The sequence below is a fragment of the Streptococcus milleri genome, assembly GCF_900636525.1.
Taxonomy (GTDB): Bacteria; Bacillota; Bacilli; order Lactobacillales; family Streptococcaceae; genus Streptococcus; species Streptococcus hominis.
Map to the genome: position 1 here is coordinate 543,357 of NZ_LR134288.1, position 57,671 is coordinate 601,027.

Annotated in this window: 45 protein-coding genes, 1 pseudogene and 1 other annotated feature (2 of these 47 cut by a window edge); of the genes and pseudogenes, 35 read left to right on the forward strand and 11 right to left on the reverse strand. The window is 39.0% G+C overall.

All coding sequences use genetic code 11. From position 1 onward, the window contains the following. On the forward strand, nucleotides 1–252 hold the 3' portion of the coding sequence (locus EL087_RS02700) for a TPM domain-containing protein (RefSeq protein WP_022525364.1). The gene continues 927 nt to the left of window position 1, outside the view; only the last 252 of its 1,179 coding nucleotides appear in the window; the start codon falls outside the window, past its left edge; it ends in the stop codon at nucleotides 250–252. A 91-nt stretch (nucleotides 253–343) separates the two neighbouring features. Here EL087_RS02700 and EL087_RS02705 read toward each other — a convergent pair whose 3' ends face one another. The 5 genes from EL087_RS02705 to EL087_RS02725 are packed head-to-tail and all read right to left on the reverse strand — an operon-like array spanning nucleotide 344 to nucleotide 5,397. Then, entirely contained in the window at nucleotides 344–772 is a 429-nt protein-coding gene (locus tag EL087_RS02705) for an ABC transporter ATP-binding protein (protein ID WP_003028138.1), read from the reverse strand. 41 nt (nucleotides 773–813) lie between these two features. Continuing rightward, the gene (locus tag EL087_RS02710; RefSeq protein ID WP_003028136.1) at nucleotides 814–2,052 is read right to left on the reverse strand and encodes an aminoacyltransferase; all 1,239 of its coding nucleotides are present in this window, start codon (nucleotides 2,050–2,052) and stop codon (nucleotides 814–816) included. A gap of 12 nt (nucleotides 2,053–2,064) precedes the next feature. Beyond that, nucleotides 2,065–3,279 (reverse strand): aminoacyltransferase, encoded by a 1,215-nt coding sequence (locus EL087_RS02715; RefSeq protein WP_126406709.1) that lies wholly within the window; start codon nucleotides 3,277–3,279, stop codon nucleotides 2,065–2,067. Beyond that, nucleotides 3,279–4,088: a sugar-phosphatase gene (gene yidA / locus EL087_RS02720; protein ID WP_126406711.1), complete on the reverse strand. Its 810-nt coding sequence runs from the start codon at nucleotides 4,086–4,088 to the stop codon at nucleotides 3,279–3,281. The genes EL087_RS02715 and yidA overlap by 1 nt, the downstream gene beginning before the upstream one ends. Then, nucleotides 4,078–5,397 (reverse strand): HD domain-containing protein, encoded by a 1,320-nt coding sequence (locus EL087_RS02725; RefSeq protein WP_126408119.1) that lies wholly within the window; start codon nucleotides 5,395–5,397, stop codon nucleotides 4,078–4,080. Before EL087_RS02725 ends, yidA begins: the two co-directional genes overlap by 11 nt. A gap of 208 nt (nucleotides 5,398–5,605) precedes the next feature. Between EL087_RS02725 and EL087_RS02730 the strand changes: the two genes are divergently transcribed. Then, nucleotides 5,606–5,992, forward strand: a complete 387-nt coding sequence (locus EL087_RS02730; RefSeq protein ID WP_126406713.1) for a DUF1934 domain-containing protein — start codon at nucleotides 5,606–5,608, stop codon at nucleotides 5,990–5,992. Between the two features lie 371 nt (nucleotides 5,993–6,363). Next, nucleotides 6,364–9,057: a cation-translocating P-type ATPase gene (locus EL087_RS02735; RefSeq protein WP_126406714.1), complete on the forward strand. Its 2,694-nt coding sequence runs from the start codon at nucleotides 6,364–6,366 to the stop codon at nucleotides 9,055–9,057. An 85-nt stretch (nucleotides 9,058–9,142) separates the two neighbouring features. On the opposite strand, the gene EL087_RS02740 is transcribed toward EL087_RS02735, so the two are convergent. Next, complete coding sequence (locus EL087_RS02740) at nucleotides 9,143–9,433, reverse strand: hypothetical protein (protein WP_126406716.1); 291 nt, start codon at nucleotides 9,431–9,433, stop codon at nucleotides 9,143–9,145. Between the two features lie 196 nt (nucleotides 9,434–9,629). Here EL087_RS02740 and EL087_RS02745 point away from each other — a divergent pair. Together EL087_RS02745 and EL087_RS02750 are read left to right on the forward strand one after the other, a co-directional pair. After that, nucleotides 9,630–9,941: pseudogene (locus EL087_RS02745) on the forward strand (winged helix-turn-helix transcriptional regulator); the annotation flags it as partial. 1 nt (nucleotide 9,942) lies between these two features. Then, nucleotides 9,943–10,743: a DUF2785 domain-containing protein gene (locus tag EL087_RS02750; protein ID WP_126406718.1), complete on the forward strand. Its 801-nt coding sequence runs from the start codon at nucleotides 9,943–9,945 to the stop codon at nucleotides 10,741–10,743. Here EL087_RS02750 and EL087_RS02755 read toward each other — a convergent pair. Further along, a complete protein-coding gene (locus EL087_RS02755) occupies nucleotides 10,740–11,597 on the reverse strand; it encodes a metallophosphoesterase (RefSeq protein ID WP_126406720.1) in 858 nt (285 codons plus the stop codon). The two genes, EL087_RS02750 and EL087_RS02755, sit on opposite strands and share 4 nt — an antisense overlap. 111 nt (nucleotides 11,598–11,708) lie before the next feature. Here EL087_RS02755 and EL087_RS02760 point away from each other — a divergent pair, with 111 nt between their 5' ends. The 4 genes from EL087_RS02760 to ftsX all read left to right on the forward strand — a co-directional run bounded on the left by EL087_RS02760 (nucleotide 11,709) and on the right by ftsX (nucleotide 15,529). Next, the gene (locus EL087_RS02760; protein WP_126406722.1) at nucleotides 11,709–12,512 is read left to right on the forward strand and encodes a Cof-type HAD-IIB family hydrolase; all 804 of its coding nucleotides are present in this window, start codon (nucleotides 11,709–11,711) and stop codon (nucleotides 12,510–12,512) included. Between the two features lie 204 nt (nucleotides 12,513–12,716). Beyond that, a protein-coding gene (gene prfB, locus EL087_RS02765) for a peptide chain release factor 2 (protein WP_100069422.1) occupies nucleotides 12,717–13,812 on the forward strand; the annotation gives its coding sequence in 2 pieces (ribosomal slippage) (nucleotides 12,717–12,788 and nucleotides 12,790–13,812; 1,095 coding nt in all). Nucleotides 13,813–13,917: 105 nt separating this feature from the next. Beyond that, complete coding sequence (ftsE, locus tag EL087_RS02770; protein ID WP_003025346.1) at nucleotides 13,918–14,610, forward strand: cell division ATP-binding protein FtsE; 693 nt, start codon at nucleotides 13,918–13,920, stop codon at nucleotides 14,608–14,610. Next, complete coding sequence (ftsX, locus tag EL087_RS02775; protein ID WP_126406725.1) at nucleotides 14,603–15,529, forward strand: permease-like cell division protein FtsX; 927 nt, start codon at nucleotides 14,603–14,605, stop codon at nucleotides 15,527–15,529. Before ftsE ends, ftsX begins: the two co-directional genes overlap by 8 nt. 92 nt (nucleotides 15,530–15,621) lie before the next feature. Here ftsX and EL087_RS02780 read toward each other — a convergent pair whose 3' ends face one another. Next, complete coding sequence (locus EL087_RS02780) at nucleotides 15,622–16,257, reverse strand: MBL fold metallo-hydrolase (protein ID WP_126406727.1); 636 nt, start codon at nucleotides 16,255–16,257, stop codon at nucleotides 15,622–15,624. A 136-nt stretch (nucleotides 16,258–16,393) separates the two neighbouring features. Between EL087_RS02780 and EL087_RS02785 the strand changes: the two genes are divergently transcribed. The 7 genes from EL087_RS02785 to ezrA all read left to right on the forward strand — a co-directional run bounded on the left by EL087_RS02785 (nucleotide 16,394) and on the right by ezrA (nucleotide 26,262). After that, a complete protein-coding gene (locus EL087_RS02785; protein WP_126406729.1) occupies nucleotides 16,394–18,856 on the forward strand; it encodes a bifunctional DnaQ family exonuclease/ATP-dependent helicase in 2,463 nt (820 codons plus the stop codon). Between the two features lie 121 nt (nucleotides 18,857–18,977). Beyond that, complete coding sequence (locus tag EL087_RS02790) at nucleotides 18,978–19,958, forward strand: YeiH family protein (protein ID WP_126406731.1); 981 nt, start codon at nucleotides 18,978–18,980, stop codon at nucleotides 19,956–19,958. Between the two features lie 47 nt (nucleotides 19,959–20,005). Continuing rightward, complete coding sequence (locus tag EL087_RS02795; protein ID WP_126406733.1) at nucleotides 20,006–21,238, forward strand: FtsW/RodA/SpoVE family cell cycle protein; 1,233 nt, start codon at nucleotides 20,006–20,008, stop codon at nucleotides 21,236–21,238. A gap of 12 nt (nucleotides 21,239–21,250) precedes the next feature. Further along, nucleotides 21,251–21,799, forward strand: a complete 549-nt coding sequence (locus tag EL087_RS02800; protein WP_126406735.1) for a DJ-1 family glyoxalase III — start codon at nucleotides 21,251–21,253, stop codon at nucleotides 21,797–21,799. 128 nt (nucleotides 21,800–21,927) lie between these two features. Further along, nucleotides 21,928–22,491 (forward strand): HAD-IA family hydrolase, encoded by a 564-nt coding sequence (locus EL087_RS02805; RefSeq protein ID WP_003039960.1) that lies wholly within the window; start codon nucleotides 21,928–21,930, stop codon nucleotides 22,489–22,491. A 12-nt stretch (nucleotides 22,492–22,503) separates the two neighbouring features. Continuing rightward, nucleotides 22,504–24,450 carry a DNA topoisomerase (ATP-hydrolyzing) subunit B gene (gene gyrB / locus EL087_RS02810; protein WP_003025329.1) on the forward strand — a complete coding sequence of 649 codons (1,947 nt, stop codon included), beginning with the start codon at nucleotides 22,504–22,506 and terminating at the stop codon, nucleotides 24,448–24,450. A gap of 87 nt (nucleotides 24,451–24,537) precedes the next feature. Continuing rightward, nucleotides 24,538–26,262 (forward strand): septation ring formation regulator EzrA, encoded by a 1,725-nt coding sequence (gene ezrA / locus EL087_RS02815; protein ID WP_070671176.1) that lies wholly within the window; start codon nucleotides 24,538–24,540, stop codon nucleotides 26,260–26,262. Nucleotides 26,263–26,478: 216 nt separating this feature from the next. On the opposite strand, the gene EL087_RS02820 is transcribed toward ezrA, so the two are convergent. Beyond that, the gene (locus EL087_RS02820) at nucleotides 26,479–27,492 is read right to left on the reverse strand and encodes a lactonase family protein (protein ID WP_003039903.1); all 1,014 of its coding nucleotides are present in this window, start codon (nucleotides 27,490–27,492) and stop codon (nucleotides 26,479–26,481) included. 352 nt (nucleotides 27,493–27,844) lie between these two features. Here EL087_RS02820 and EL087_RS02830 point away from each other — a divergent pair, with 352 nt between their 5' ends. The 6 genes from EL087_RS02830 (at nucleotide 27,845) to budA (ending at nucleotide 34,978) form a co-directional block, all read left to right on the forward strand. Then, on the forward strand, nucleotides 27,845–28,501 hold the full coding sequence (locus EL087_RS02830; RefSeq protein ID WP_003039913.1) for a response regulator transcription factor: 657 nt from the start codon (nucleotides 27,845–27,847) through the stop codon (nucleotides 28,499–28,501). Then, the gene (locus EL087_RS02835) at nucleotides 28,498–29,874 is read left to right on the forward strand and encodes a sensor histidine kinase (RefSeq protein WP_126406737.1); all 1,377 of its coding nucleotides are present in this window, start codon (nucleotides 28,498–28,500) and stop codon (nucleotides 29,872–29,874) included. The genes EL087_RS02830 and EL087_RS02835 overlap by 4 nt, the downstream gene beginning before the upstream one ends. A gap of 149 nt (nucleotides 29,875–30,023) precedes the next feature. Next, entirely contained in the window at nucleotides 30,024–31,202 is a 1,179-nt protein-coding gene (locus tag EL087_RS02840; RefSeq protein WP_117644644.1) for an AI-2E family transporter, read from the forward strand. Further along, entirely contained in the window at nucleotides 31,189–32,418 is a 1,230-nt protein-coding gene (locus EL087_RS02845; protein WP_126406739.1) for a tetratricopeptide repeat protein, read from the forward strand. The genes EL087_RS02840 and EL087_RS02845 overlap by 14 nt, the downstream gene beginning before the upstream one ends. A gap of 82 nt (nucleotides 32,419–32,500) precedes the next feature. Continuing rightward, on the forward strand, nucleotides 32,501–34,165 hold the full coding sequence (gene alsS / locus EL087_RS02850; RefSeq protein WP_126406741.1) for an acetolactate synthase AlsS: 1,665 nt from the start codon (nucleotides 32,501–32,503) through the stop codon (nucleotides 34,163–34,165). Between the two features lie 93 nt (nucleotides 34,166–34,258). Beyond that, nucleotides 34,259–34,978: an acetolactate decarboxylase gene (gene budA / locus EL087_RS02855; protein WP_126406743.1), complete on the forward strand. Its 720-nt coding sequence runs from the start codon at nucleotides 34,259–34,261 to the stop codon at nucleotides 34,976–34,978. Nucleotides 34,979–35,516: 538 nt separating this feature from the next. Here budA and fbp62 read toward each other — a convergent pair. Next, the gene (fbp62, locus tag EL087_RS02860) at nucleotides 35,517–37,166 is read right to left on the reverse strand and encodes an Rqc2 family fibronectin-binding protein Fbp62 (protein ID WP_126406744.1); all 1,650 of its coding nucleotides are present in this window, start codon (nucleotides 37,164–37,166) and stop codon (nucleotides 35,517–35,519) included. Between the two features lie 117 nt (nucleotides 37,167–37,283). Further along, nucleotides 37,284–37,520 (forward strand) — a binding site (T-box leader). 133 nt (nucleotides 37,521–37,653) lie between these two features. Here fbp62 and trpX point away from each other — a divergent pair. From trpX to EL087_RS02875, 3 genes are read left to right on the forward strand one after another with little or no spacing between them, the layout of a single operon-like run. Beyond that, entirely contained in the window at nucleotides 37,654–38,658 is a 1,005-nt protein-coding gene (gene trpX / locus EL087_RS02865) for a tryptophan ABC transporter substrate-binding protein (protein WP_126406745.1), read from the forward strand. 44 nt (nucleotides 38,659–38,702) lie between these two features. Continuing rightward, a complete protein-coding gene (locus EL087_RS02870) occupies nucleotides 38,703–39,569 on the forward strand; it encodes an ABC transporter permease (protein ID WP_126406747.1) in 867 nt (288 codons plus the stop codon). After that, entirely contained in the window at nucleotides 39,566–40,324 is a 759-nt protein-coding gene (locus EL087_RS02875; protein ID WP_057489602.1) for an ABC transporter ATP-binding protein, read from the forward strand. The genes EL087_RS02870 and EL087_RS02875 overlap by 4 nt, the downstream gene beginning before the upstream one ends. Before the next feature lie 15 nt (nucleotides 40,325–40,339). Here EL087_RS02875 and EL087_RS02880 read toward each other — a convergent pair whose 3' ends face one another. Further along, nucleotides 40,340–40,681, reverse strand: a complete 342-nt coding sequence (locus EL087_RS02880; protein ID WP_057489603.1) for a hypothetical protein — start codon at nucleotides 40,679–40,681, stop codon at nucleotides 40,340–40,342. An 87-nt stretch (nucleotides 40,682–40,768) separates the two neighbouring features. Here EL087_RS02880 and EL087_RS02885 point away from each other — a divergent pair, with 87 nt between their 5' ends. The 10 genes from EL087_RS02885 to EL087_RS02930 all read left to right on the forward strand — a co-directional run. After that, a complete protein-coding gene (locus EL087_RS02885) occupies nucleotides 40,769–40,981 on the forward strand; it encodes a YdbC family protein (protein WP_003025304.1) in 213 nt (70 codons plus the stop codon). A 196-nt stretch (nucleotides 40,982–41,177) separates the two neighbouring features. Continuing rightward, the gene (locus EL087_RS02890) at nucleotides 41,178–42,071 is read left to right on the forward strand and encodes an ABC transporter ATP-binding protein (RefSeq protein ID WP_126406749.1); all 894 of its coding nucleotides are present in this window, start codon (nucleotides 41,178–41,180) and stop codon (nucleotides 42,069–42,071) included. Continuing rightward, nucleotides 42,068–43,282: an ABC transporter permease gene (locus EL087_RS02895; RefSeq protein WP_126406751.1), complete on the forward strand. Its 1,215-nt coding sequence runs from the start codon at nucleotides 42,068–42,070 to the stop codon at nucleotides 43,280–43,282. The genes EL087_RS02890 and EL087_RS02895 overlap by 4 nt, the downstream gene beginning before the upstream one ends. Before the next feature lie 120 nt (nucleotides 43,283–43,402). Next, nucleotides 43,403–46,675, forward strand: coding sequence for an ATP-dependent nuclease subunit B (rexB, locus tag EL087_RS02900; protein WP_126406752.1), 3,273 nt, complete (start codon nucleotides 43,403–43,405; stop codon nucleotides 46,673–46,675). Continuing rightward, nucleotides 46,672–50,352 carry a helicase-exonuclease AddAB subunit AddA gene (addA, locus tag EL087_RS02905; RefSeq protein WP_126408121.1) on the forward strand — a complete coding sequence of 1,227 codons (3,681 nt, stop codon included), beginning with the start codon at nucleotides 46,672–46,674 and terminating at the stop codon, nucleotides 50,350–50,352. The genes rexB and addA overlap by 4 nt, the downstream gene beginning before the upstream one ends. 520 nt (nucleotides 50,353–50,872) lie before the next feature. After that, nucleotides 50,873–52,783: a 1,4-alpha-glucan branching protein GlgB gene (gene glgB, locus EL087_RS02910; protein ID WP_003040079.1), complete on the forward strand. Its 1,911-nt coding sequence runs from the start codon at nucleotides 50,873–50,875 to the stop codon at nucleotides 52,781–52,783. Nucleotides 52,784–52,786: 3 nt separating this feature from the next. Next, entirely contained in the window at nucleotides 52,787–53,929 is a 1,143-nt protein-coding gene (locus EL087_RS02915) for a glucose-1-phosphate adenylyltransferase (RefSeq protein ID WP_057489607.1), read from the forward strand. After that, nucleotides 53,919–55,058 (forward strand): glucose-1-phosphate adenylyltransferase subunit GlgD, encoded by a 1,140-nt coding sequence (glgD, locus tag EL087_RS02920; protein WP_126406754.1) that lies wholly within the window; start codon nucleotides 53,919–53,921, stop codon nucleotides 55,056–55,058. The genes EL087_RS02915 and glgD overlap by 11 nt, the downstream gene beginning before the upstream one ends. Beyond that, a complete protein-coding gene (gene glgA / locus EL087_RS02925; RefSeq protein ID WP_126406756.1) occupies nucleotides 55,055–56,485 on the forward strand; it encodes a glycogen synthase GlgA in 1,431 nt (476 codons plus the stop codon). The genes glgD and glgA overlap by 4 nt, the downstream gene beginning before the upstream one ends. A 24-nt stretch (nucleotides 56,486–56,509) precedes the next feature. Beyond that, nucleotides 56,510–57,671 carry the 5' portion of a glycogen/starch/alpha-glucan phosphorylase gene (locus EL087_RS02930; RefSeq protein WP_126406758.1) on the forward strand. The gene runs 1,235 nt beyond the window's last position, so only the first 1,162 of its 2,397 coding nucleotides appear in the window; its start codon is at nucleotides 56,510–56,512; the stop codon falls past the right edge of the window.

The window sequence follows — 57,671 nt, forward strand, 5'->3', positions numbered from 1 at the left end:
GGCTTTGGTCTCGCCTTTCTCATCGTAACAGGAATGAAAGGTCAGCTCAAATCTGTTTATTATAAAACCGGAGCCGCTGATTACATCAAGAAAAATAGTCTCCAGATTACCAATGCTCAAGAATTCTTCCTCTACTCAAATGTAGATAAGAAAGCAAAACCGGAGCCTAGCAGCTCCAGTGATTCTGGGGGTAGTAGTACACATACATCTTCCTCAGACAGAAGTCACGGGGGTAGTGGCGGAAGTTTTTAGATGGATAATAGTGGAAGTTTAAAAAGGTCAGGATAGTTATGCTGGCCTTTTTATTACACTTTATTTTACAACGGGGCGAATTTTAAAATTTTCAAACGATGTTGTCCACAATAATTTTATTTCTAGGGGAATTCAACGAGGAATGGTAAAAGCTATCAATTTGCTTTACATCATTTTCTAAATCGGAAAGAATGTCTTTATCTGACAGTTGATTGTCATAAAGAAAAGCCGCAAACATCTTTCCTTTTATATTTGTATTGAAGTCTGCAATGATTTTTGCATAGAAATAGCGTTTGCCTGCCAAACCTAAGACAATCAGCATATTTCCAAGAATTCCCAACATCAAGATTTGCCAGAGAATTTTTAAATTTTTCGATTGAAAACTATCAATAATCATCCGAACGAGCGTTGGGTTTAAAACTGACTCAATCCATGTCAGCACGATAAACAGAAGGTAAATCGTCAGTAGTTTTTTTGAAATAAATCGTTTCAGCATATCTGATAAATCCTTATAAAACATATGAATACTTTAAAAACTCTCAAAAAGCCGTTTGAGAGTTTTTAAGCGCGCCTTAGGAATTTTTTAATCAAACTGAGAATTTTAAATTTAAGTGGTTGTGGATAATAGCGGAAGGTACCCATTTTGCGAACAATGTAGCCATTGAAGTTTTGTTTGAAACGGAGAACGCCGTCAGACCCGTCGAAAATTCCTGTAATGCCAAGAAAATTGTAAAAAGGAATGTTTCGCTTGAGAGCTTCTTTCATGACATATTCTTGGAGAAGTGCTGGGGCGTAGAATTTGTTAAATTCAGGATAGGAACCACTAAAGAGGTAAGTCGCTTCCTGTGATGTATAGATAAAGAGGCTGCCTGCAAGAACTTGGTCTTCTGTTCCATATTTATCTATCAATTCTTGCGCTTCGGCTTTGCGTGTTTCAAAACTTTCAAATTGGCTAGAGAATTCACGCAGTTGATTGTGTTTTTTCTCTGACTGAGGATTTTTTTCTAAATCCGCTTTTAATTTTTGAATTTTTTGTTTTAGTTTTTCTTGATCATGTTGCAGATGTTGCAAATAATCTTGAAAATTAAGCGTTGCAATCATGAAGTCCGCTTGATTGCCAAAAGCATCATAGAAATCTTGATAATAATCTAATGATTTATCGCTATATTCACGACGTTCGGAGGTGGCAGAAGTGATTTCCTTGAAAATATTTAATTCGTCTCTCTTCAGTTTTTTTAGTTGAATGCCGAAAGTATTCGCTTTTTTGACGGTTGATTTGCCATTTTTGCTGAAGGATTTGATGAGGTCTTTTTCGGTAAGACCTGCCAGATCTTTGACATAGTGCCAATCAGGTTCGCCACCTGGATAACCTGTCTGCAAGCCATCAAATTCATAACCTAAGTCTGTCAAATCTTTTATCAATTCTGTTTTTTCGAGCGAAGTAGGCTGTCCATTACTGTCAAATGTTTGATAAGTTTCATAAGGTTTGACAATTAGCTCTAAAGCACCATTTTCTTTGGCGTAGGTCTTGAGTTCACGGTAAAAAGCTTGCAGGTCGTGAGGATTTGTTGAAACAGGACCGCAATTGATTTCCATGTGAAGTCCGCCTGTCATGGGCATACTGTAGAGCACAGCTGAAATGGTTACTTCACCGTATTCATTTGTGTGACCGACATATTGGCAAGTAAAACCGCGTTTCTCTAAGAGCTTTTCCATTTCTACTGTTTGCATAAAAGAACGTTGATTGCAAGACGCGCTATGGTTTACAAATTCTTCCTGACTAAGTTGTCTGAATGTCATACGATTCCTTTCTTAGTGTTTGCTGCGGAATTTCTTTCTCAAAGTATAAGCAAGGTTAGAGAGATGATAGAGTGGATTGGTTGGCAAGTTAAACTCTCCGACAAACTCTTCAATAGTCGGGTTGAATTTAGATTTGAAGTGGTAAAGCCCGCCGTCTAAATCATTTTCAACACCGCCCATATTTTGCCAATTAGCTCCGCGTTCAAAAGCGTGTTTAGCGGTTTCGTACCAAGTGAGGAGAGCTGGTTGGTAGCGGCGGTATTCTTCGTCCATCCCAGCATAGATATTTTCAGAGGTAGTTCCATATTCGAGAACCAAAGTTCCAGATAGAGGCACTGTCATGGCTCCTTGAGTCATTTTTTCTACTAAGAAGTCCATTTCTTCTTGCAGTCGTTTTTGTTCCTGCTTGTTGTTTTCAATTTTACCGGGCTTGGTTTTTTCAGTAAATTTGCTAGCTTCTTTTTCAGCTTTGGATTTTTGTACTTGGAGACTTTCTAGACGCTCGTTTAAATCAATACTTGCAAGTGTGATATAGGAATGCTCAGGGTAGGTATCCAGCAGTTTTTGATAGTAATCCTGCCCGCGTAGATGAATGCTTTTCCGATTCTCTGTTTTTTTCATCAAAGCAGAGAAATCATCCAAAAGCTCTTTGCCACCAAATTGGACTTGAATACCTTTGTTGCGTGCGGTGCGAATGGCTTGGCGTGTACTTTTTGATAAAAGTTCTTCGCTGAAATTATCCTTGTAAATATTTGCTTGAAAACGTGGTTGAATCGTTTCATCAAGTGATTCTGTCCGTCCCACCCAAATCGCTCCAGCTTTCTGGAGATTTTGAATCACGTCAAGTGTTTCTTGCTGTTCTTTTCTGTCTTCTCCAATTTGAGCCTGCACGAGGAAAAGACTGGGATCAAACTTGATAAAAAGAGCTTTTTTAGTTTTGGCAAATTTTTTTAAAGAAGTCAGAACAAAGTGTAGCAATTCCTGATCTTGATAGTCCATAATAGGGCCACGCGGAATATAAAGCATGGTCATACTGAGCGGCAAAGGCTTGATGAGAATGCTAGCAGAAGCCACTAATTGGTCATTCTTGTAAAAACCAATTCGTTCATTGTCCCAATTATCTTTGACCTTTGCCCAAGAAGCGCTTTGAAGCAAATTGGTTTGAGAACTTTTCTTAACAAAATCATCGTGTTCTTGAGCAGATATTCCGATTTTATAAGTGTACATTAGTTTAAAACCCACTCTCTAATAGCGTATGCAACGCCGGATTCATCGTTTGATTTGGTAATATACTTGGCAATTTTCTTCAACTCGTCAGTCCCATTTTCCATTACAACAGGATTTCCCACGACTTCTAGCATTGCACGGTCGTTTTCTTCGTCTCCAATTGCCATGGTCTCCTCTTTTGTCAATCCTAATTTTTCTGCTAGATGCACGACTGCAGCTCCTTTGTTGACATTTTTTTTGACAATTTCTAAGTAAAAAGGTGCAGATTTGACGAGTGTGTACTTATCGTACAATTCTTTTGGAAGTTTAGCGATTACTTGATCCAAAATTTCTGGTTCGTCAATATACATGATTTTGACAATTTCTTTATCTACCATTTCTTCTGGAGTGCGGTAGTAGACTGGCATATTGACCAGCCCAGCTTCGTAAACGGTGTATTTTCCAATGTTACGGTTAGCAGTATAAATACCGTCCTTAGTGATAGCGTGCATGTGAACCCCTAGCTTGCGACTGAGGCATTCGATATCCAGATAATCTTCATAGGACAAAGGTTCTTTGATGTATTCTTCCCCAGTGACTGTATCTTGAACCAGCCCGCCATTGAAGGTAATGACATAATTACCTGGCTCATTTAGATGTAATTCTTCGAGCAAATTTCTCACTCCTGGAATGGGACGTCCGGTTGCAATGACAATCTTTACTCCAGCAGCTTTGGCATCTTGTACAGCAGAAAAAACTTCTGGTGTGACTTCTCTTTTGTTGTTTAATAAAGTTCCGTCAATGTCAACGGCAATTAGTTTAATGTTCATGTTCGTGTGATTCTCCATAAATAAATTGATCGTTTTTGATATACGACAAGAAAGTCTTACTATTTTCACTAAAAAGTCCAGCTTCTTTCAGCATTTCTTTTGGGAAATAGAAACGGTTGTCGCCATGCCTTGTGCCTGCTAATGTTTCGACGATAGGGGATAAAGTGGATAACTCAGCGAGGCTACCATCCTTTTGGATAATTTCAATCTGAGTGCGTGGTTTTTCGACATCTGGACGATAAAAATCATAAGGCAGATCAAAATTGCGGTGAATAGCGGTATAGTAGTCAGGATCAAAACCGACTTCTGCAACCAAATCCCGCATAACATTCAGATATTTCTCATTTTCTTTTGAAAAAATAATGGATTTAAAGACTTTGCGGTTGATGAAACGCTGTGCCAAGTCAGATAAAATCGTATCAGGGCTTGTCATCCAGACCTGGAAATAAGTATTCATCACGCCGTCATCCAAAGCAAGATAATCTTTTAAAGTCACTCTTTTTTCAAAGAAAGGAATAAGGTTGGGAGAAGAGAGCGCAAAATAGTCTTTCTGTTTTGCGTAGAGAAATTTCGCTCGCTTGAGCAAGTTTTGCAAGAGCACTTCCATTGCCCGACTAGCAGGGTGAAAATAAACCTGCATATACATCTGGTAGCGACTGACGACATAGTCTTCCACGGCATGCATACCATTGCGTTTGAAAGCGATACCATTTTCAACAGGACAAATAACGCGCAAAATCCGTGTTAAATCAAATTGCCCATAAGAAGCGCCTGTGTAGTAGGAGTCTCGCAAGAGATAGTCCATGCGATCGACATCAATCTGACTGGAAATGAGCTGCACCACCTGTTTGTTTGGATAGGTGTGATTGATAACGCTGGCTACTTTTTCCGGAAAATCAGGCGAAACTTGAATGAGAACTTGGTTAATCTCTGTTTCAGGGTTTGTGATAATCTGGCGTGTAATTTCCTCGTGGTCAGTATCAAAGAGACGCTCGAAAGTATGTGAATAAGCACCGTGACCTACATCGTGCAAGAGTGCTGTTGCCATGACAAGTAAGCTTTCATGACGATCCCAAACCTCTGGATATTTTTCGTCAAATATCTTTGTGATTCGTCTTGAAATTTCATATGCTCCGAGGCAATGCGAAAAACGGCTGTGCTCGCCTCCGTGAAAAGTATAGCCGGAAGTTCCTAACTGTTTAATGCGGCGCAGTCGTTGAAATTCTTTGGTGTTTATTAAATCATAGATGACTTGGTGATCCACATGAATGTAATTGTGGACGGGATCACGAAATACTTTTTCAATCATGGCTCTATTATACCACATCTCGTCTAGCAGTCCAAATAACAAAGTAGTCTATAAACTCTTAAAATAGCGATTCAAACTTGCTGTTTTAATTCAAAAATTTTCCCATTCAGAGCTATAGCAAAATAAAAGTATAAGAAAAAATGGAAGAAATATTTTTGATTTTCTGCTAAAATGAAAAAAGAAATAGGAAGACGAGGAAATTTGAAGAGTGAAAATTAGAATCCAAAATCGAATTCAAATAGATGAGCAAGTAGAGCAAATTGACCAAAGTTACGATGTAGATTGGACTCAAAAAGGCGCTTATCATTACTTGCGTTTTGAAAATGAAGAGAATGAAAATGTTGTTTTGAAGTTTCAGGATGAAGAACTAGTCATAACACGCTTCTCTACTCCTAAATCTTTGATGCGGTTTATCAAAGGAGGAGAAGCCTTGATTGGAATTCCCACACCGGTCGGCATGCAGCAATTTATCACGAAAACAAGCCATTACCAAGTTGATTTGAAAAAGCAGACACTTGAGCTTCATTATCAATTGAGAACGCCTGACGGCGAGCGAACTTTTGCGGATTATCAAATGGAAATTTCGTGGAGATAGAAAGATATGAAAAGAAACCTTCCTAGTTGAGTGATGACGGCTATTTTCATTCTCAGTAGATTTATTTGGTTTTTTCTAACGAGAGGCGATAGGCTCTTTGACCTAGCAGGGACAATCATCATAGCCATTATTTTATTCATCTCGTCTTATTATTTGTTTGGTAAAAAAATAGATAAAAATTGAACTTTTTTTTGCTTGAAAAAATTGAAGAATTTGGTATAATAAAAACACTCAAGGGAGTAGCTAGCGGGATATCCGTTACAAGGTCGTCAATACGAAAGCAATTTCCGGCCTTGTATGAAACAGCGAGACTTGTTGCAATAAACAGGTCTCTTTTTGTTTGTCAAAAAGGGATCAAAGGAGGAAATATTTTGTCAAAAGAACAAAAACGCCAAGCGTTTTATACGCAAGGTTCGGAGGAAGTTTTAAAAAATTTAGAAACTTCTGAGCAAGGTTTATCAAGCAATGAAGCCGCTAAGCGTTTAAATGAATACGGACGCAATGAACTGGATGAGGGAGAGAAAAAATCTCTTCTGATGAAATTTATCGAGCAATTTAAGGATTTGATGATTCTTATTTTGCTGATTGCGGCTATTCTTTCGGTTGTGACTTCAGGTGGTGAAGATATTGCGGATGCCATTATTATTTTAGCCGTTGTCATCATTAACGCTATTTTTGGAGTTTACCAAGAAGGAAAGGCAGAAGAAGCGATTGAAGCGCTCAAATCCATGTCTAGTCCAGCTGCGCGTGTGCTGCGTGACGGACATGTGACAGAAATAGACTCAAAAGAACTAGTCCTTGGAGACATCGTTATGCTTGAAGCAGGGGATGTGGTTCCTGCCGACATGCGTCTTTTAGAAGCAAATTCTTTAAAAATCGAAGAAGCAGCTCTGACTGGTGAATCCGTTCCAGTTGAAAAACATTTGACTGTTGATGTAGCTGCTGATGCAGGTATTGGCGACCGCATCAATATGGCTTTCCAAAATTCAAACGTTACATATGGACGTGGAATGGGTGTCGTTGTCAATACAGGTATGTTTACAGAAGTCGGTCATATTGCTGGTATGCTCCAAAATGCTGATGAAACAGATACCCCACTCAAGCAAAATCTAAATGGTCTTTCAAAAGTGCTGACCTATGCGATTTTAATCATTGCAGCAATCACTTTTGTGGTCGGCGTATTCGTTCAAGGAAAAGACCCGCTGGGCGAATTGATGACATCAGTCGCACTTGCTGTGGCAGCAATTCCAGAAGGACTTCCTGCTATTGTGACCATTGTCCTGGCACTCGGCACACAAGTTTTGGCGAAGAGAAATTCCATTGTCAGAAAGCTTCCTGCAGTTGAGACGCTTGGCTCGACTGAAATTATTGCTTCTGATAAGACAGGGACCTTGACCATGAACAAGATGACGGTTGAAAAAGTCTTTTATGACGGCAGTTTGCATGAAGCAAAACAAGATATTGACCTTGGACTCGACTTACCGTTGCTACGTTCCGTTGTACTTGCTAATGATACTAAAATTGACCAAGACGGGAAACTCATTGGTGACCCAACAGAAACAGCCTTTGTTCAGTATGCACTTGATAAAGGGTATGATGTTAAAGCTTTCTTAGAGAAATATCCTCGTGTCGCAGAATTGCCATTTGATTCTGATCGTAAGCTTATGTCAACCATTCATCCTTTGCCAGATGGTAAATTCTTGGTTGCTGTAAAAGGTGCGCCAGATCAACTTTTAAAACGTTGTGTGGTTCGTGACAAGGCAGGCGATATTGCGCCGATTGATGAGGCAACGGCTCAGTTAATTAAGGAAAATAACTCAGGTATGGCCCATCAGGCTTTGCGTGTTTTAGCTGGTGCCTATAAAATTATTGATGAAATTCCAGAAAACTTAACATCTGAAAATCTTGAAAATGATTTAATTTTCACAGGTATGATTGGAATGATTGACCCTGAACGCCCAGAAGCTGCTGAAGCTGTTCGAGTGGCTAAAGAAGCAGGTATTCGTCCAATTATGATTACAGGTGACCACCAAGACACAGCGGAGGCTATTGCTAAACGCCTTGGAATTATCAATGATGATAGTAAAGACCATGTCATGACTGGTGCTGAGCTTAACGAATTGTCAGACGAAGAGTTTGAAAAAGTTGTTGGTCAATATTCTGTCTATGCGCGTGTATCTCCTGAGCATAAGGTGCGAATTGTCAAAGCATGGCAACGTCAAGGTAAGGTGGTTGCTATGACAGGTGACGGTGTAAATGATGCACCAGCCTTGAAGACAGCCGACATCGGTATCGGAATGGGGATTACAGGTACAGAAGTTTCGAAAGGTGCTTCTGACATGATTCTGGCTGATGATAATTTTGCAACGATTATCGTGGCTGTTGAGGAAGGACGGAAAGTCTTCTCTAACATTCAAAAGACCATTCAATATTTGCTTTCAGCCAATACAGCAGAAGTGTTGACGATTTTCCTTGCAACTCTTTTTGGCTGGGATGTGCTGCAGCCGGTTCATCTTCTCTGGATTAACCTTGTGACAGATACTTTCCCAGCTATTGCTCTGGGGGTTGAACCTGCTGAGCCAGGTGTGATGACTCATAAACCGCGTGGTCGTAAGTCTAGCTTCTTCTCAGGTGGCGTCATGAGTTCGATTATTTATCAAGGGCTTTTGCAAGGTGCTTTGGTACTCGGTGTTTATGCTTATGCTTTGATGAATCCTGTCCATGTTGGTGACATGAGAGCCATTCATGCGGATGCGTTGACCATGTCCTTTGCAACACTTGGACTAATCCAGCTTTTCCATGCCTTTAATGTAAAATCTGTTTATCAATCACTTCTAACAGTTGGGCCATTCAAATCTAAAACTTTCAACTGGTCTATTCTTGTTTCATTCATTTTATTGGCTTCTACCATTTTGGTTGAGCCACTAGAAGGAATTTTCCATGTAACAAAATTAGACTTTTCACAATGGGCAGCCGTTCTCATTGGAAGTTTCTCCATGATTATCATTGTGGAAATTGTCAAATTTATTCAACGTAAATTAGGCATGGATAAAAATGCCATTTAAGACAGAAAAGTCATCTTCGGGTGGCTTTTTTAATTGTCAAAGTATAATAAAAAATTGCCGTGAATGCGACAATTTTGAGTACTTATTATAAGCTATAAATACGGACATCTGGATCTTGTTTCCAAAGTGGTTGAAGTCCAACAAAAACATCATTTTTGAACATATCACTTTGTAGATATTTTTGAGCATGCTCAACAGAGTCAAAACCATGTAAAACTTGCACATCTTCTGTGCGAATAAGTAAGTTCTTGCTCACAGCCCCTTCGATAGTATCTAGAAATGGTTTGCGATAGTCATTATAAACTTTCGCTGCGGTGGGACGGTTTTCATCCGAAATATCTAGAGTGATTTGTAAATGTGCTTTAACTTGAGACATAGTATTAAGACTCCTTGTCTCTTTTCATTTTATTTGAATTTATTATAAAATAGTGCTATTTTAAATGCAATACGTTACCAAATTAGTGAGTAACTAACTATTTTGTAAGGAGGCAGATATGTATCAACGAAAAATCGAAAGAAAACTCCGCTGTCCATTAGAGTATGGGTTAGATATCTTTTGAGGAAAATGGAATTCGCGCATTATTTGTATTCTTTTTATCAAAGGTTCATTGCGCTATAATGAACTAAAAGCAGAAATGCTAGATATTACAGATACTGTTCTCTCTAGAACTTTGAAAAATAATATGGTGGAAAGACGACAATATAATGAAATCCCTATGCGCGTTACTTATCAGTTGACAGAAAAAGCAGAGCCTGTGATACCAATTTTTGAAATGATATGTCAATGGTCAAAAAAGTATTTAGCGCCTGATGATATTAATAATAGTATTTGTGGACAGTTTCCTAAACAGGATGGTGAGTTCTTCATCTTAACCGAGGAATAAAATGGTAAGAATAAAAGATAGTTTACAGCAGAAGTTACTTGATAATCAAGTGCGTTATGAAAGGGAAGAAATTCTTTGGATGTTAGATTATATCGGTCATCCTGATTATAAAATACGAGATGAGTTGATTTTCGTTACTCTAGCTAGAGCCATACAAGAGCAACTATTTACAAAGGAACAGTTTGATTTTGTAGCGATTGAGGCTCTAAAACGACAAGGACTCTTGTATAAAAAAGAAGAGGTTGGTCAAGCGACTCTGACTCGATCTTTTACGGCTTTATTATTAGCTAATTTGCTAAATGCGGATGCTAAGAAAAATTCACTTTATTTTAAAAGACTTTCTAGTCAGCAAAGAATGGCTCTATTTGAACAAGGAATGTCTTATTTGCTGTATGAAAATGATAGGACTGGCTATTCTGAAGAATATGGTTGGGTGCATGCCTTTGCTCATGGTGCAGATCTTTTAGTTGAGATTATTTGTCACCCAGATTTTCCTATAACACGAGTAAATGAAGTTCTACAAGTATTAGAAAAGATTTTTAAAAAAGTGAATTGGCGTTTTATCAGTGATGAGGACTGGCGTTTGGCACGAGTCATCTATCAGGCTGTTTTAAATGATAGACTCTCACAAACCAGAGTTGCAGCTTGGTTAACTTCACTTGACTTTCCACTAGAAAATTCAACAGACTTCTTACAATTTTCTAATGCTCGTTCATGCTTGTTAGAAGTTTATCTTCAGTTAGACAAAGAAAAAGCTCTCTCAGACGAGCTAAGAGAAGCTATTCAGTTGTTTTCGTACTAAATATCAAAAATGACAAGTGCATCTTCTAGTTCTTTTTGGAGGTGCTTTTTCTTATATGATTGGAAAAGAGATAAGTCTTTTACTGCATTATAGCGTTTGTGGAGACGGTACATTTGAGATATTTTGTATTGAGGATAATCCTCGAAGAATTGTTGGGTCAACTGCCATTCGCGGATGTAACCAAGAGGTCTTGTATGATAGCAGACACCGTCAATCATTCGAGCGGAGTGGCGGTGGTGAAGATGACCAAAGACAACATCTTTCACACCATATTTGACAAAGAGATTATGAAAGGCTTGACTGCCCAGAAAAGCATTAAAACGCTGAAAATAAGGGTGATTGTAAAGAAAATCTTTGTGAGGAACAAAATGCATAGCTAGGATAATAGGACCATTCAGAGAAGCCAAAATTCTCTCAAGTTGTTCTAGGGTCTGTTGAGTGAGTATAGGGTCATCAGTGTTGCGGTTCAATCGTCTATCAAACCAGAAAAATTGCTTGGTTCGTTTGTGTTCTTCAGGTGTTTTTTCGGGAACGAAGCCATAGTCATACCAACCTGCTAGGCTAATAAACTGAGTCTGTCCAAATGATTGTACATTGAAATTGTGCTGTTGAATGTCGTCTTCTGTCATTCCTAGCATGTCATGATTGCCTAAATTGTAAGAAACGGAGAAGGATTTTTTGAGTTTTTGTAAAAAAGGTAAACTAATATGCTCAAAGTCATTAGATAGATCCCCTGCAAAGTGAATGTGGTCAACTTTTTTCTTTTTTAGTAAATCAATCAAAATGGTGATGTCTTCATCGGTAAATTGGTTTGAATCCAAATGAAGAGCGCTCATAAATGCTAAATTTGTCATGCTCCTAGTGTAGCATATTTGAGGGACAATGAAAAAAATAAATTTTTCGCCAAAAATCATAGGAAAGTTTAAGTCTTTTGGTGTAAAATAGAAGTAAGTGGAGGTCTGCAGATGATAAAATTAGTAGCATTTGACATAGACGGTACATTTCTTCGCTCTGACAATACCTATGATGTGGAGCGCTTTGAGAAAATTTATCGAGCATTGCAAGACAAAGACATAAAAGTGGTCGTCATTTCAGGCAATCAGTATGCCCAACTGGCTTCATTTTTTCCAAAACATCAGGAGGAGTTGATCATTGTTTCAGAAAATGGAGCACTAATTTTTGAGGGTGATAAGCTATTACGAGAAGCAAAAATTGCTAGAACAGAGATTGAAAAAGTTTTAGATGTGCTTGTGTCAGAAGACTTAGAAAATGCAACAACTCTTTGCGGACTTCATTCTGCTTATTTGTTCAAGTCAGCACCCAAACAGTACAAAGAAGAAATTGCAATTTATTACCATACTTTGAAAGAAATCTCTAATTTTCAGGATTTGCCAGAAGATGATTTTGTCAAATTAGCCTTATTGGTGCCAGAAGAAAAAACAAACCAACTTCTTGAAAAGTTAAATCAAGCTACTGGTCAACTCGTTCAGGCAGTTTCAAGCGGACACGGTTTAATTGATATTATTCAAAGAGGCGTTCATAAAGGCTCTGCTCTTGAATTCCTTAATCAGCATTTTGATATTTCACCACAGGAGATGATGGCTTTTGGCGACGGTGGAAATGACATAGAAATGCTAGCTTATGTAGGTCACAGCTATGCGATGGCAAATGCTCCTGAAAAGGTCAAGAAAACAGCAATGCATCAAGCACCAAGCGATCAAGAATCAGGCGTTTTAGAAATTCTAGAGCGAAAGGTTGTAAAGGGGTGACTATCATGAATGTCATTTTGACGTATCTAACCTCTTAATATTTTTAGCCAGACGGCAACCTATCTAACAATCATGTAACAAAGAACGAAATTTCTTGATTCAGAATTAGAAATTTTATACAATAACTATTATTGGACTCTGTCAGAAATTAGAAAAAAATACTGACTTGTGATATAATAAAACGATATGTGAAAAGAGGTAAGTATGGATATTTCAGAAATTCGTCAAAAAATTGACGCAAATCGTGAAAAATTAGCTTCTTTCAGGGGGTCTCTTTGACTTAGAAGGTCTGGAAGAAGAAATTGCAATCTTAGAAAATAAGATGACAGAACCTGATTTTTGGGATGATAATATTGCGGCGCAAAAAACATCTCAAGAATTAAACGAACTCAAGCAAACCTATGATAACTTCCAGCAAATGGCTGATTTATTTGACGAATCAGAGATTTTGCTTGATTTTCTAGCGGAGGATGATTCTGTACAGGAAGAGTTGGAAGAAAAATTAGCAGAGTTGGAAACAAAAATGACCAGCTATGAAATGACACTCCTCTTGTCGGAACCTTATGATAATAACAATGCTATCCTTGAAATTCATCCAGGCTCTGGTGGAACAGAAGCTCAAGACTGGGGGGATATGTTGCTGCGGATGTATACACGCTTTGGCAATGCTCATGGTTTCAAGGTTGAAGTATTGGACTATCAAGCGGGAGATGAAGCGGGGATTAAGTCTGTTACCTTGTCTTTTGAGGGTCCTCATGCCTATGGTTTGTTGAAGTCTGAAATGGGAGTTCATCGATTGGTACGCATTTCGCCATTTGATTCAGCTAAACGTCGTCACACTTCTTTTACTTCAGTGGAAGTCATGCCGGAGTTGGATGATACGATTGAAATTGAGGTGCGAGACGAAGACATCAAGATGGATACTTTCCGTTCCGGTGGTGCCGGCGGACAAAATGTCAACAAAGTTTCAACTGGTGTTCGTTTAACCCACATACCAACGGGAATTGTGACACAATCCACTGTTGACCGCACACAATATGGAAACCGTGATCGGGCAATGAAATTGCTTCAAGCGAAACTCTACCAAATGGAGCAAGAAAAGAAAGCAGCTGAAGTGGATTCCTTAAAGGGAGACAAAAAAGAAATTTCTTGGGGAAGTCAAATTCGCTCTTATGTCTTTACTCCTTACACGATGGTCAAAGATCATCGGACAGGCTTTGAAGTCGCACAGGTCGACAAAGTCATGGATGGAGATATTGATGGCTTCATCGATGCCTACTTGAAATGGCGGTTAAACTAAATATTAAAATTTACGAGAGTGGCATAGACAACTATAATTGCAATGCAATCATGGTCACTTCTCCCACTCCCTCAACTATCTTACGAAAGGAACTCTTAACAATAAATGTCAATTATTGAAATGAGAGATGTTGTCAAAAAATATGACAATGGGACAACAGCCCTGCGTGGTGTGTCCATTGAAGTAGAGCCAGGAGAATTCACCTACATTGTAGGACCTTCTGGAGCTGGGAAATCAACTTTTATTCGATTATTGTATCGTGAAGTGAAAGTTGATAAGGGAAGTCTGCAAGTTGCTGGCTTTAATCTTGCTAAAATTAAAAAACGTGATATTCCAATGTTGCGTCGTAATGTTGGCGTCGTTTTCCAAGATTATAAATTGCTACCCAAAAAGACGGTGTATGAAAATATCGCTTACGCCATGGAAGTTATCGGTGAGCGTCGTCGCAATATTAAAAAGCGTGTTATGGAAGTGCTGGATTTGGTTGGTTTGAAACATAAAGTTCGCTCTTTTCCAAATGAGTTATCAGGTGGTGAGCAACAACGGATTGCCATTGCACGTGCGATTGTGAACAATCCTAAAGTTTTGATTGCCGATGAACCGACAGGGAATTTGGATCCAGATAATTCGTGGGAAATCATGAATCTACTGGAGCGAATTAACCTGCAAGGGACGACTGTTCTAATGGCGACCCACAATAGCCAAATTGTAAATACTTTGCGTCACCGCGTTATTGCCATCGAAAATGGTCGTGTGGTGCGTGATGAAGCAAAAGGAGAATACGGATACGATGAATAGTAGATTTTTAAGTCACCTGCTTGAATCGCTCAAAAGTTTGAAGCGAAATGGTTGGATGACAGTTGCTGCAGTCAGCTCCGTGATGATTACACTAGGGTTAGTCGCAATCTTTGTGTCAGTCATTTTAAACACGGCGAAGCTAGCAACAGATATTGAAAATAATGTGCGAGTTATGGTCTATATGCGACCAGATACAGCAGACAATGAAGAGACCATTACAAAAGAAGGTCAAACAGTCAAAAATGAGGACTACCATAAGGTATATGATGCCCTCAACAAAATGTCAAATGTGAAATCAGTAACATTTTCTAGCAAGCAAGAACAATTAAAGAAACTAACAGAAGTCATGGGTAAAGATTGGAAACTCTTTGAAGGAGATGCCAATCCCCTGCATGACGCTTATATTGTCGATACAACTGACCCCAAATACGTTACCTCTGTAGCAAGCAATGCGAAGAAAGTGGAAGGGGTCTCTGAAGTAGAGTACGGTGGAGTCAATACAAAACGTATTTTTGCGTTAGCTAATTTTATCCGTACGTGGGGAATTGTAGGAGCGCTCCTCTTAGTCTTTATTGCTGTTTTCTTGATTTCAAATACTATTCGGATTACGATTATTTCGCGCAGTCGTGAAATTCAAATCATGCGTCTAGTGGGAGCAAAAAACAGTTACATTCGAGGTCCGTTCTTGTTAGAAGGAGCTTGGATTGGCTTGCTTGGAGCAGTTGTTCCAGCTGGCTTGGTCTATTTTATTTACGAAATGGCCTATAAGTCATTTAATCCATCTCTTGCTAGTCAAAATCTTTCAATGATTGTACCCAAAACCTTTATTCCATTGATGATTTCTTTCCTTTTTGTAGTAGGAATTATCATCGGAGCATTTGGCTCGGTTCTCTCAATGAGACGATTCTTGAAAATTTAAAAAAGAAGTGATAATAAAAACCCTATTGAACCCTGACCCGAAAGTTAGATAGAAAAACCTAACTTTTGAGACGCAGTTCATTTAGGGCTTTTTTAATGCAAAAATGGATTAAACATTTTTTCATGAACAATGGTGGTTTGAGGACCATGCCCAGGATAAACATCATAATCAGGCAAGGTCAGCAACTCGTTTTTGATGCTAGAAATGAGTTGTTCTATATTTCCAGTATAGAGGTCCGTTCGACCAATTGATTCGCAGAATAAAGCATCGCCAGTTAAAACAAAGTGCTCGTTAGGAAAGATGATTGAAACACCACCGATTGAATGTCCTGGTGTTGGTACGACGTAAAAATAAAAATCATCTAGACTGTAAGGACTATGATAGTCAAAAAAGACATCGGCAGGCTGGAGAATGATGTTATCAATATCTTGGTGGCGAGCTAGTCCAGATAGATTATACTCCGGAGTGTAAAGCCAAGTTGCTTCACTTTCAGCGACATAGACAGGTGGATGTCCAAAATGTTGACGAACTAAATCAACACTCATAATATGATCGTAATGAGTATGGGTCAGCAAAATAGCTGTAATTGGCTTATTGATTTCTTGGATTTTTGTTGCAATTTTATCCCAGTCACTACCTGGATCAACTACGATAAGGTGATGCTCATTTTCTAAATAATAAGTATTTTCGTATGCTTGAGCGTTTAAAGTTTTATGAATTGTTATCATGAGAACTCCTTTCACTTCATAGTTTAGCAAAAAATATGAAAAATGACATAAAAGAAATATCAAGCTATTTATCAAGGGAAAATAAGGCATAAAACGTGATACGAAATAGTTGGATTTATGGTATAATTTTTCTAATATGACACAAGAAAAAAGAAAATATGCTGTGGTAGATTTAGAGGCGACGAGTGCCAGCAGCAATGCAAAAATTATTCAAGTCGGGATTGTGCTGATTGAAAATGGTCAGATTGTCAAAACTTATGAAACCGATGTGAATCCTCATGAAAAGTTAGATCCGCATATTCGCCAATTGACAGGATTGACAGATAAGCGATTGAGAAAGGCGCCAGACTTTTCTCAAGTGGCTCGTGAGATTTATGAGTTGATTGAAGATGCCATTTTTGTGGCGCATAATGTGAAATTTGATGCTAATTTATTAGCAGAAGCTCTCTTTTGGGAAGGATTTGAATTGGTGACTCCGAGGGTAGATACGGTAGAGCTTGCACAAGTCTTTTTCCCAACGTTTGAAAAATACAATCTAGGAATATTATGTGAGCAGTTAGATATTCCTTTGAAACATGCGCATACAGCACTTGCGGATGCCTCAGCAACGGCTACATTATTTTTAAAAATACAAGAAAAAATTCAAAAACTTCCAAAAGAATTGGTAGAGTATTTGTTGAAATTTTCGGATAGTTTGATTTACGAATCACGCTTAGCGATAGAAGATGCTTTTAACCAAATGTCGGACATAACTTGCCGTGATTTGATGAAGTGGCAGGGAATTTTTCTTAGAAAAAGTAAAAAAATCCAAAAAGCGAGGAAATTGTCCAAAAATTTCACTCATAACATCAATTTGCTGGATTTAGAGGAGCGAAAAGAACAAGATGAGTTTGCACATGATGTGGAACAGGCTTTGAAAAGTCAGCAACCAAGTTTTTTACAAGCTCAGACAGGTTTAGGCAAGACCTATGGTTACTTGCTTCCTGCTTTGGCTCAAACGAGCAAGCAAATTCTGGTAACAGTTCCTACGAAAGTGTTGCAGGACCAGATTGTGGCAAATGAAGGACAAAAGTTAGAAGAAATCTTTCATCTTTCTGTTCATAGCTTGAAAAGTCCTGCCAATTATTTGAAGCTTGACTTCTTTTATGACAGTTTGCAGCGGGTAGATGACAATCGTTTGGTCAATCGTTGCAAGATGTTGCTTTTAGTTTGGCTCACAGAAACAGAATCTGGTGATTTGGATGAAATTGGTCAACGACATCGCTATCAGACCTATTTTCAACAGGTGCTTCATGATGGAAAATTGAGCAAAAAATCCCTCTTTTATGGTGCAGATTTTTGGCAAAAAGGTCAAGAAAAGTCCAAACGCAGTCGTGTATTAGTGACCAATCATGCTTATTTTTTGACGCGGTTAGAAGATGATAAATCCATTGTGGAGAATCGGCTTTTGATTGTGGATGAAGCTCAGAAGTTGTTTTTAGTTTTGGAAAATCTCTCTCGAAAATCCCTCAATATGACAAAATGCTTGCAACAAATTCAATCGGAACTTGAAACAACAGATACCATTTTGCAACGTCGGTTAATAGAGGATATTCAATTTGAATTGACTCATGCAGTGGAACAATTTCAACGCTACAAGAAAAATGAGCTAACGAAAGAAACTTGTTCCAAACTCCGACAAGATTTATCAGAGTTAGATCAAAGCTCTCTTGCTGATTTACGCACTATTTTTGCCACAAAATATGACCAGTTCTGGTTAAAAGAAGAGCAGTTCGATGATTATCGAGTGACGATGTTGGAAGCCGCTTGCCTAGAAGTGCTAGATTTTCGAGCTTTGCTGCCTGAAGAGGTTCAAGTCTTATTCGTTTCAGCCACGCTTGAAATCAGTAAAAAAGTGCATTTAGCGCATTTACTTGGTTTTGAAAATGCGCCATTTTATCAGTTACCACAAAAGCAGAAACATCAGCAGAAAATATGGTTGGATAAGAATTTTCCAAATGTTGTAGACTTGGATGTGGACATTTATGCAGAATTGATTGTCAAATGGGTTCATAAATTAGCTACTCAGGAAGTTCCACTTCTCGTTTTATTCACATCGAAAGCGTTGTTGTTAGCTGTTTCGGAACGTTTGCGCTTGCCACACTTAGCCCAGTATAAGAATGGTGAAGCGGCTAATATTAAACGACGTTTTGACAGAGGGGAAAGCAGTATTTTATTGGGGTCGGGCAGTTTTTGGGAGGGAACAGATTTCTCTAGTCAGAAGCAAATGATTGAAGTCATTACACGGATTCCATTTGATAATCCGAGCGATTTCTTTACGCAAAAACTCAACCGCAAATTGCGGCAAGAAGGCAAGAATCCTTTTTATGATTATAGTTTACCTGTTGCGATTTTACGCCTAAAACAGGCTTTGGGACGTACAATTCGACACCAAGAGCAGCAGTCAGCAGTCGTCATTTTAGACAATCGCATGTTAACCAAACGTTACGGACGGCAAATTCAGACAGCCTTGGAAAAAATTGCTCCAATATCCGTCACCAGTATGAAAAAAATTCCAACAGAAATTGAGCAATTTTTGAAGAAGAAGGAAACGGTGTAATTTTACCCCATTAGAAAACTCAGTTCACTTTTTAACTGAGTTTTTTGCTAAAAATGGTAATTTCCTCTGCTGCTAGTTTTAAATTTTGTTATAATAGAAACACAAAGAAAGAAGGTTCGATATGTATCAAAAATATCTTCCAGGACTTAGATTTGCATTTGTACTAGCAACAGTAGCAACGGTTTTGGGAAATTTATTCCCCTTGATTGGCTCTAGTGTTTTTGCCATTCTTTTGGGAATTCTAGCTAATAATCTTTTTCATATAAAGAAGATTTATCATGCTGGTCTAGCTTATTCAGGTAAGAAATTACTGCAATATTCCATTATTTTGCTGGGGTTTAGTATGTCCATTGGTCGGGTTTCTGCTACAGGCATCTCCTCTTTAAAAATTAGCATTTTAACTATACTGATTGCTTTTATTTCAGCTTATGTGGTAGGACGTCTGCTGGGAATGGGCAAAGTTCTAACTACTTTAATTGGATTTGGAACGGCTATTTGTGGTGGTTCTGCCATTGCAGCAGCTTCGCCGATTTTAGAAGCAAAAGATGAAGAGATTGCTTTATCTATTTCCACAATTTTCTTTTTTAACATTTTAGCGGTCTTTATTTTCCCTTTTTTGGGACATCTCATGCACATGAATGATGTAACATTTGGAACGTGGGCAGGAACAGCTATCAATGATACATCATCTGTTGTAGCAGCGGGTTATACTTACAGTCAGTCAGCAGGAGATTTAGCAACGATTGTGAAGCTCAGCCGTGCTTTAATGATTGTACCAGCCTGTCTTATCTTTGCAGGAGTCCGATATGTACGCTCAAAAAGCAGTCATCAAAAAGTTAATTTAAAGAAAATTTTTCCTTGGTTTATTTTGTGGTTTGTCATGGCGTCTATTGTTACTAGTGTTGGGATTTTTCCAAGTTCGCTCGTTCCTGCAACGAAGTTCTTGTCACAATGGCTCATGGCAATGGCTCTTGCTGGAATTGGTGCGAGAGTATCCTTTGGGCAATTTAGAAAAGCAGGTGCAGCGCCACTATTGACAGGAGCCTTTGCTTGGTTCGCGGTTGCTGTATCTAGCTTAATCATTCAATACTTTTTCTCATAAAAGTGCTTTAAAAGTGACTGACATTTATTACGTATGTTGGAGGAGATATGCCTTATCAAAAACGCTCGATTGATTCGCGAGTGGATTATAGTTTAATATTACCAGTATTTTGTTTGCTTTTCATTGGCGTTATGGCCATTTATATTGCTGTTAGTCATGATTATCCCAAAAACGTTTGGCCAATTGTAGGGCAGCAGATTGCTTGGATTGCTCTAGGGACAGTTATCAGTTTGGTTATCATGCTATTCAATACAAAATTTCTTTGGCAAATAACGCCATACTTATATGTATTTGGCTTAGTGTTGATGGTGCTTCCGCTCATTTTTTATAGTTCAGAATTAGTCGCTTCAACAGGAGCAAAAAACTGGGTGACTATAGGGCGTGTGACCTTGTTTCAACCGTCTGAATTTATGAAAATTTCTTATATTCTGATGCTGTCACGAGTTGTTGTTAATTTTTTACAGCGCTATAAAGATAGAGAGCGAACGGTTCAATTGGACTTCTTCCTGATTTTTGAGTTAGCCCTTTATACCTTACCCGTTCTGATTTTATTGGTATTGCAGAGTGACCTAGGGACAGCATTAGTCTTTATCGCAATCTTTTCAGGAATTGTCCTCTTATCAGGTGTGTCTTGGAAAATCATTGTACCAGTTGTTTTGACCGTTCTGGTTGTAGGCGGTGGCTTTTTACTTATCTTCATTTCAAAAGACGGGCGAGCTTTTTTGCACCAAATTGGGATGCCAACTTATCAGATCAACCGTATTTTGGCTTGGCTGAATCCGTTTGACTACGCTCAAACCACTACTTATCAACAGGCACAAGGTCAAATAGCAATTGGTAGTGGTGGTCTCTGGGGACAAGGGTTTAATGTATCCAATCTATTGGTGCCTGTACGTGAAAGTGATATGATTTTTACTGTCATTGCAGAAGATTTTGGTTTTGTCGGTGCAACGATTGTGATTGCCTTGTATCTGCTCTTGATTTATCGCATGCTAAAAATTACGCTGAAATCAAATAATCAATTTTATACATATATTTCAACCGGTTTCATCATGATGCTGCTCTTTCATATTTTTGAAAATATCGGAGCAGTAACAGGGATTTTACCTCTAACAGGGATTCCGCTTCCATTCATTTCTCAAGGTGGATCTTCCATTATTAGTAATTTAATCGGGGTCGGGCTCTTACTTTCAATGAGTTATCAAAATAATCTCACAGATGAAAAAAAGATACGCTATCCTCAAAGACGTAAAAAAGTGGTTTTAAAACGATTAAAATAAAGGAGAAGAAAAATGACAAAAGTAGCTGTTATGTTAGCCAATGGCTTTGAAGAAATTGAAGCATTGACGGTTGTGGATGTTCTTCGCCGTGCAGGAATCCTATGTGACATGATTGGATTTGAAAAAGCGGTAACAGGTTCTCATGGTATTTCAGTTCAAGCAGATAAGGTTTGGACTGGAAAGTTAGAGGATTATGACTTAGTGGTACTGCCGGGAGGAATGCCTGGTGCGACAAATTTGCGAGATGATGATCGTTTGATGTCAGCTCTACAAAAGATGCAGGAAGAAGGCAAGTGGATAGCTGCCATTTGCGCAGCACCGATTGCACTCAATCGTGCAGGTATTTTAAGGGACAAACAGTTTACCTGTTACGATGGTATCGAGTCAGATATTGATTCTGGCATTTATATCAAGCAAACCGTCGTTGTTGACGGGAAAGTGATTACTAGCCGAGGACCTGCAACTGCTCTAGCTTTTGCTTATGAGTTGGTTCATCAGTTAGGCGGAGACAGTGAGCAGCTTGCAACGGCGATGCTTTACAATGATGTTTACGGTGATTGATTGTCTATGATACTAAAACTTATTTGGAATGATCCAAGTAAGTTTTTTTATGAAAATTCATGTCTAAAATAGGCTTTCCTATCTGTTTTAACAGCAATTTTTTACAAAAATATGTTATAATAAAAAGTATGGATTATCAAGATTATATTTGGGATTTAGGAGGGACTCTCCTCAATAATTACGAGACGTCAACGGCTGCATTTGTAGAAACGTTAGCTGGTTTTGGGATTCAAGCTAATCATGATGATGTTTATAAAGCGCTGAAGATTTCCACTCCCTATGCAGTTGCTCAATTTGCGCCCAACATTCCTGCATTTTTACAAACTTATAAAGTGAATGAAGCAAGAGAGTTAGCTCATCCAGTATTATTTGAAGGTGCTGCAGATTTGCTCAAGAATATCGTTGCACAAGGAGGGCGTAATTTTCTGATTTCTCATCGGAATGATCAGGTTTTAGAGATTCTTGATAAAACAGGGATTTCAGGCTACTTTACAGAAGTGGTGACTTCTAATCGTGGTTTTAAGAGAAAGCCAAATCCTGAGTCAATGCTTTATTTAAAAGATAAGTATCAGATTGAGAATGGGTTAGTCATCGGAGATCGTTCAATTGACACAGAAGCGGGTCAATCAGCTGGCTTTGCAACTTATCTCTTTGATGATATGGAAAATCTCAAGAAATTTATAAAAATATAGAAAAGGAATCGTATGTCAGAAGAAAATAAAGAACTGCAAGCACAAGATTATGATGCCAGTCAAATTCAGGTTTTAGAAGGTTTGGAAGCTGTCCGAATGCGTCCAGGGATGTATATTGGCTCAACTTCAAAAGAAGGACTGCATCATCTTGTTTGGGAAATTGTAGATAACTCAATTGATGAGGCATTAGCTGGTTTTGCAACACATATTCAAGTGTTTATTGAGAAAGATAATTCGATTACCGTTGTTGATGACGGTCGTGGAATCCCTGTAGATATTCAAGAAAAAACAGGTCGTCCTGCGGTAGAAACTGTCTTTACCATTCTTCATGCTGGAGGAAAATTCGGCGGTGGCGGGTACAAGGTATCTGGAGGATTGCATGGTGTCGGATCTTCCGTGGTTAATGCTCTTTCTACTCAACTTGATGTTCGGGTTTACAAGAACGGTCAGATTCATTTTCAAGAATACCGTCGCGGGCACGTCGTAGCGGATCTGGAGATTATCGGCGAGACTGATCGCACAGGAACAACTGTTCATTTTACACCAGACCCAGAAATCTTCACAGAAACGGTTGAATTTGATTTTGAAAAATTAAATAAACGGGTGCAAGAACTAGCATTTTTGAATCGTGGCCTGCGAATTTCTATTACCGATAAACGGGAAGGCTTGGAGCAAACAAAAGATTACCATTATGAGGGTGGGATTGCTAGCTACGTCCAGTATATCAATGAAAATAAAGATGTTATCTTTGAAAATCCGATTTATACAGACGGAGAAATGGATGATATTACTGTTGAAGTAGCTATGCAGTATACAACAGGCTATCACGAAACTGTCATGAGTTTTGCAAATAATATCCACACTCATGAAGGTGGGACGCATGAACAAGGTTTTCGTACAGCGCTCACACGTGTCATCAATGACTATGCCAAGAAAAATAAGCTTCTGAAAGAAAATGAAGACAACCTGACTGGTGAAGATGTCCGTGAAGGATTAACAGCTGTTATCTCTGTAAAACATCCTAACCCACAGTTTGAAGGACAAACAAAGACGAAACTTGGAAATAGTGAAGTTGTTAAAATTACTAATCGTCTCTTTAGCGAAGCTTTCTCAGATTTCCTTTTGGAAAATCCTGCGGTTGCTAAGAAGATAGTAGAAAAGGGAATTTTGGCGTCCAAGGCTCGGATTGCAGCCAAGCGTGCACGTGAAGTGACTCGCAAGAAATCAGGTCTTGAAATTTCAAACTTACCAGGTAAATTGGCAGATTGCTCCTCTAATGATCCACACGAAACAGAATTGTTTATCGTGGAAGGAGATTCAGCTGGTGGTTCAGCCAAGTCTGGTCGAAATCGGGAGTTTCAGGCTATTTTGCCAATTCGCGGTAAGATTTTAAATGTTGAAAAAGCTAGCATGGATAAAATTTTAGCCAATGAAGAAATTCGTAGTCTCTTTACCGCAATGGGAACAGGCTTTGGAGCGGATTTTGATGTGAGCAAAGCTCGTTATCAAAAATTAGTCATTATGACCGATGCCGATGTTGATGGTGCGCATATCCGAACCCTTCTTTTGACGTTGATTTATCGTTATATGAAGCCTGTTTTGGAAGCAGGTTATGTCTATATTGCTCAACCGCCTATTTATGGTGTGAAAGTCGGCAGTGAAGTGAAAGAATACATCCAGCCCGGAGCCAATCAAGAAGAAGAGCTACAGTTGGCATTGGAGCGTTATTCTGAAGGGCGTTCTAAACCAAGTATTCAACGTTACAAAGGCTTGGGAGAAATGGACGACCACCAACTTTGGGAAACAACGATGAACCCAGAACATCGCTTAATGGCGCGTGTCTCAGTCGATGATGCAGCAGAAGCGGACAAGATTTTTGATATGCTAATGGGTGACCGTGTAGAACCTCGTCGTGAATTTATCGAAGAGAACGCCGTATATAGTACATTGGACGTTTAAAAAAATCTGAAAAAATTCACATTTACCAAGAAAATTATGATATAATAATCATGATTATTTTCAAGTAATATTTTGAAGGAGTTTTACATGTCTAACGGACTAATCGTACTAATTATAGTGATAGCAGTTCTCTTGATTGTTGCTTACATAACTGCTGTCTTATTAAGAAAAAGAAATGATGCCTTGCTTGCTAAGTTAGAAGATCGCAAAGAAGAACTTTATAATCTTCCTGTAAACGATGAAGTTGAAGCGGTTAAAAACATGCATTTGATTGGACAAAGTCAAGTGGCTTTTCGGGAATGGAATCAAAAATGGGTTGATCTTTCTTTAAATTCTTTTGCAGACATCGAAAATAACCTCTTTGAAACGGAAGGTTACAATAATTCGTTTCGGTTTCTAAAAGCAAAGCATGGTATTGATAAAATTGAGAGCCAAATTGACTTGATTGAAGAAGATATTACTGCTATTCGCAATGCACTTGCTGAATTAGAAAAGCAAGAGTCTAAAAATAGCGGTCGTGTCTTGCATGCTTTGGATTTATTTGAAAAGTTGCAAGTGTCTGTGGCAAATGATACAGAAAGTTATGGTTCAGCGCTTCCTGAGATTGAAAAGCAATTAGAAAAAATTCAATCTGAATTCTCTCAATTTGTAACTTTAAACTCATCAGGAGACCCTGTTGAAGCAGCGGAAATTTTGGATAAAACAGAAGATCACATCCTTGCTTTAACGCATATTGTTGAAAAAATCCCAGAGCTTGTATCAGAATTAGATCAAAAGTTACCAGAACAGTTGGAAGATTTGGAGTCTGGTCATCGCAAATTACTGGAATCCGGTTATCATTTTATTGAAACTGATATTGAATCTCGCTTCCAACAGCTGCATACTAGTTTGAAACGCAACAGTGAAAACATTGCCAGTTTAGAATTGGACAATGCACAATATGAAAATACGCAAATCCAAGAAGAAATGGATGCTTTATATGACATGTTTAATCGTGAAATCAAGTCACATAAAGTAGTTGTCAAATTAGTTAATAGTTTACCAGGTTATTTAGGTCATACAAAAGAAAACAATCAAAATCTTTTGACAGAGATTGCCCGCCTTTCAAAATTGTATCTCTTGACAGAAAGCGATACGAATCATGTTCGTCGACTTCAAAGTGAACTTTCTAGCTTAGATGATGTTGTTTTAGAAGCGATTGAAGATTCTTCAGAAAGAAAACAAGCTTATTCTGTTCTTCAAGAAAATCTTGAAACCATTCAAAAACGTGTGAAAGAAATTGAAGATGAGCAGTTAGTGTTGAGTGAAAAATTGGCTAAAATTGAAAAAGATGATGCCAATGCTCGACAAAAAGTTAACATTTATATCAACAAATTGCATACGATTAAGCGTTATATGGAAAAACGCAATTTGCCGGGTATTCCACGGAGCTTCCTGACCACTTTCTTTACTGCAAGTGATAACACAGAAGCTTTAGTAGCAGAATTGGAACAGTATCGTGTCAATATTGAATCAGTAAATCGTATGTTAGAGATTTTGACAAATGATATGAATGAACTGGAAAATGAGACTTACCGGATTGTTGAAAATGCTACTTTGACAGAGCAATTGTTACAATATTCAAATCGCTATCGTTCATTTGATGAAGGAGTTCAAACTGCCTTCAACCGTGCACTAGAGATTTTTGAAAATGAGTTTGATTATCAAGCATCGTTTGAGGAGATCTCGCAAGCATTGGATGTAGTAGAACCTGGTGTAACCAATCGTTTTGTTACATCGTATGAAAAAACGCGAGAAAATATCCGATTTTAAATTAAAACAATAAAGAGACAAGGTTTCATTTCCTTGCCTCTTTTTATTATGTTCTTTTCGTCAGTATCGTGATGTTCGGTATAAAATTGGCGACTAAAGCAGACGGTCGTGCTCCCTAATACAATTACTTGCAAATGAATAGAATCTGGGAAGATGACATATAGACAACAAAAAATCCCAACCATAGGCGATTGGGATTAGTCTCTTAAGAAGAGATTAATGAGTAAAAGCAACACAAACACCTTCTGGAACAAAGAAATCATGTGATAATTCTGTTAATTTTCCTGTTTCTGGGTCACGTTTGAAGACAGTCGCATTGTCTGAGTCTTGATGGGCTGCGATAATATACTGTTGATCTGGTGTAATATTAAAATCACGTGGATTTTTTCCATTAGTTGGTACGAATTCTACAAGTTCAAGTGTTCCATCTCCTGCTACTTTGTAAACAGCGATTGAATTATGCCCGCGGTTGGAGCCATAAAGGAAGCGACCGTCAGCAGATAGGCGAATAGCAGCTGTTCCATTAAATTCTGAAAAGTCTTCTGGTAAAGTGGAGATGGTTTGCAGGCGTTCAAATTGACCATCTCCATCGTAAATTAAAACTTCAATAGTAGAGTTTAATTCACAAATAAGATAAGCAATTTTGTAGTGAGGGTGGAACACAATATGACGTGGACCAGCGCCAGGTGTCGCATGATAAGTTTCTAATCGATTTAGGCGTCCATAATCACTAATTTCATATGTCACAACTTCATCAGTTCCTAAATCACACGTAACCAGATACTTATCGGGTGTTAAATCTGCAAAATGCACATGAGCAGCAGCTTGGTTTTCATGAGGACCGTAGCCGATATGAACATCAGAATCAACTAATTTAAGGCTACCATTTTCTTGTCGTCTATAAACTAATACTTGTCCTTTATGGTAGTTTGCCCCGTAGACAAGGCTTCTTGCTTCATCTACACTCACATAGCATAGAGGAGCACCTTCGGCCACAACGTGATTGAGTAACTGTCCCGCTTTATTAAAGGCTGCAATGCCTCCCTCACCGTGTTCAGTTCCGACAGAATATAGGTTCTGTTGCTTGTCAAAAGCTAAATAAGTAGGATTTGGCTCTTTTGCAATAAGTGTTAAATTTGCCAGTTCTCCTGTGCTAGTATCAAAATCAGCTTTGTAAATTCCTTCTGAGCTACGACGTGTATAAGTTCCAAAATAAACTGTTTGTGTCATCATTCACCTCGAAATATTTGATACTTTCATTATAACACAAAAAGAGATGAAATGGTTTTCACAAATGAATGCTGCTGTCAGTTTTATGATGAAAAAATAGATAAAAAATAGATTCGAGATAGGATGGGAACAGATGACTTTGATACAATAAAAATAGATTTGCGGGTGGTGGCGCTAACAATCAGGGTTGTCTGTTTGACTTCTGAAAAATGTTTAGTTTTTTGGGAAGAAAGTTTTTATCCTGCATCACGGTTCAATCTTTGTAAGTTCACTATTTTGTTGTATAATAAAAGTAATCTTTACATTGATTAGCAGTCATTTAATTTTATATCTATATTTTAAGGAGTAAGAAATGCATAAGATTTTAGTAGTAGAAGATGACACTACGATTAATCAAGTGATTTGTGAATTTTTGAAAGAAAATCATTATGAGGTGACACCAGTTTTTGACGGGGCAGAAGCCCTACGTGAATTTGAGGAAAAATCGTTTGACCTCATCATTTTGGACGTTATGTTGCCCTCTATAAGCGGTCTGGATGTGTTGAAGGAAATCCGGAAGACGTCGCAGGTACCAGTTATGATGTTAACTGCACTAGATGATGAATATACTCAGCTGGTCAGCTTTAATCACCTTATCAGTGATTATGTTACCAAACCATTTTCGCCACTTATTTTGATGAAACGCATTGAAAATATTTTCCGGAGTACTGTGACAGAATCAGAGATTGTCGTTGGAGACTTGCGTGTTTCAATTGATGATTGTACCGTTTATTGGCAAGAAGAAAAAATGTCTCCTACTAAAAAAGAATATGAAATTATCCAAGCTTTAGCTAAAAGAAAAAATCATTTGGTGACGCGGGATCAATTGATGAATACAATTTGGGGTTATAGCGAACTGGATAGTCGTGTTTTGGATAACCATGTAAAAAATATTCGGAAAAAAATTCCTGGAATACCTCTTAAAACGATTACTGGTATGGGTTATCAACTTGGAGGAGAAGAAGAGTGAGAATTGCTAAAAAGCATTTTCTTTTGACAGGAACAATAATTTTTATTGTCGTGACAACGGTTTTAACAACACTCTATTTTGTGATGCCTGTTTATTATGAGCAAGTCAAGCATCGAGAAGCTAAAAGTGAGTTCTTTCAGATTGCTCAGCAAGTTCAAGGAAAACCGTCAGATGATATAGGAAAGCTTTTAAGTGACTACAATCGAAAGAATACACGCGTCTGGTTTAGTATATTAGATGCGAAAGGAAAACTTATTTATCCACATATTGATTTAGCTAATGAAAAGGGAGAATTCCAATTAACAATTTTACCTTCTGACATGAGTTTGAATAATCAAACTAAAAGTATGAGCAAGAAGATAAGAACGGCAGAAGGGACCACATTGACCTTACGTGGGGAATATTCGCTCCAACCAATATCGGATGCTACTTACGTGTTGTTAAGTCTTTATCCTTATATCTTATTCTTTTCGTTAACGTTAGGTGGTATAGTGGCTTTTCTTTATAGTCGATTTGCAACCAAACGCATTACAGATATTTCAGAGAGCACGCGAAAAATGGCAACTCTTTCTCCAGATGTGGCTTGTCCTGTCAAAGGGCGGGATGAAATTTCCACACTCGCTCAAGATATTAACAGTCTGTATAATAATCTTTTGACAAGTATTGAAGCGCTGCGATTGGAAAATGAGAAGGTTGCTGAAAGTGAACGGGAGAAAGCAGAATTTCTACGGATGACTTCTCATGAGCTGAAAACGCCGATTACCAGCATGATGGGAATTGTGGATGGTATGATTTATGGTGTTGGTGACTTCAAAGATAAAGATAAATACCTACATAAATGTCGTGAAATTTTGGAAGAGCAATCAAAACTTGTACAGTCTATCTTGGCAATTTCTAAAATTGAAATGCGGATAGAAGCGGAAGAGGAAGAATTTTCACTTAATCAGCTCTTGGAGGAAAACTTGAGCAGCTATAAGATGTTAGCTGATGTGAAAGGCTATCAATTTACTGTACAGTTAGAAGAGCTTCAAGTGCATGGCAACAAGACTTATTTGCTGAAAGCTATTAAAAATTTACTAGATAATGCTTTCCATTATACATTAGCCGGTGGAGAGATTCTTTTAATGATTGAAGACAATCAGTTAATCATTGAAAATGATGCGGAACATGTGTTGGATGAACAGCAAATCCAGCAAATATTTCAGCCATTTTATCGTCCGGATTACAGTCGTAACCGCAAAGATGGCGGAACAGGTCTGGGACTCTTTATCGTGCAACAGATTTTGGAAAATCATCATTTGCACTATCTCTTTGAAGCTGTTGATGACAAACGAATGCGGTTTACAATTTTTTTCTCAGATAAAGAAAGCTAAAAGTGGGAATCCGTTCATGATTTGAATGGATGACCGCTTTTTGTGTTTGACTCGGGCGCAAGAAGGAAATTCATAAAGGACTACCCTTTCTTCAAGAATTTTTTAGTGAAAAATGCTACAATGAGATAAATAAAGAAAAGGATGTCTGTATGGAACACAAAAAGAAGGATTTCAGCCTATCATGGTTTTTTCGGTGGTTTTTGGACAATAAGGCAATCACTGTTTTTTTGGTGACCTTATTGTTGGGGTTGAATATTTTTGTATTAAGCAAAATTAGTTTTATTTTTATTCCTGTTCTAGAATTTATCGGAGTTATCATGCTGCCGGTGATTTTAGCAGGGCTTTTGTATTATCTCTTAAATCCAATTGTAGATTTTATGGAGAAACATAAGATCAATCGTTTGGTCGCGATTACGATTGTCTTTATCTTAATTGCTTTGCTCTTAATTTGGGGATTGGCTGTGGCAATTCCAAGTTTGCAGCATCAGATAGTTAGCTTTGCCAAGAATTTACCAGCTAATTTGCAAAAGTCGAATAAAATAATTCAGGATTTTTTGGAAAATCGAATTTCTGATGATGTCAAGCCTCAATTAGAAGAGATTGTGAATAATTTTTCAGTTCAAGTGACGACTTGGGCAAGTAATTTTTCATCGAAAGCAGTGAATTGGGTAAGCACATTGATTAGTACGGCTTCGCAAGTGATTGTAGCCATTATCATCATGCCTTTTATCCTTTTTTATCTTTTGCGAGATGGAAAAAACTTAAAATCTTATTTGACAAAATTCATGCCAACTAAGTTTCGTGAACCAGTCGGACAAATTTTGACAGATGTCAATACGCAGCTTGCCAATTACGTTCGTGGGCAAGTAACCGTAGCTATTATCGTAGCGATAATGTTCATCATTTTCTTTAAAGTAATCGGGCTTCGCTATGCAGTGACACTTGGGGTGACGGCAGGGATTTTAAATTTGATTCCTTATTTGGGAAGTTTTCTAGCTATGCTGCCGGCTCTTGTTCTGGGGTTAATTGCTGGACCAATTATGCTCTTGAAAGTCATTGTGGTCTTTATTGTAGAGCAAACGATTGAAGGGCGGTTTGTGTCGCCATTAATTCTCGGTAGCCAATTGAACATTCATCCAATCAATGTTCTTTTTGTCCTTTTGACAGCGGGATCTATGTTTGGTATCTGGGGCGTTTTACTGGGAATTCCCGTTTATGCGTCTGCAAAAGTTGTGATTGCTGCTATTTTTAATTGGTATAAGAAAGTCAGCGGCTTGTATGAAGAAGAATTGGTAGATGAAACAGGAGAAGAAATTGAACAACAGTAAGAAAATGGTCGCTTCTTTGCAAAAGCAGGATTTGGCGCATGCCAATAAATATTTTGAAAGAGCTCTAACAAATGATACAGAGGAAGAATTACTTGAATTAGCCGACTACTTAGAAAGTATCGGCTTTTTCCCTCAAGCGAAGCGAATTTATGAAACATTAGCTCCTCATTATCCAGAAGCCTACATCAGTTTGGCGCAGATTGCTAGTGAAGACGGGCAAGTGGAAGAAGCGTTTGCTTATCTGGAAGAAATTACTTCTGATAGTGACTGGTATGTGACAGCACTCTTGGTCAAAGCTGATCTCTATCAAATGGAAGGCTTGCCAGATGTTGCAAGGGAAAAATTAGCCGAGGCAAAGCAATTATCTGATGAACCGTTAGTGACTTTTGGCATGGCTGAAATAGATTTTGAATTGGGAAATTTCAATCAAGCCATTAAGGAATACGCTAGCTTAGACAATCGCATGATTTATGAGCAGACGGGTGTTTCTACTTATCAGCGGATTGGTGTTTCCTATGCAAGTTTGGGAAAATTTGAAGTGGCGATTGAGTTTTTGGAAAAATCTTTAGAGATTGAATACGATGATGCTGTAGCCTTTGAATTAGCGACTATTTTGTATGACCAGAAAGAATATCAAAAAGCTAATCTATACTTTAAGCAAATTGATACGATTTCGCCGGAATTTGAAGGTTATGAGTATGGTTATGCTTTGTCGCTTCATGCAGAACATCAGACAGAAGAGGCATTGCGTCTTACGCAGCAGGGCTTGTCGAAAAATCCATTTGATACACGTCTTTTGTTGCTAGCTTCGCAGCTTTCTTATGAGTTGCACGATGAGCGAAAGGCAGAAGATTACCTTTTGAAAGCAAAAGATAATGCGGAAGACTTGGAAGAAATTGCATTGCGTTTGTCTAATCTTTACTTAGAGCAAGAGCGTTTTGATGAAGTTTTGAAATTTGAGGAGCAAGATATAGACAATGTACTGACTAAGTGGAATATTGCGCGTGCCTATCAGGCTTTGGAACAGACAACAGCAGCTTTGGAGCGATATCGACTGTTGCTCTCGGATTTAAAGGAAAATCCAGAATTTTTAGAGCAATATACTTATCTACTTCGTGAAATGGGAGATTTTGAAGAGGCAAAACACCAAGCAGAGCATTATCTTCACTTGGTTCCAGATGATGTGGAGATGCAGGAATTGTACAATAGTTTGTAAAAAGAGTAACAAGCACAATCCTATAAGACGCATGGGAATTATGATATAATGATGAGCGTGATATTCAGGAAGGATGAAGAAAATGACTGAAAAATTTGGTGCGGATTTGATTGTGGATAGTTTAATCAATCACAAGGTGGATTATGTATTTGGAATTCCCGGTGCAAAGATTGACCGTGTATTTGATACCTTAGAGGACAAAGGTCCACAGCTTATCGTTGCTCGTCATGAACAAAATGCTGCTTTTATGGCACAAGGAATTGGGCGGATTACAGGAGAGCCGGGTGTCGTGATTGCAACGAGTGGACCAGGTGCTTCAAACTTAGCAACGGGCTTGGTTACGGCGACCGCAGAGGGCGACCCAGTGCTGGCTTTGGCTGGTCAGGTCAAACGCTCTGACCTTCTTAAACGCGCTCACCAGTCTATGGACAATGCTGCACTATTTAAGCCGATTACTAAGTATTCAGTCGAAGTGCAAGACGGCAATACTCTGTCAGAAATCATTGCCAATGCTTATCGTCATGCCAAGTCAGGAATGCCGGGGGCAAGTTTCATTTCCATTCCACAGGATGTGGTGGATAGTCAGGTGCAAGTGAAAGCAATTAAACCGCTGACGGATCCGCAGCTGGGTTCTAGTTCTGTGGCAGACATTAACTATCTAGCGCAAGCGATTAAAAATGCTGTGTTGCCCGTTCTTCTCTTGGGGAATGGTGCTTCAAGTGCCAAAGTGACGGCTTCTATTCGTCAGTTATTGGAGCAAGTACAGTTACCTGTGGTGGAAACTTTCCAAGGTGCTGGAATTGTTTCACGTGATTTAGAAGAAGCTACTTTCTTTGGGCGTGTCGGGCTGTTTCGCAATCAGCCGGGTGACATGCTCCTGAAAAAATCTGACCTAGTCATCGCTATCGGCTATGATCCGATTGAGTATGAAGCGCGCAACTGGAATGCGGAAATTTCTGCCCGCGTCATTGTGATTGACGTAGAGCCAGCAGAGATTGATACTTACTTTCAACCGGAGCGTGAGCTGATTGGAGATATTGCAAATACTTTGGATTTATTGCTGCCAGCGATTAACGGCTATCAATTACCAGAAGGCTCGCGGGAATATCTGCAAGTGCTGCGAAATAAAATGGATGGTGATGTGAAATTTGACCGCAGCCAAACTGAAACAGGACGACTACACCCGCTGGATATTGTCGAAGTCTTGCAGGAAAATACGACAGATGATATGACAGTTACAGTAGATGTGGGTACGCATTATATCTGGATGGCGCGTTATTTCAAAAGCTATGAGCCACGGCACTTGCTTTTTTCAAATGGGATGCAAACGTTAGGAGTGGCATTACCCTGGGCAATCTCAGCAGCCTTGGTTCGTCCCAACACAAAGATCATTTCTGTGTCTGGCGACGGCGGTTTTCTCTTTTCGGCCCAAGAGCTAGAGACAGCAGTTCGTCTACAATTACCAATTGTTCATCTTATTTGGAATGACGGTCATTATAATATGGTAGAATTCCAAGAAGAAATGAAATATGGACGTTCATCTGGAGTAGACTTCGGAGCTGTTGATTTCGTTAAATATGCAGAGAGTTTTGGTGCGAAAGGATTCCGAGCAACATCTCCAGCAGAATTAACACAGTTGCTCCAAAAAGCCTTAAAGGAAAATGGACCGGTTATCATTGATGTGCCAGTGGATTACAAGGATAGCAGCACGCTGGGAGAAACCATTCTGCCAGATGAGTTTTATTAAATTGAAACTGGGAAAGGACTCGAAATTTTTAAAAGAGTTCGTTTTTCCACTGTTTTTTCAAGGAAAGATAGTAAACATTGTCTAGGAGGAGAAATGGCAGAGCTTGTAACATTATTTCACTACAATACTTTGGGAGCTTTAATGGCGGGGCTTTACAAGGGGACGATGACGATTGAAGGATTGCTTCAACATGGCGATTTAGGGATTGGTACTTTAGACTCTATTGACGGAGAGCTGATTGTGCTTGACGGTAAGGCTTATCAAGCCAAGGGAATAGGAGCAACTCCTGAAGTGATAGAAGTTTCAACAGATAGGACGGTTCCTTATGCTGCAGTGGCTTTTCACCGAGAAGAAGCGTGTTTTCGTCAGGACGTTGAGCTGAGCGATGAAGCGCTGAAGAAGCGCATAGAAGCTAGCTATGTCGGGGAAAATCTTTTTCGCTCAATTAAGATTCATGGTGAATTTAGCAGCATGCACGTGCGAATAGCTCCAAAATCCTCTTCGGGGAAGAAGTTCGTAGAAATTGCCGCTCATCAGCCTGAGTACCATGCAGAACACGTTTCGGGAACAATCGTTGGCTTTTGGACACCGGAGCTGTTTCACGGTGTCAGCGTAGCCGGTTATCATCTTCATTTTCTATCTGATGACCACCAATTCGGTGGACATGTCATGGATTTTGTCATGAAAAATGGAGAGGTTGAAATTGGAACGATTGCGGCTTTGGAGCAGCGTTTTCCGGTTCAAGACCAAGATTTTCTCTCTGCAAAATTGAATGTGTCGGAGTTAAAGAAAGATATTGAGAAATCTGAATAAAAAACAGTGGACAAAGTTAGACAAAAGCTTAAATTCCATTCAAAATTCAAAAGAATGATGCCAAAAAGGCTTAAAATCGTGTTGTTAAAAGCACTGATTTTAAGCCTTTTACTTTTCTAAGAAGTCCTTGTAATGAGAATAAGTTCGTCGCCGTCGCCCTAGTCGCCGGAGTGAACGAGAACTGATTCACTCTGTCCGAGGGTCGGACAGCTTGCCTGAAAAGAGATTCATTCCGTCCGAGGGTCGGACAGCTTGCTTGAAAAGAGATTTATTCCGTCCGAGGGTCGGACAGCTTACCTGAAAAGAGATTCATTCCGTCTGAGGGTCGGATAGTTTGTCAGAAAAGTGATTCACTCCGTCTGAGGGTCGGATAGATTGTCAGAAAAGTGCTTCACTCCGTCCGAGGGTCGGACAGCTTGCCAGAAAAGTGATTTGCTTTGTCCGAGGGTCGGATAGCTTGTCTGAGAACTAATTCACTTCGTCCGAGGGTCAGACGTACGAAGAGTTGTCAGAAAAAGGTGCCGATTAGCGGACACCTTTACATTTTCATAGATTTGATTTTGGCTTCATCGGGAGTGACCCGCAGGGTCTTTTGTCCAGTATAGGTCACAAAACCGGGCTTGCCACCGGTTGGCTTATTGAGCTTTTTGACTTCAATCATATCCACCTGAACGAGATTGGACAGTCTTGCCTTAGAAAAGTAAGCAGCCAGCTCCGCAGCATCCGTCTTGACCTCATCACTTGGTTGCAGATTGCCTGTGATGACCACGTGGCTGCCGGGAATGTCTTTTGCATGGAACCAAAGCTCCTCTTTTTTAGCCATTTTAAAAGTCAACTCGTCATTTTGCAAGTTGTTTCGACCAACCAAAATAATCGTCTTACCGTCAGTTGCCAAGTATTTTTCTGGTTTCTTTCGTTTTTGAATTTTCTCACGCTGGCGTCGGCGAATAAAACCGGTCTGAATTAACTCTTCTCGAATTTCTGTAATTTCTGTGAGATTAGCTTGCGACAAAGCTGTTTCCACACTCTCCAAATATTGAATGGTTTCTTTAGTTTCTTCAATCAGTCCCGTTAAATGCTTGACCGCTTCTTTCAGCTTTTGGTATTTCTTAAAATAGCGCTGAGCATTTTGGTTAGGGGTCAAAGCTTTATCCAACACAATAGTAATTTTCTCGCTTGTGTAGTAATTGTCCAGTTCTACTTGGTCTTGATTGTTTGGAACTTGGTGCAAAAAAGTAGTGAGGAGCTCTCCTTTTTGGCGAAATTCCTCCGCATTTTCAGTCGCGACTAATTCCTGCTCTTGTTTTTTTAATTTCTTGCGATTTTTTTCTAATTCATTCTCCACTCGATGAATCAGTTCACTGGCTTGCTGATTAACACGGTCGCGTTCCGCCTTGTCTTGATAGAAAGCATCTAACAATTGTGATAAACTAGGAAATTCTTTTTGACTATCCGCAAAAAGAATGGGCGCAAAGGATTTAGTTGTCAGATGAGCTTGCGTGGGACTGGCAAAGAAAGCACGGAAGGTTTTTAGTTTGTCACTCGTTAAGCACTGACTGAGCTCGGTCGCTGTATCGCGCCCCAAGCCTTGGAACAGCTTTTGTAAAGAACGAGCCGATAAATCCTCTGTCTGAAGAATTTCAAATAATTTTTCATCAGAAATGGTAAATGGATTGCGCTTATCTGTTTGAGGTGGAGTGACATAGCTTGAACCAGGCAGAATCGTACGGTAACTATTTTGAGAAAAGCCGACATGTTTAATAGCTTCAATAATATTGCCACTTGCCTTATCCATTAAGATGATATTGCTGTGCTTGCCCATGATTTCGATGATAAGAGTTGCTGCCACGTTATCTCCAATTTCATTTTTATTGGAGACAGAAATTTCTAAAATTCGATCATTCTCGATTTGTGAAATGTTTTCAATTGTAGCGCCTTGTAGATATTTTCGCATAACCATGATAAATGTGGTGGGCACTGCTGGATTTTCAAAGGCGGTACGGGTTAGTTGAATGCGACTAAAAACAGGGTGAGCAGACAAGAGCAATTTATGATTTTGTCGATTACTGCGAATTTGTAGCACTAATTCCTGATTAAACGGTTGATTGATTTTTTGAATACGACCGTACAGTAACTGTTGCCGCAATTCCTCTGTCATGTGATGTAAAAAAAATCCGTCAAAGGACATGGTTTTTCTCCTTGAATGATACTAAAGAAAATTATAACAAAAAATAGCAAGAAAAGGTTGGAAAATTATTGTCAGAAAAGTTTGACAAAATACTTGACATTTGTTTCAGAAACATCTAAAATAATATCAAATTAGAAAAGTAATAAAATAGTTGTTGGCAGAGAGCTTGTGGTTGGTGAAAACAAGTAGCAGCGTTTTATGAAATTGGGCTAATGGATAGAAGTTGAATTTGAAACGATAAAAATTCGGTGAGCACACCTTACAGTGCAACTTGTTGTTAGACAAGATAGAGATGTGGGAGAAGTCTATTATTTTTCCCATAATTGAGGTGGCACCGCGATTTACGCCCTCACACAGGATGAACTGTGTGTGGGTTTTTCTTTTATTGTTTCATTTCCCTTAAAATGGAGGAAAAATATGTTTAAACGATGGCGACTCTGGCTTTTACTCGAATAAAAAATAGAAAAATATGAAATGGAGAACAGATATGAAAAACAAACGGTTAATGGGAATGATTGCTCTTTTAGTGGTATTAGTTGTCGGAGGTATTATTTATTCTAGTGTAAATAGCGAGAAAGCGACGAAGACAAGCAATACAACAAAAACAGTAAAAGTTGGTGTGCTGCAATATGTCAGTCATCCGTCACTTGATTTGATTTATAAAGGGATTCAAGAAGGATTGGCACAAGAAGGTTATAAAGGCAAGAAGATCAAGATTGACTTTATGAATGCAGAAGGTGACCAAAGCAAAGTGGCAACAATGAGCAAGCAATTAGTTGCAAATAACAATGATGTGCTGATTGGAATCGCAACGCCTGCGGCTCAAGGGTTGGCTAGTGCAACAAAAGACAAGCCAGTTGTTATGGGAGCAGTGACTGATCCAGTTGGGGCGAATTTAGTAAAGGATTTGAAAAAGCCGGGAGGCAACATTACAGGTGTGTCTGACCACAATCCAGCTAAGCAGCAATTGGAGCTCATCAGACAATTAACACCGAATGTGAAAACAATTGGCGTTCTTTATTCAAGCAGTGAAGACAATTCAAAAACGCAGGTAGAAGAATTTACAGCTTTGGCTGAAAAAGCAGGTTATAAAGTGCTTCCTTATGCTGTACCTTCTACAAATGAGATTGCTTCAACCATGAATGTGATGACAGGAAAGGTAGATGCTATTTGGATTCCAATTGACAACACCATTGCTTCAGCTTTTTCAACAGTTGTTTCCAGCAATCAAACGGCTAAAAAACCTATCTATCCAAGTGCGACAGCTATGGTAGAAGAAGGCGGTCTGGGCTCGGTTGTTGTCGATCAAAAAGATCTTGGAGTGGCGACTGGAAAAATGACAGCGAAAATTTTGAAAGGTGCCAAACCAGCAGACACAGCTGTTGAAATCTTTGCTACTGGCAAATCAGTTGTGAACAAAAAAGTGGCTGCTCAGCTAGGAATAACGATTCCAGATGATGTTCTGAAAAAAGCAGGACAAGTCATTGAGTAATCCGATTGATAAGAAACGATATTTTTAAAAGTTAGGACAACAGTATGATTATTTCAATTGTCTCACAAGGACTTGTTTGGGCTATTTTAGGCTTGGGGATTTTTATGACTTTCCGCATTTTAAACTTCCCTGATATGACAGCCGAAGGCTCTTTTCCCTTGGGGGGAGCAGTGGCAGTTACGCTGATTAGTAAAGGTATCAATCCCTTTCCGGCGACTGTTGTTGCCATTCTGGCAGGGTGTTTGGCAGGTATGGCAACAGGACTTCTTTATACCAAGGGGAAAATTCCTACTCTCCTTTCGGGAATTTTAGTCATGACTTCCTGCCATTCTATTATGCTTATGTTAATGGGGCGGGCTAATCTTGGACTTCTTGGAACGAAGCAAATTCAGGACTTTCTACCGTTTTCTGGCGAATTAAACAATCTTCTGACAGGATTGATTTTTGTCAGTTTGGTAATTGTAGCATTGCTTTTTTTCTTAGATACAAAATTGGGTCAAGCCTATATTGTCACGGGTGATAATCCAGATATGGCAAGGAGTTTTGGCATTCACACAGGACGAATGGAGTTAATGGGGTTGGTGCTGTCTAATGGCGTCATTGCCCTAGCTGGCGCCCTTATTGCCCAGCAGGAAGGTTATGCGGATGTCTCGCGTGGGATTGGTGTCATCGTTGTGGGGCTTGCCAGTCTCATTATTGGAGAGGTGCTTTTTACCAGCCTGACATTAGCAGAACGCCTATTGACGATTGTTGTCGGATCTATTTTCTATCAATTTCTGATTTGGGGCGTGATTGCGCTTGGCTTTAATACCAGCTATCTTCGCCTTTACAGTGCGGTTATCTTGGCAATTTGTCTCATGATTCCGACTTTCAAAAATAAATTCTTTAAAGGAGTCAAGTTAAGCAAATGACAGCAATTGTAGAATTAAAAAACGCGACAAAAATTGTCAACACAGGTATTGAGGAAGAAAAGGTCATTTTGAATGATGTTTCACTGGATATTTTTGAGCATGACTTCATTACCATTTTAGGTGGAAATGGGGCAGGGAAATCTACGCTTTTCAATGTCATCGCAGGAACATTGCCATTGACGAGTGGCAGCATCCATATTCTAGGTGAAAATGTGACCAGTTATTCGCCAGAAAAACGGGCTAAGTATCTATCGCGCGTTTTTCAAGACCCAAAGATGGGAACAGCTCCGCGTATGACGGTGGCAGAAAACCTATTGATTGCTAAATTTCGTGGTGAAAAACGTCGTTTGGTGCCACGTCGTCTGAGTCATTATCGCAAAGAATTTCAGGAAACAATAGACAAAATCGGCAATGGTTTAGAAAAACATTTGGATACGCCAATTGAATTTCTTTCTGGTGGTCAGAGACAGGCTTTGAGTTTGTTGATGGCGACTCTCAAGCGCCCAGAACTGCTTCTTCTGGACGAACATACAGCAGCGCTGGATCCAAAAACTAGTGTTGCCCTTATGGAGTTGACTGATGATTTTGTCCAAAGAGACCAACTGACTACTCTCATGATTACTCACCACATGGAAGATGCTCTTAAATACGGCAATCGCTTGATTGTCATGAAAGACGGACAAATTATCCAAGACTTACATCAAGAAGAGAAAGCGAAAATGACAATCGCGGATTATTACAGCTTATTTGAATAAAAAAATTCCAATCTCCTAGTTGAGGTTGGAATTTCTTTTTTGCGCTTCTCTGATAGTATTTGGAACCAGACGAATCCGCTTAATATCTGAAATACGAATAATCGTTGACATACTTTTCTGGAAGTTTTTAACAATCAATTGCTGACGCTCTTTGTCATATTTGACAATATCACCAGTAAAACTTTTATCTGAAAAAATGACATGCACACCTGATTTTTTTTGCAAAGCTGTTTCAATCGTCTGCAAAATATTGGCGTTGTCTTCCTCTATCTCTTGTGTATCCTTTTTATAATTGATAAATTCACTTGCGCGCTCTAAAATCATTTCGAGAAATTTTTTCATAGCTAAATTCTCCATAACTTGTTACAATATATTATATAACAAACTCGCTAAAAAAGTAAATTTTTTACGAATAAATCAAGAAAGAAGAAAAAGGAGACAAAAATGTCAGAATTCAAATTTGAGATAGAAGAAAAGTTATTGGTGTTATCAGAAAATGATAAAGGCTGGACGAAAGAGCTGAATCGAGTGAGTTTCAATGGTGCGCCAGCTAAATATGATATTCGTAGTTGGAGTCCTGACCATACAAAAATGGGGAAAGGGATTACGCTCTCCAATGAAGAATTTCAAGTATTAGTGGATGCTTTTAAAGCTTAGTAAAGCGCAAATAGAATCAAGGCAAGAGAGTGAGAGGCAGTCGCACTGTGGGCAATTGTTGATGGCTCTCTTTTTGCTGTAGAAAATAAGGAAATTTTACACAAAAACTTGAAAATACGCTTTCAAAATGTTATACTATTAAATATAGAGATTGTATATATACATATAGTGAGCTTAGAATTTTAGGAGGTTTAGGATGCTTGAAATTCAGAAGTTAGAAAAAAGTTTTGGGGAAAAACAAGTACTATTTGGTGTTGATTTCAGGGCTGAATCAGGACAAATCCTCGGTCTGATCGGAAAGAACGGTGCTGGGAAAACAACGATTTTCCACAGTATTCTGCGTTTTTTAGAATACAGCGGAAACATTACATTTGATAAGCAACCGATTTCTCAGGAGACCTATCGGAAAATTGGTTATTTGCCAGAAGAGCGAAGTCTGATGCCTAAGTTAACCGTTTATGAGCAAGTGCGGTATTTGGCAAATTTAAAGGGAGTGCCAAATGCGGTTGTGAAAGAAAAATTGCCTCAGTGGATGGAGCGCTTGCAAGTCAAAGGAAAAGTGACTGATAAAATCAAGAGCTTGTCCAAAGGGAATCAACAAAAAGTGCAGTTGATTATCACACTTTTGCATGAGCCAAATTTGATTATCCTAGACGAGCCATTTAGTGGTTTGGATCCTGTAAATACCGAGATTTTGAAACAAGTCATTATTGAGGAAAAAGAGCGAGGAGCAACCATTATTTTCTCTGACCATGTGATGACCAATGTGGAAGAATTGTGTGATGATGTTGTCATGATTCGTGATGGGAAAGTCATTTTAGATGGCAGCGTGCAAGAAGTTCGTAATCAATACGGCAAAACACGTCTGTTTGTGTCTAGCTCGCTGTCTCAAACGGAATTAGAAGCACTTCCTCACGTAAGTAAAGCCAATCTGACTAACCAAGGCACATGGCGATTGATATTAGATGACGAAGCAGCTGGTAAGGAATTGTTTGACTTGTTGACTAAAGGACAATATATTGAAACTTTTGACCAACAAGCTCCAACAATTGATGAAATCTTTAAGTTAGAATCAGGGGTAGAAGTATGAAACAGACTTTAATTGTTATCAAAGAAACCTATCTTCGTCATGTCAAATCATGGAGTTTTGTCTTTATGGTCATATCCCCTTTTATCTTTGTAGGATTGAGTTTAGGTGTTGGCTACCTTTCTTCTATGTCAAGCAGTAATTCTAGTCGGGTCGCAGTTGTATCAAACAATGCTCAAGTGAAGGAAGTTTTGAAAGATACTAAGAATCTGGACATCAATTATAAAGATGAAGCAACAGCTAAGAAAGCTGTAAAAGATGGCGATGTTGGTGGATATTTGCTAGTATCAGAAGCAGAGGGGCAAATCAAGGCAACTTATTTTGCAGATACGAGCATGAGTAGTGCTACAAAAATTGAAATTACACAGAAACTGATGCAGTTGCAACAGGTTGCAAATATTAACCAAGCTAATTTATCAGCTAATCAAGTGAAGCTACTTTCAAGAGCTATTGATTTCAAGGAAAAAATTGATGAGAAGAAAGAAGCGAAGAAGGCAACTCAAACGATTGTCGCAACAGCAATTGGTATTGTACTTTATATGATTCTCATTGTTTACACAAGCTCCACTGCTCAAGAAATTGCAAGCGAAAAAGGGACGAAGATTATGGAGGTTATTTTCTCCAGTATCAAGGCTTCTGAATATTTCTATGGTCGAATGGCAGGAATTTTTGCAGTTATCTTGACCCATGTCAGCATTTATGTAATCGGTGCAGTGCTGTTGCTTGCTTTTTCAGACCAGATTTCTTTTGTAAAAGAATTCTTAGATGCCAATCCAAATCTGATGAAGCATTTGGGAGAAGCAATTTCCTTTAATACTATTGCTTTTATCACCTTGAGTGTCTTTATGTTTGTGGTTTTATCTGCCTTTTTAGGCTCAATGGTAATGAGGATTGAAGACGTTGGGAAAGCTGTTCAGCCTGTTGTGATGCTGATTATTTTGGGATTTTTGGGAGTGACGGCTCTTGGAAACGCTGGTGACACAATTTTGCTTAAAGTTGGTTCTTTTATTCCATTCATTTCGACCTTCTTTATGCCCTTCCGTGCGATTAACGGTTATGCAAATGGGCTAGAAGCTTGGATTTCATTTGCCATTGCCTTTGTCTTTACCTTAGGAATGACAGTTTATATCGGTCGGATTTACTCCAGTTTAATTTTACAAACAGATGACATTGGCATTTGGAAGAGCTTCAAAAAAGCTTTAGCTTATCATTAAAAATCGTTCTCCACAAGTATTCTTGTGGGGATTTTTTTCTTGAAAAGGTATGTAGTCAATCGCTGTTGAAAAACTTTAAAAATGATATAATAGGACTATATTTTGACAAAAAGGATGCTCATGAAATTACTTTATACGGATATTCGCAATCCCTTAACAAACAGTCTAACAGAAGAAGCAGAGCGTTTAGCACAAGCAGGCAAGCGCGTGTTTTATATTGCACCCAACTCTCTTTCATTTGAAAAGGAAAGAGCCGTTTTGCGTCTTTTAGAAAACCGTGCTTCATTTGCCATTACGGTGACACGTTTTGCGCAGATGGCGCGTTATTTTGTCCTCAATGATGTGCAGCAAGGCAGACCTTTAGACGATATTGGTTTGGGAATGCTCTTTTATAAGGTCTTATCTGAAATGGAAGAGCATGATTTGCAGGTGTACGGCGGCATTCGGACAGATGCGCAGTTTATTCAGCAATTGGTTGAGCTTTATCATGAGTTGCAAGAAGCTCAAATGACTGTTGCAGACTTGGACTATCTGGATGAAGGTGAGAAAAAAGCAGATTTAATCAAGATTTTACAAGCTGTTACGCATCAGCTGAATCAGAGTGAATTTACTTCTGAGTCAAATATCATGGCCTTTGCCAATCACATTATAGCAGCTGATGTAGATAAAGAATTGCAAGGATTGGCTTTGGTCATTGACGGTTTTACACGGTTTTCTGCTGAGGAAGCTTATTTGGTAGAGCTGCTGCATCGTAAAGGTGTGGAAATCGTCATTGGTGCTTATGCAAGTGAAAAAGCTTATCGTGCGACTTTTCGAGAGGGCAATCTCTATCAGGCTAGCGTGGATTTCTTGCGCCATTTGGCAGATAAGTATAAGGTAAAACCTGAATATAGACCGTCAATACAGCTAGATGATGCTTTTGGAAAGATTTCAAAACTGCTAGAAAGCCGCTATGATTTCTCAGATGTTGAGCTGGAGCTGACGGAGCAAGACCGTTCGCATGTACAGATTTGGTCGACTGTCAATCAAAAAGAAGAACTGGAATATGTGGCAAAGAGCATTCGCCAGCGAGTTCATGACGGTGCTCGCTACAAAGATATTCGCTTGCTTTTGGGAGATGTGGAAGCCTATCGGTTGCAGTTAAAGACGATTTTTGATCAGTATCAGATTCCCTTTTATCTGGGGCGAAGCGAGTCTATGGCACATCACCCTTTGGTGCAATTTATCGAATCTTTAGTGCGTTTGAAACGCTATAATTTTCGGACGGATGATTTGCTCAATCTTGTGAAGACAGGTCTTTATGGTCGTTTAACGCAAGAAGAGCTGGATTTGTTTGAGCAATATATTCGCTTTGCGGATGTAAAAGGGATTAGTAAATTTTCTAAAGATTTTACTCACAATCAGCATCAAAAATTTGACTTGATTCACATCAATCAACTAAGAAAAAAAATAGTCACTCCGCTCTTGGAATTTTTCAAATCTCGCAGTCAAACAGCGACAGGTCTGCTCCAGAAATTTCATCACTTTTTGACAGAGATTGCTTTTTCTCAGAATTTTGCTTCTTTAGTAGATTTTACGAACCCGCAAGACCAAGAAAGACAAGAAGAAGTCTGGAAGGCTTTTTGTCATGTTTTGGAACAATTTGCTAGTGTCTTCTCAGCTAACAAGGTCAAGCTAGATGATTTTTTGACTTTAGTGCAGTCAGGAATGCTGTTATCCAATTATCGGACTATTCCAGCAACGGTAGACGTTGTGACCGTTCAGTCTTATGATTTGATCGAGCCTTTGTCAAGTCCTTTTGTCTATGCTGTTGGTTTGACTCAAGACTATTTTCCAAAAATTGCGCAAAACAAGAGCCTCTTGTCAGATGAAGACCGATTACGATTAAATGAAGCAACTGATGAGCATTCGGAGTTGCTGATTGCTGCTCAGGAAAATCTCCAGAAAAATCGTTTTGTCGCCTTGTCACTTCTGAATGCTGCAACGGAGAGGTTGGTGCTCTCCACTCCTCAGATTGTCAATGAAATAGAGAACAACATTTCTCCATATTTGTTAGAATTGCATGAACGACCAATTGAGCTGCCGATTGAAGTGAAGCGTCCGCAGGCAACAAGTGATGATATTGGAACTTATCGAGCTCTGTTGGCGAGGGTTATTGAGTTGAATCAAGGGGATATTGATCGGGAGTGTTCTCTGACTGAGAAAGAACAGACTTTTTGGTCAGTCGTCGTACGGGTTTTGCGCAAAAAATTGGAAAGCGAAGGTATTTCGATTCCTAATGTAACGTCAAGTCTTGAAACAGAAACCTTGTCAACGCAGACATTACAAGTTCTTTATCCGCCTCATCAAGCATTTCAGCTATCTACTTCAGCTTTGACAGAATTCTATCGCAATCAATATGCTTATTTTTTGAAGTATGTCTTGGCTTTGCAGGAAGAAATGACGATTCATCCAGATGCGCGCAGTCATGGAAATTTTCTGCATCGTGTGTTTGAAAAAGTTATGCAAGAGCAGTCTAGTGAGTCATTCGATCATCGTCTAGAAAAAGCCATTCAAGAAGCGAGTCAGGAAGCGGAATTTGAAGCTCTTTATACAGAAAATGCAGAAGCATTATTTGCTCACGAAGTTTTGCTGGACACCGCGCGTGCGACTGGACAGGTTTTAGAGAGAAATGATTTAGTCGAAACCATTCAAGAAGAGGCTGTTTTCGGACAGGAAGAAACAAATGTTCTAACCTTGTCAGACGGACGCAATCTTCAAATTCGAGGGAAAGTTGACCGCATTGACCGATTGAGAAGTGACGGTAGTCTGGGAATTGTGGATTATAAATCAAGTGACACAAATTTTGATTTTCAAAAATTTTTCAATGGTCTAAATTCTCAATTGCCTACATATCTAATGGCGTTGAAGCAAGAAAAGTGGGCGAATGATGAAGTACAGACTTTTGGTGCCATGTATTTGCAGATGACCAATCCACTTGTGCCTTTAGCCAAGACGAAGTCGCAAGGCGACGCTGTCAAAGAAGCAATGAAGAACCTAGAATACAAAGGTCTGTTCTTGTCTGAGCAGGCTCGTCAGCTGAATGGTTTGTACGATAAAAAGAAAGTGAATCTGTTGAGTCAAGAGGAGCTGGAGACATTGTTGGCTTATAATGCACTCTTGTATCGCCGTGCTGCTGAGCAGATCTTGGCAGGGCATTTTTACATCAATCCTTATACGGAAAATGGCAGAAGTATTGCACCTTTTGTGGAGCAGTACAAGTCCATTACGGGATTTGAAGCTAACCTTCACCTCTCTAGCGCCCGCCATTTGGTTAAGTTAGATAGCCACCCGACAGGTGAAAAGAAGCGCCAAGCATGGATAGAAAAGATGAAGGAGGAGCTAGAAAAATGAGACAGATTCCATTTTTGAGTCAGGAAGAAATCTATACTTTGCAGGAACGAGAAGCTCAGTCTGACAAAGCTCAAAAACGTACACCAGAGCAAATCGAAGCCATTTACTCCTCCGGTCAAAATATTCTTGTGTCTGCTTCTGCAGGATCAGGAAAAACCTTTGTTATGGTGCAGCGGATTATTGACCAAATTTTGCGGGGAGTTCGCATTGATCAGCTCTTCATTTCGACCTTTACCGTTAAAGCCGCAAGTGAGCTAAAAGAGCGCTTGGAAAAAGAGTTATCCAAGGCTTTGAAGGCAACAGATGATGAGGAGCTCAAACAGCATTTGGCACAGCAATTAGCGGATATTTCCAATGCTGACATTGGTACCATGGACTCTTTCACCCAAAAAGTCCTAAATAAATATGGTTATCTCCTAGAATTGGCGCCGAATTTTCGCATTTTACAAAGCGCAAGTGAGCAGTTATTGCTGCAAAATGAAGTTTTCGAGCAAGTTTTTGAAGAATTCTATCAATCTAATCAGGCTGCTTTATTTAAAAAATTAGTCAAAAACTTTACCGGTCAAAGAAAAGATTTGCTCGGTTTTCGAGAGCAGGTTTATAAGATTTATGCTTTTTTGCAATCCACCAGTAGTCCAATAGCATGGTTGGGAAAAGACTTTTTGAAAGGCTATGAGCGTGCGGATTTCCAAGAAGAAAAAGCGCGACTTTTAGCACAAATAAAAGAAGCTCTTTATGACCTAGAAGATTTTTTCCATTATCATTTGGCGAATGAAGCCAAGGAATTTCCAAAAGCAAAATACCTTGAAAATGTTCAGAGCGTGCTTGATTGTCTGGCAAGCTTACAAGGACAGTCCTCTGAGGAAGCTTATCTCACAGCACTTGATAGAATTGTAGAGATTTCACGCGCAAGCAATGGCAAAGCCTTGACAAACAGCGGACGCAAAGAAGAATTAAAAGAAATCATCAACACCTATAATGAAAAGCGCAAAGAAAAAATTCAAGTTTTACGAGATTTGGCAGATCAATTTTATCGCTTTGAATTTCAAGTGACCTATCATGAGGAAGCCAAGGAAATCCTGCTTGTCTTACAACGGTTTATGAAAGCATTTGTTGAAAGTTATTTGAACCGCAAAAAAGAAGAAAATGCGTTTGAGTTTGCAGACATCAGTCATTTTGCTATTCAGATTTTGGAAGAATTTCCTGATGTGCGCCATTTTTATCGAAATAAATACCATGAAGTTATGGTGGATGAGTATCAAGACACCAACCATACGCAAGAACGTATGCTAGAACTGTTATCAAATGGACATAATCGCTTTATGGTGGGGGATATTAAGCAGTCTATTTATCGTTTTCGTCAGGCTGATCCACAGATTTTTAACGATAAGTTCAAGTTGTATCAAGACGATAGCCAGCAAGGGAAATTGATTGTTTTGAAAGAGAATTTCCGCAGTCATGTGGAAGTCTTGGAAGCCACGAATGACGTTTTCAAACGTCTCATGGATGAGGAAGTGGGAGAAATTGATTACAATGAAACGCATTATCTGGTAGCTGGAAATCCTGATAAGAAAGAGCCAAATCCACAATATCAGACGGAGTTTCTCATTTATGACGGAACACTTGAGACGAATAATGAGGAGAATGACAAGGATGTTTCTTCTGTTTCTGCAGGAGAAGTAACGCTGGTCATTAAGGAAATTATCCGTCTGCACAATGAGGAAAATGTCCCATTTGAAGATATGACATTGCTAACGGCTTCGCGGACGCGCAACGATGTGATTTTATCTGAGTTTGCCAAATACGATATCCCAGTCGTTTCAGACGGTGGTGAGGACAATTACCTTCAGTCTGTTGAAGTCATGGTGATATTAGACACCTTGCGTACAATTAACAACCCTCTCAATGATTATGCTTTGGTGGCACTTCTAAAGTCACCAATGTTCACCTTTACTGAGGATGAATTGGCTCGTTTGGCCTTGCAAAAAAAAGTGACTGAAGCTAATCACGTTGTTCATCAGGAAAATCTCTATGAGAAATTGAAAAATGCTTTGAGTAGACACGGCCAACATCCCGAACTCATTACACCTCCTATTTTAAAGAAAATCCAGCAGTTTCAAGAAATACTGCTGGATTGGCGAGAGTTTGCAAAAATAAATTCGCTCTATGATTTGCTTTGGAAAATCTATCAAGACCGCTTTTATTATGACTACGTAGGTGCTCTACCAAATGGCGCAGGGCGTCAAGCGAATCTCTACGCTCTTACTTTGCGAGCAAATGACTACGAAAAGATGAGTTTTAAAGGTCTATCTCGTTTTATTGGGATGATTGACAAAATATTGGAAACACAGAACGATTTGGCGAGTGTCGTCGTTGCGGCTCCGAAGCATGCAGTCCGCTTGATGACAGTTCATAAGAGCAAAGGTTTGGAATTTAAATATGTATTTTTGCTTAATATGGATAAAGCCTTCAATCGTAAGGATAGCAGCTCTGCTTTGATTCTCAGTCGTCAAAATGGCGTCGGTATCAAGTATGTCGCGGACGTAGCGGTAGATGTAACTGATAAGTTGGCGCCTAATCATGTTCGTTTGTCTATCGATACTCTTCCTTTTGTGCAAAATGAGCGTGAGATTCATTTGGAAAGTATTTCGGAGCAAATGCGTCTGCTCTATGTTGCTATGACGCGGGCAGAAAGAAAGTTATATCTGGTTGGCAAAGGTCGTCAAGAAAGCTTGGAGAAAAAGACCTTCCCTGCTCCTGAAAAAGGTCGTTTAGCAGCCTCCATTAGGCAAACTATGACAAGTTTTCAAGACTGGATTTGGGCTTTGCAAACCGTCTTTAAGAATGATGACTTAACCTTTTCAACCCGATTTGTGACGGATAGCGATTTAACAAGTGAGAAAATAGGTCAGCTAAAGCTAAAGGAACCGATTGTGGAGGAGAACTTAGCGCACAATCGCCAGTCTGAGGATATTCGCAGGGCTTTGGATATTTTGGAAAATGTGGACAGGCTAAATACTCAGTATCGAGCAGCCATCCATTTGCCAAGTGTTCGGACACCGAGCCAAATCAAGAAATTTTATGAGCCGGTCATGGATACAGACGGCGTTGAAATTATGGAGAAAAAAACTCCAGATTTTATTGGAAAAACTTCTTTTGAACTACCTGACTTTGCTAAAAAAGCCCCTGTTACAGGAGCGCAAATCGGTAGTGCTGTCCATGAACTGATGCAGCGTATTCCTTTAAATCAACTGCCTACATTAGCTATTTTAAAGGAAACATTGGCTCAGGTGCAGGCAGAAGAAATTGTCAAAAAGAAGATTGATTTGCAAAAGATAGCTGGTTTCTTTGAGACAGAGCTTGGTCAACTGCTCTTGAAGCAGGCGGATAAAGTTTATCGTGAAGCTCCTTTTGCTATGTTAAAGCAAGATCAAGCGAGCGGACAGGATTTTGTAGTCCGTGGAATTTTGGACGGTTATCTACTGTTGATGGACCGAATCATTCTCTTTGATTATAAGACAGATCAATATACAAATCCAAGTGAATTAGTGGAGCGCTACCAAGCGCAATTATCACTTTACGCTGAAGCTCTTCGTCGTTCGTATGGTATTGAAAAAATAGAAAAATATCTAGTGCTGCTAGGTGGAGTTCAACTTCAAGTAGTAAAAGTAGACTAGATAAGATTTTTAGAGAATTGGGCTGATGAATGCTCCCAATTCTTTTTTACAAAAATAGAATCCTCTATTTCCGAATATTTGAGTTATAAAAAAATAAAAAAGTTCATAAATTAGCTGGTTCTTTAGAAAAAGTTATTGAAAATTTCAGAAAAATACGGTAAACTAGTATGTAACCAGACGATGGAGGAATGATATTTGAAATTATATCCTGTTGTTGCGATTTAATCTTATAAACTAAATCAAAAGGCGGCTTTGTGCGGCTTTTTTTGTAAAGCTGTCTAGACCTTTATGAAAATTTTCATTTAAGTAGTTTTAATCTGTTAGCGCCTATTTAGTAGGAATGGAATAAAAATTTCGGAATTCTAACAAAATCTAGTTATTTTTAATAATAGTGAGCATTGTTTGAAGAAATGTTCGGTTTTGAGAATTTCTTGTAATAATAATGGAAATTTACTTGAAAAGCAATAGGAAAAATAGTAAAATAGAATCATAGAAAACGCTTACAATGTGAGGTGAAAAAATGGATAGACAAGAAGCTTTGAGAACTTTTACCACAGGTGAAAATTTCCATTTGCAGCACTATTTGGGGGCTCATCAAGATGAAGTAGATGGGCAAAGTGGCTATACATTTCGTGTATGGGCACCGAATGCTCAGAGTGTGCATCTGATTGGAGACTTTACCGACTGGTATGAAAATCAAATCCCTATGGCACGTAATGAAGGTGGCGTATGGGAAGTGTTTACGGATTTACCTAAGGAAGGAGACATTTACAAATACAACATCAAACGAAGTAGCGGGCAAGAAATTTTGAAAATTGATCCGCTGGCAGTTTATTTTGAAAAACGCCCTGGCACAGGAGCTGTTGTTCGAACAATTCCTGAAAAGAAATGGAAAGACGGTCTGTGGTTGGCTCGCAGAAAACGTTGGGGATTTTTCTCTAGACCGGTGAATATTTACGAAGCTCATGCAGGATCTTGGAAGAAAAACGAGGATGGGACTCCGTATTCATTTGCCCAATTAAAAGATGAACTCATTCCGTATCTTGTCAAAATGAATTACACACATGTGGAATTCATGCCTCTTATGGCGCATCCGCTTGGATTGAGTTGGGGCTATCAGTTGATGGGATACTTTGCTCTTGAACATACTTACGGTACGCCAGAAGAATTCCGTGATTTTGTTGAAGAATGTCATATCAATAATATCGGAGTAATCGTAGACTGGGTGCCAGGACATTTCACTATCAATGATGATGCTTTGGCTTATTATGACGGTACGCCTACATTTGAGTATCAAGATCATGACCGTGCCCATAATTACGGCTGGGGCGCTCTCAATTTTGACTTAGGAAAGAATGAAGTGCAGTCTTTCTTGATTTCTAGTATCAAGTTTTGGATTGATTTTTATCACTTAGACGGAATCCGTGTGGATGCCGTCAGCAACATGCTCTACCTAGATTATGATAGTGGTCCATGGCAACCAAATATTGATGGTGGCAATCGCAACTACGAGGGCTATTACTTCCTTCAACGCTTGAACACGGTTATCAAACTGGCTCATCCAGATGTCATGATGATTGCAGAGGAAAGCACGAGTGATACAAAGATTACAGGTATGGCAGAAATGGGTGGTCTTGGATTTGACTACAAGTGGAACATGGGCTGGATGAATGATATTCTGCGCTTCTACGAAGAAGACCCAATTTACCGCAAGTATGATTTTAATCTAGTAACCTTTAGTTTCATGTACGCCTTCTCTGAAAATTTCTTACTGCCGTTCTCTCATGATGAAGTGGTACATGGTAAGAAGAGCCTCATGCATAAGATGTGGGGAGACCGCTACAATCAATTTGCTGGTCTGCGAAATCTCTATACATATCAAATGTGTCACCCAGGGAAGAAGCTTCTTTTCATGGGTAGTGAATGGGGACAATTCTTAGAGTGGAAATGCGAAGAATCTTTGGAATGGCGTGATTTGGCTGATGATATGAATGCCAAGATGCAGCATTTCACTTCTCAGCTCAATCAGCTTTATAAAGAAAATCGTGTTTTATGGGAAAATGACTTGAGTTGGGACGGTTTAGAGATTATTGATGCGGATAATACAGATCAAAGTGTGCTTTCCTTTATTCGGAAAAATGACAAGGGAGATATGTTAGTTTGCGTCTTTAATATGGCTCCGGTAGAGCGCAAAGACTTTACCATTGGTGTTCCGGTAGCAGCCATATATGAAGAAATTTGGAATACGGAATTAGAAGAATGGGGAGGTGTGTGGAAAGAGCACAATCAAACGGTTCAGTCTCAAGAAGGCTTGTGGAAGGATTATCCTCAGACGTTGACCTTTACTTTGCCAGCATTAGGGGCAAGTATTTGGAAGATTAAACGTCGTGTGAAATCAGCAAATGTAAGTAAAAAGTCCAAAAAGGAGTAACAAATGAAGAATGAAATGCTAGCTTTGATTCTTGCCGGTGGGCAAGGAACGCGTCTTGGAAAACTCACTCAAAGTATTGCCAAACCAGCAGTACAATTTGGTGGACGTTACCGTATCATTGACTTTGCTTTGTCCAATTGTGCGAATTCAGGGATTCATAATGTTGGTGTCATTACTCAATATCAACCATTAGCTTTGAATAGTCATATTGGGAATGGCTCTAGTTGGGGACTTGACGGCATTAATACAGGAGTATCCATTCTCCAGCCTTACTCAGCAAGTGAAGGAAATCGTTGGTTTGAAGGAACGAGTCATGCGATTTATCAAAACATTGACTATATTGATACTATCAATCCTGAATATGTCTTGATTTTGTCTGGTGATCACATTTACAAAATGGATTATGATGATATGCTTCAGTCTCATAAAGATAACAACGCCAGCCTGACAGTAGCTGTTCTGGATGTTCCTCTGAAAGAAGCAAGTCGTTTTGGTATCATGAATACAGATGCCAATAATCGCATTGTCGAATTTGAAGAAAAACCGGCTGAACCTAAGTCTACAAAAGCTTCTATGGGGATTTATATCTTTGACTGGAAACGCCTGCGTACTATGCTGGTAGCTGCTGAAAAGAGCAATGTAGATATGTCTGACTTCGGTAAGAATGTTATTCCAAATTATCTTGAATCCGGCGAAAGTGTTTATGCTTATGAATTTAAGGGATATTGGAAAGATGTTGGAACGATTGAATCACTTTGGGAAGCCAATATGGAATATATTGATCCAAACAATGCTTTAGATAGCCGGGATCGTCAATGGAAAATTTATTCACGTAACTTGATTTCCCCACCAAACTTCCTTGGAGAAAATGCTCATGTTGAAGATTCTTTGGTTGTGGATGGCTGTCTTGTGGATGGAACAGTTAAACATTCGATTCTTTCTACGGAAGCTCAGGTGCGTAAAGATGCAGTTGTAGAAGATTCTGTTGTTATGAGTGGAGCTATCATTGGTCAAGGAGCAAAAATCAAACGTGCTATTATCGGTGAAGGAGCTATCATTTCTGATGGTGTAGAAATTGATGGAACAGACGAAGTACAAGTTATTGGATACAATGAGAAAGTGGGGGTACCATCAGATGAAGATTGATAAATATTCAGCAATTTTAGGAAATACAGTTGGATTTCATGATATGTCTACTTTGACAAGTCATCGTCCAGTTGCCAGTTTGCCATTTGGTGGGAAATATCGTTTAATTGACTTTCCGTTGTCTAGCCTGGCCAATGCAGGGATTCGGAGCGTCTTTTGCATTTTCCAACAAGATAACATTAGTTCTGTCTTTGACCATATCCGTTCTGGACGTGAATGGGGGCTGTCTACTCTTTTGAGTCACTACTATCTTGGTATTTATAATACGCGCGTAGAAAGTTCTACTGTTGGTAAAGAATACTACGAGCAATTATTGACCTACTTAAAACGTTCGGGCAGCGATCAAACGGTAGCATTGAACTGTGATGTTTTGGTGAACATCGACTTGAACCAAGTCTTCCACTTACATAGTACAACTGATCAACCGATCACAGTTGTCTATAAAAAATTACCAAAAGAAGAAATTTCCGAAGTCAACGCTGTTTTGGAAATTGATGAAACAGATCATGTGAAAAATCACCATCTTTTTGATGATAAAAAAGATCAGGATTTGTACAACATGTCAACGGATATCTTTGTTGTGGATACACCTTGGCTGATTGAAAAGTTAGAAATAGAAGCACAAAAAGAATTTCCTCAAAAATTACGTTATGTTTTACGTGATTTAGCTACTCAGGAAAAAGCGTTTGCTTATGAATATACGGGTTATTTAGCAAATATTCATTCTGTCACTTCGTACTTCAATGCCAATATTGATATGCTTGATTCGCAAAAATTCTATTCTCTTTTCTCCCCAAATCAAAAGATTTATACTAAAGTAAAAAATGAAGAGCCAACTTATTATGCAGTCGGTTCTAAGGTTTCAAATTCTCAATTCGCTTCTGGTAGTATCGTGGAAGGAGAAGTGATTGATTCTATCATTTCTCGTAATACCCGCGTTAACAAAGGAAGTAGTGTTAAAAGCAGCATTCTCTTCCCACGTGTCCTTATTGGTGAAAATGCAGTAGTTGAGTATGCAATCTTGGATAAGGGTGTTGAAATTGCAGAAAATATAACAATTCGTGGAACAGCTGATAACCCAGTTGTCATTAAAAAAGGTGAAAAAGTAACAGAGGATAGAATTCAATGAAAATTTTATTTGTAGCAGCAGAAGGGGCACCTTTTTCTAAAACGGGAGGTTTGGGAGACGTCATTGGCGCTCTCCCTAAATCTCTTGTGAAGGCAGGTCATGAAGTGGGCGTCATTCTTCCATACTATGATATGGTGGATAAAAAGTTTGGCGACCAAATGGAAGACTTGTTCCATTTTGAAGTAAAGGTCGGTTGGCGTGGTCAATATGTAGGCGTGAAACGTACCGTTTTAAATGGTGTGACCTTCTACTTTATAGACAATCAATACTATTTCTTCCGTGGGCATGTTTATGGTGATTTTGATGACGGCGAACGTTTTGCCTATTTCCAAATGGCGGCTGTTGAGTTAATGGAGCGAGTGGATTTTATTCCAGATGTTCTCCATGTGCATGATTATCATACCGCAATGATTCCATTTTTGGTGAAAGAAAAATACCATTGGATTCAGGCTTATCATGGTATTCGGACTGTTTTAACCATTCACAATTTAGAATTTCAAGGGCAATTTTCTGATGGCATGCTCTGGGATTTGTTTGGAGTGGGCTATGAGCGTTATGCAGACGGTACCTTGCGTTGGAATAACTGCTTGAATTGGATGAAAGCAGGGATTTTGTATGCAGATCGGGTGACAACCGTATCACCAAGTTATGCACATGAAATTATGACACCAGAGTTTGGTTGCGGTTTGGATCAAATTTTACGGATGGAGTCTGGTAAAGTATCAGGTATTGTCAACGGAATTGATACAGACATTTATAATCCAGAAACGGACAATTTGCTGGAGTACCATTTTAATAAGGATGACTTATCTGGCAAGTTAGCAAATAAGCGTGCGTTGCAAGAAAAAGTTGGTCTGCCTGTGCGAGATGATGTACCTCTAGTAGGGATTGTATCACGTTTGACTCGGCAAAAAGGTTTTGATTTAGTTGTGGATCAATTACACAATTTACTACAAGATGATGTGCAAATTGTTCTTTTAGGCACAGGAGACCCGTCTTTTGAGCAATCCTTTGCTTGGTTCAGTCAAGCTTATCCAGAAAAATTATCTGCCAATATTACTTTTGATGTGAAATTAGCGCAAGAAATTTATGCAGCTTGTGATATGTTCTTAATGCCAAGTCGCTTTGAGCCGTGTGGATTGTCCCAAATGATGGCTATGCGTTATGGAACATTGCCACTTGTACATGAAGTTGGTGGTCTTCGTGACACCGTTCAACCCTACAATGCTTATGAAGGAACAGGAACTGGATTTAGCTTTAATAATTTCTCAGGTTACTGGCTGAAATGGACATTTGACATGGCTATTGACGTATACCACAATGATAAAGATACATGGTATAACCTTCAAAGACAGGCTATGGAACGCGATTTTTCATGGGATACAGCTAGCCAAGCTTACAGTCATTTGTACCAATCTCTTTATTGATAGAAAGGAGTTTGCCGTTAAGAAATGAAACTAACAAAAGAGCAGTTTCTTCATGATTTTAAGGATATTTTGCATGAAGAACAATTGATTAAAGTAGAAGATGCCACTCCGGCAGAACTGTTTCAAACCTTAGCACGTACAATTCGCAAATACATCACTCCTATGTGGTTGGAGCGACGAAACAAATTAGTAGAAGACAAGCAAAAAATTGCTTATTACTTTTCGATTGAATTTCTACCTGGGCGGATGCTGGAAACTAATTTGCTAAATCTTGGAATCCTCGATGTTGTCAAAGAAGGTTTTGACGAATTAGGTATTGATTTTACAGCTGTAAAACGGGCTGAACACGATATGGCATTAGGGAATGGCGGTCTTGGTCGCCTTGCAGCAGCTTTTATGGATTCGCTTGCAACTACAGGCTATCCGGGATTTGGTAATGGAATCCGCTATCGCTACGGACTTTTCAAACAAAAAATTGTGGACGGTTACCAAGTCGAGTTGCCTGATGATTGGTTTGGTAGTCTAGGAAACGTCTGGGAAACGCGGAAAGATCACAATGTTGTAGATGTCAAAATTTTTGGGAATGTCTATCTTCAAGCCAACAAGGAAGGTCGGATTGTTCCTGTTTATGAAAATTCACAAACTCTTCGTGCAGTACCTTACGACGTGCCACAAATTGGCTTTGAAAATGATATTGTCAACAATCTTCGTTTATGGGATGTTGAAATTCCTGAAGAATATGAGCTAGAATATCCAACGATTGAAGCACGCCGCAAAGTGCAAGATATTACGGCTATTTTGTATCCAGATGATTCAAGTTACGAAGGAAAAGAACTGCGCTTGATTCAAGAATATTTCATGACCAGTGCTGGCTTACAGACTATTATCAAATCCTATCGGAAACAGGGTCTACCTTTAGAGCAAATTCATGAAAAAGTATCAGTTCATATCAACGATACACATCCAGCAGTTGCACCAGCAGAGTTTATGCGACTTCTATTGGATGATTGTGGTCTTGAATGGGCTGACGCTTGGAATGCGACAGTTCAGACCATGAGTTATACCAATCACACCATTCTTTCAGAAGCTTTAGAAAAATGGGATGCAGAACTCTTTAAAAATGTTCTTCCTCGTGTTTATCAAATCATTCTTGAAATCGACAATCGTTATATTGCTGATATGGCTG

What these genes read in the sequence shown, in the direction of transcription:
- EL087_RS02915 (WP_057489607.1), top strand. Translation starts at nt 52,787, where the DNA reads ATGAAGAATGAAATGCTAGCTTTGATTCTTGCCGGTGGGCAAGGAACG.
- glgB (WP_003040079.1), top strand. Translation starts at nt 50,873, where the DNA reads ATGGATAGACAAGAAGCTTTGAGAACTTTTACCACAGGTGAAAATTTC.
- EL087_RS02725 (WP_126408119.1), bottom strand. Translation starts at nt 5,397, where the DNA reads ATGATTGAAAAAGTATTTCGTGATCCCGTCCACAATTACATTCATGTG.
- EL087_RS02870 (WP_126406747.1), top strand. Translation starts at nt 38,703, where the DNA reads ATGATTATTTCAATTGTCTCACAAGGACTTGTTTGGGCTATTTTAGGC.
- alsS (WP_126406741.1), top strand. Translation starts at nt 32,501, where the DNA reads ATGACTGAAAAATTTGGTGCGGATTTGATTGTGGATAGTTTAATCAAT.
- glgD (WP_126406754.1), top strand. Translation starts at nt 53,919, where the DNA reads ATGAAGATTGATAAATATTCAGCAATTTTAGGAAATACAGTTGGATTT.
- EL087_RS02780 (WP_126406727.1), bottom strand. Translation starts at nt 16,257, where the DNA reads ATGATAACAATTCATAAAACTTTAAACGCTCAAGCATACGAAAATACT.
- ftsE (WP_003025346.1), top strand. Translation starts at nt 13,918, where the DNA reads ATGTCAATTATTGAAATGAGAGATGTTGTCAAAAAATATGACAATGGG.
- ftsX (WP_126406725.1), top strand. Translation starts at nt 14,603, where the DNA reads ATGAATAGTAGATTTTTAAGTCACCTGCTTGAATCGCTCAAAAGTTTG.
- EL087_RS02755 (WP_126406720.1), bottom strand. Translation starts at nt 11,597, where the DNA reads ATGACAAATTTAGCATTTATGAGCGCTCTTCATTTGGATTCAAACCAA.
- EL087_RS02890 (WP_126406749.1), top strand. Translation starts at nt 41,178, where the DNA reads ATGCTTGAAATTCAGAAGTTAGAAAAAAGTTTTGGGGAAAAACAAGTA.
- trpX (WP_126406745.1), top strand. Translation starts at nt 37,654, where the DNA reads ATGAAAAACAAACGGTTAATGGGAATGATTGCTCTTTTAGTGGTATTA.
- EL087_RS02895 (WP_126406751.1), top strand. Translation starts at nt 42,068, where the DNA reads ATGAAACAGACTTTAATTGTTATCAAAGAAACCTATCTTCGTCATGTC.
- EL087_RS02820 (WP_003039903.1), bottom strand. Translation starts at nt 27,492, where the DNA reads ATGACACAAACAGTTTATTTTGGAACTTATACACGTCGTAGCTCAGAA.
- EL087_RS02715 (WP_126406709.1), bottom strand. Translation starts at nt 3,279, where the DNA reads ATGTACACTTATAAAATCGGAATATCTGCTCAAGAACACGATGATTTT.
- EL087_RS02830 (WP_003039913.1), top strand. Translation starts at nt 27,845, where the DNA reads ATGCATAAGATTTTAGTAGTAGAAGATGACACTACGATTAATCAAGTG.
- glgA (WP_126406756.1), top strand. Translation starts at nt 55,055, where the DNA reads ATGAAAATTTTATTTGTAGCAGCAGAAGGGGCACCTTTTTCTAAAACG.
- yidA (WP_126406711.1), bottom strand. Translation starts at nt 4,088, where the DNA reads ATGAACATTAAACTAATTGCCGTTGACATTGACGGAACTTTATTAAAC.
- gyrB (WP_003025329.1), top strand. Translation starts at nt 22,504, where the DNA reads ATGTCAGAAGAAAATAAAGAACTGCAAGCACAAGATTATGATGCCAGT.
- EL087_RS02785 (WP_126406729.1), top strand. Translation starts at nt 16,394, where the DNA reads ATGACACAAGAAAAAAGAAAATATGCTGTGGTAGATTTAGAGGCGACG.
- EL087_RS02875 (WP_057489602.1), top strand. Translation starts at nt 39,566, where the DNA reads ATGACAGCAATTGTAGAATTAAAAAACGCGACAAAAATTGTCAACACA.
- EL087_RS02880 (WP_057489603.1), bottom strand. Translation starts at nt 40,681, where the DNA reads ATGGAGAATTTAGCTATGAAAAAATTTCTCGAAATGATTTTAGAGCGC.
- budA (WP_126406743.1), top strand. Translation starts at nt 34,259, where the DNA reads ATGGCAGAGCTTGTAACATTATTTCACTACAATACTTTGGGAGCTTTA.
- EL087_RS02750 (WP_126406718.1), top strand. Translation starts at nt 9,943, where the DNA reads ATGGTAAGAATAAAAGATAGTTTACAGCAGAAGTTACTTGATAATCAA.
- EL087_RS02795 (WP_126406733.1), top strand. Translation starts at nt 20,006, where the DNA reads ATGCCTTATCAAAAACGCTCGATTGATTCGCGAGTGGATTATAGTTTA.
- EL087_RS02740 (WP_126406716.1), bottom strand. Translation starts at nt 9,433, where the DNA reads ATGTCTCAAGTTAAAGCACATTTACAAATCACTCTAGATATTTCGGAT.
- ezrA (WP_070671176.1), top strand. Translation starts at nt 24,538, where the DNA reads ATGTCTAACGGACTAATCGTACTAATTATAGTGATAGCAGTTCTCTTG.
- EL087_RS02800 (WP_126406735.1), top strand. Translation starts at nt 21,251, where the DNA reads ATGACAAAAGTAGCTGTTATGTTAGCCAATGGCTTTGAAGAAATTGAA.
- rexB (WP_126406752.1), top strand. Translation starts at nt 43,403, where the DNA reads ATGAAATTACTTTATACGGATATTCGCAATCCCTTAACAAACAGTCTA.
- EL087_RS02885 (WP_003025304.1), top strand. Translation starts at nt 40,769, where the DNA reads ATGTCAGAATTCAAATTTGAGATAGAAGAAAAGTTATTGGTGTTATCA.
- EL087_RS02705 (WP_003028138.1), bottom strand. Translation starts at nt 772, where the DNA reads ATGTTTTATAAGGATTTATCAGATATGCTGAAACGATTTATTTCAAAA.
- EL087_RS02710 (WP_003028136.1), bottom strand. Translation starts at nt 2,052, where the DNA reads ATGACATTCAGACAACTTAGTCAGGAAGAATTTGTAAACCATAGCGCG.
- EL087_RS02805 (WP_003039960.1), top strand. Translation starts at nt 21,928, where the DNA reads ATGGATTATCAAGATTATATTTGGGATTTAGGAGGGACTCTCCTCAAT.
- EL087_RS02790 (WP_126406731.1), top strand. Translation starts at nt 18,978, where the DNA reads ATGTATCAAAAATATCTTCCAGGACTTAGATTTGCATTTGTACTAGCA.
- addA (WP_126408121.1), top strand. Translation starts at nt 46,672, where the DNA reads ATGAGACAGATTCCATTTTTGAGTCAGGAAGAAATCTATACTTTGCAG.
- fbp62 (WP_126406744.1), bottom strand. Translation starts at nt 37,166, where the DNA reads ATGTCCTTTGACGGATTTTTTTTACATCACATGACAGAGGAATTGCGG.
- EL087_RS02840 (WP_117644644.1), top strand. Translation starts at nt 30,024, where the DNA reads ATGGAACACAAAAAGAAGGATTTCAGCCTATCATGGTTTTTTCGGTGG.
- EL087_RS02760 (WP_126406722.1), top strand. Translation starts at nt 11,709, where the DNA reads ATGATAAAATTAGTAGCATTTGACATAGACGGTACATTTCTTCGCTCT.